Below are 57671 nucleotides of genomic sequence, written 5' to 3'. Positions count from 1 at the left end.
AATGCCGTCTTCCGTACCATCAAAACCAACGATAACGACATCTTTGCCAGAAGCTTGAACTGCGCGAAGTGCACCTAGCGCCATTTCATCATTCTGTGCAAATACCGCTTGTACATCCGGGTTAGCCGCTAGCAGGTTTTCCATTACGTTTAGACCTTTCGTGCGGTCAAAGTCAGCTGGTTGGCTAGCAAGAAGATCCATATCGCTGCCCTTCACGGCATTCATAAAGCCTTCACCGCGCTCACGCGCTGCCGATGTGCCCGCAATACCTTCAAGTTGAATGACTTTTGCTTTTTCGCCGACTTTTTCCATGATGTAGTGGCCTGCCATTTCACCACCAATTACGTTGTCCGAAGCGATGTGACTCACAACTTCACCACGGCTTGCACCACGGTCTAATGTCAACACAGGGATCTTAGAACGGTTCGCCATACGAATTGCATTAGACACTGCATCAGAATCCGTTGGGTTGATAAGAATTGCTTTTACGCCGCGAATACTTAAATCCTCGATGTTCGACAGTTCTTTACTCGGGTCATTTTGCGAGTCCAGTACAATTAAGTCGTACCCCAATTCTTTCGCTTTTGCTTCCGCACCGTCTTTCATCGTTACGAAGAACGGGTTGTTTAGCGTCGAAACCACAATCGCCATGGTATCTTGAGCTTGCGCCGCTACCGATACGGTTGAAGAAAGAAGTGCAGCAGAGATAAGAGTTGCAAGTTTTTTCATCGTTCTAGTCCTTTGTGTAGGGTGAGCCAGTACACGTCCCCTGACTCGGTTTGTATTCACTGTTTTATATATACAGATTGTTATGAATTACTTGTTTTTGTTGTCTACCAATACCGCCAGCAAGATAACCACTGCTTTTGCAATCATTTGGTAGTAGGAAGAAACATCAAGTAGGTTAAGTGCATTGTTCAAGAAACCGATGATCAGCGCACCAATCAAGGTACCCATGATACGGCCTTTACCGCCCATCAAGCTGGTACCGCCAAGAACAACCGCTGCGATAGCGTCTAGCTCGTAGCCCATACCTGCTGTTGGCTGCGCCGAAGAAAGACGAGACGTTACGATAATACCTGCAAGCGCTGCTAGCATACCGCAGATGGCGTAGACACCAATCTTCACTCGGTCTACATTGATACCTGATAGGCGAGTCGCAGACTCGTTGCCGCCTAGTGCGTAAACATAGCGACCAAAGCGCGTGTGGTTAAGTAAATACCAAGCCGCTGCGAACACAACCACCATTAACCAAACAGGAACCGGAATGCCTAGCGCGTAGCCAGTACCAAACCATGCAAACGCATCTGCGGTGTCAGTAAAGCCTGTCGAGATTGGACGACCTTCGGTGTACACCATGGTCACACCACGTAGTAACGTCATGGTAACCAGCGTAGCGATAAATGCCTGCACCTTACCCTTCGCAATAATGATACCGCTGATCGCACCTAACGCTGCACCTGCGACTAAAGCAGTGGGAACCGCCACCAGCACCGGAACCTCAAGCGCAATCATGCTTGCCGCAAAGGCACCACACAACGCCAATACCGAACCAACACTTAAGTCGATACCTGCGGTTAAAATAACTAATGTCATACCCACTGCGATAATGGCATTCACGGAGGTTTGACGAAGAATGTTGAGAATGTTGTCGACCGTAAAGAAGTTCGGGTTCAAAAATGACACAACAACGATCAGAAAGATCAGAGCTATCAGTGATTTTTGTTCAATCAGCCACTCTTTTGTGAACAACTTCTTGTTGCTCGTTTCGGTTGGTTTGCTCATGGTATTCGTACTCATGCTGCTTCCTCATTGATCTCTTTGCCTACGGCACAGGCGAGTAATTTTTCTTGATCGGCGTCTTTCGCATCAAATTCGCCAGTGATACGACCTTCATGCATCACTAAAATACGGTCGCTCATGCCGAGCACTTCAGGCATCTCGGAAGAAACCAAGATGATGCTCATGCCTTCGGCCTTAAACTTGTTGATGAGCTGATAAATCTCTTTTTTTGCTCCGACATCAACACCACGTGTCGGCTCATCCAGAATCAGAACTTTAGGTTTCGTCATTAACCCTTTCGCTATCGCAACTTTTTGCTGGTTACCACCAGATAAGTTGCCGATGATTTGATCTCGCGTTGGGGTTTTAATGTTGAATAACTTAATAAAATCTTCCACAGCAATCACTTCGTCGCTGTGTTGAATCTGGAAGCCTTTGGTCAGCTGGTTTAGCGAACAAAGTGACATGTTCTCCTTAACCGAAAGACCTAAAACCAAACCATCGCCTTTGCGATCTTCAGAGATGTAAGCGATACCATTTGCCAAGCCATCTTGCGGGCTAACCGGGTTAATAGTTTTGTTATCAAGATTGATAACACCATGCTCACTAGGTAATGCGCCGTAAATGACTTTCATGAGTTCAGTGCGGCCTGCGCCCATCAAGCCAGAAATTCCAAGAATCTCACCACGCTTGAGAGTAAAGCTCACATCCTGAACGCCAGACCCAGTCAAACCAATGACTTCAAGACAAGTTTCGCCATGTTGGACATCAATACGTGGATATTGCTCTTCTAATTTTCGGCCAACCATCATTTCAATTAGGCCATCTTCATCAGTGTCGGACACCTTGCACTCACCGATAAACTTACCATCACGAAGCACTGTAATATCATCACAGATTTCAAAGATTTCTTTAAGACGATGCGAAATGTATACGATGCCGCATCCTTGCTCGCGGAGCTCATTAATCACTTTAAACAGTGATTCCGTTTCGGTATCGGTCAGTGCGTCCGTTGGCTCATCCATAATGATGACTTTCGACTCAAACGAAAGTGCCTTTGCAATTTCCACCATTTGTTGTTCACCAAGGCTTAAATCGCCAAGCAATGTTTTTGATGAATGCTTTACATTGAGACGTTTTAAAAGCTTGTCAGCTTCGTCATACATTTTGCCCCACTGGATACGCCCTAAGGAGCCGGTGAACTCTCGTCCCAAGTAAATATTTTCGGCAATCGTCAGTTCAGGAATCAGGTTCAGCTCTTGGTGAATAATGCTAATACCAGCTTCCTGTGAATCGCGTGGACCTTTAAAGGCCGCCGGCTGACCTTGATATTGAATGCTCCCCGCATCCATGTGGTAAATGCCTGTCAACACCTTCATTAACGTTGACTTGCCTGCTCCATTTTCACCCATAAGCGCCATAACACGGCCTGGATAAACATTCAGGCTTGCTTTGTCGAGTGCTTTTACGCCCGGAAACGCCTTCTCAATTTCGCTTAGTTGTAGAATGGCTTGAGTCATAATCTGTCCTCAATATCTCTGGCTTAAAAAACCACGCCCGCTTGGAAAATAACGTTCGCATATGGCGAGCATTCGCCGGTTCTTACGATAGCGCGACTTTGGGCCGTGCGTGCTTTAAACGCTTCATGTGACACGTAGCTCACCTCAATAGATTTGCCCGTCTCTTCACTCTCTTTGCTCAGTTCGTTGAGCAACGCTTCATGCAAAACTGGGCTTGCATCAGAGAACTCTTCCGCAATGGTGACCCCTTCGATTTGGGACTCAGATAGAATTACGCGAACAGTATCAAGAAAACTTGGTACCCCATGCGTTAGCGCCAAATCGATTCGCTGAACATGCTCTGGGATTGGTAGACCAGCATCACATATCGTGATCTCGTCGGTGTGGCCTAGCGTCGCCACCAAGTAAGAAATATCTGAGTTAATTAGGGTACTTTTTTTCATCTCATCGACCTTTCGGTTACACGTTCATACAACCATGAGCGCCTGTCTTAAAGTGTTTTCGTTATTAACAGAAAACTCATCGAAACGTTTCGATGAAATAATAATTCGTCATCGCAATTTGACCAGTGTGAGATCGATAAGGTGTGAGAATGATCTGTAATTCAATTGTCATTGAATAGGAAAAGTGCACTTGAGTCACACTTTACCATCGAAACGTTTCGATGATGGTATTTCCCTGTCATTACGGTTAGGTTTTATACAGGGAGGAAGGAAAAGAGACGTCCAACTACTGAGAAAACCTCTAGTTAATAAGCTCGAAACCTTTCACGTCATCACAATTCTTAGATAGCTGCCTGATTTTGGAGAACGCTCACCTTACAATCTGGTTACAATTTGCCAAAACACATCATCCGTTCAGTACCTTACCTGGTACGCGACGTTTGTAGGGACACAAACGGAAACTAAGAACCATAATGAAGTTAAGCAATAGAGTCATTTTGCTTGTCGCGCCAGTGATCTTATTAAGCGCGTTAGTATCTAGCTATATTATTTATAGCATTCAAAAAGTGACGCTCATCAAGCGGGAAGACAGCTATATTCAGTTGCAGATGGAAAAGCTGGCCGGGCAGTTTCGACAAGCGAATATTTTTCTTAATAGCTATGCCTATACGCTCAGTAGAAGTGATGTATTACAAGACTATTTGGTTAATCATAACAACCCCTATCGTGAGCGAGTCTTGTTTAATCGATTAGACGAGACCGCTGAAGTATTAAGCCATGGTTACAAAGGCGATGCGAGCATGGCGATCCTCGACGGCAAACAAAACCTTCTCTACTACACAGAAAATAAATATTACGAATCATCGGGCGTGGTCGACCCAAAGGTATTAGAGTACATATCACGAAGTTTCAATGAGAGAGAGGCTTTCAGTCACACTGGCTTTATTTATAACTCCAGTGGACAAAGCATTCTTCTTCAATATGAGGTCGTCGACAAAAGAACGGGGACTCACCCTTTGAGCTTTGACTCGAAAAATGTGTTTTTTGTGGTAGTTTCCGTATCACTTGAAGCCTTTAACGAGATTAAGCATGACATCGAGTTTGACACGCACAGCGTGATTACTTTCGCCGACAAACCCATTTATCTTGATATTCCTCTCGCTCAAACCATTGAGCTGCTGCCGCACTTTTATGCCGTGCTTTCTCCTGCCGAATATTTAATGTGGAATAAAGTCGATAAAGTGTGGCTAGAACTTGCTTTCTCCTTTGGCGTAGCGGCGTTTTTCACTATCACATTAATCATTTTGGTGTTGTACCGCTATGTGTTGCGCCCTGTTTCTCGCCTTGATAAGCAGCTGAACGAACTTGAATCTAATCAACGTGACAATATTGAAAAGCTAGAAACAAACGATGAAATAGGACGCCTCTCTGCACGCTTTTTTGATATGTATGAGGAACTTAATGTCATCTATAAAAAGACAAAACGCCTAGCTGAAACGGATCACCTGACGCAACTCGCCAATCGCCATCGTTTTCATGAGCTTGCAACTCGTGAACTTATCTCCCCTTCGCAGTTTCTGTGGGTTGTTTACGTCGATCTTGATAACTTTAAATACGTGAATGATAAATACGGGCATGAATTGGGAGATAACTTATTAAAAGTGTTCTCATCACACATCAAGGATGCTTGTCAAAAGTTCTCGCACGATTACAACAGCCCCTGCTTTGCCGCCAGGTTATCTGGTGACGAATTTGCAATTTTGCTGAGCTCAAATCAAGAGGTAAAACGCTTGCCTGATTTGCTTGCATCAGAGTTACTAAAACCGATTAGTAATCTCAGTTCATCTTGGAGTAATTCATTTCCCGTTACGGCAAGCGTAGGTATTGCACAATATCCTCAAGACGGTACTGACATCGCGAAGTTACTCTCCAGTGCCGATGCGGCTATGTATCAAGCAAAACGGGCAGGGAAAAATCAATACGCCTATTATTCAGCCGCTCTCAATATTGAGTCTCAAAGACGAAGTCAACTTGAACGTGCGCTCCGAAAAAGCAATGTAGAGGAAGAATTTCACCTTGTTTTTCAACCCTATATGAACAATCGAAACAACGAAATTGAGGGGTTAGAAGTCTTGTTGCGTTGGGAAGCCGAAGGTATCGGCCCTATCCCTCCAAAGGAGTTTATTCCAATTGCAGAGCAAGCCGGATTATTTGATAAAATTGACCGCTGGGTTTTCGCCAATGCAACGGCGGAATACCATCAATTAAGGAATATTTTCGGTAAGGATATTGTTCTTTCGGTCAATCTTTCATCAGCAGAGCTAAACTCGATAGAAATGGCAAACTACATCCATGAACAAGCGACACTGCACAGTGTTAAACCAGAATGTATTGAAATAGAAATAACCGAAACCTTTGCCGCAGAACAACAAGGCACGGCTCTACTTGATGAGCTATCAAAACGTGGCTACCGTCTTGCAATTGATGACTTTGGTTCTGGTTACACATCGTTAACTCAGCTCGTTCAGTATCCGGTTCAAAAAATCAAATTTGATCGAGAGTTCCTCGTTACATTGATGAAGACCAACAACGGCCATGTGATCAAACCTATTATTGAGCTATGCCATGCCCAGAATAAAACGGTTACAGCAGAAGGTATTGAACACAATATGATGCATGAATGGCTATCGGCATACCGCTGCGACTATATGCAAGGCTATTTATTTGGCAAACCAATGACTAAAGAACAATTGAGCTTGTGGTGGCAATCGGCAAATGACGACAGTCGATTTGATGCGTCCATGGTCAGCTCAATTAGGGTTTCAAGAACATAAGTTAAGGGGAGACGTACAGCAGTCACAACTGTGGCGGCTGTATTTAGCTGTATATGAGCTTCATTGATAGATGCTCAGCTTTTGTTCCCCCATACCTATATTTATGACTTTAGTTGAGTAAATCACTATTTATTCGTTTTTAAACCAGCACTTCCTTGAAATCCAAACCGGTCAAATTCAGCGCTTTGACGCTATCGTACAAGCCACCTTTTTTGTCCGTGCAAAACGTTCTGAGCCCAGCACCTTTTACTCTGAACAAGTCAGATTCATTAACGGCTTCTCTATTCAAAACGAGTTTCTTAAACGGTCTAGCACGACTTAGCTTACCATGACGAAGATTATACTCGGTAGCAGAGGTATCAATGGCATCAATTTGAGTGACAATGTTTAATGCTCGCCAAGGCTTTCCTTGTAGATTTAATGGTAAAAATTCGACATTCTCGCTCAACACATCGAGCTTATCCGCAATAGAAGCGGATACAGCAAGAGTAAAAGATCCCCATGCTGCAATATCAGGCCTGGGTAATGGCTTTTCACCCTTAACGTCTAACCATTCAATATCAATACTTTTCCAACTGGCTTTAACAGACTCTCCATAGAGTTGGATCGGTTTGCTTGCCGTTACTTGAAGAGACATTTCCAATGGCGACTCTTGCAACATTGCAAAATCATTAACATTGGGAGTGACAATAAACACTTTATTAAATGCTGTCATAACCGTCCTTAAATAATTTTGAGCGCTTTTCTTAATGAGACGAGCGCTTTCACACCAAACCAAACCAAACATAATAGATAGAGTTTACTTTCATGTTCAAAAATTTAATGAATTAATATCTGGTGTTCTTATCTTTTAATTTCGAAGTTTTATTATTTATATATTTTAATCCACACGATAGAATTATTTTTCAATTTTTACTATGTACCCTTCCTTATGTAATCGAATAAATTAGAGAATAAACAATAGCACGCATCACTTCACTTTTGTCGAGCTCATCACTCTCACTTAAACGACACATTCACAAGTTCAATTTTTGAACGACTTAGACTTAGCTTTGTCAATCGTGAATTAAAAACAACCGATTCACCGCTGTTTTACTGCCTTTTCTTACCACCCTGTTGTTTATTCATACATTATAAATGCACTTATACACATAACGATTCGGCGTTACGATTTGTTACGAGTTAAATCACAAACTTTTGAGGTATTGGATAAAGCGTAGAAAAAGAAAACACATTGAAATAAAAAGAGTTTCTAAAGTACGAAAAATAAAACGCCGTTTTTATAAATTGGCAACTTCACAAATATCCTTAAACACAGTTTTATTAATTACATATATCAGATATTATTTACGCCGAAGTTTATAGAAACCATCGTTAAACTTCATATTTTATATAAGTTTCAAACAGTTAGTTTTTAACTCGAGAAATTATCGTCAACCCAATATCAAGCACCTAAGCGTGCAATAAGAAACATTGGGAATAGAATTATATTGATGTGCATGTTGTTTTAACGAGTGCATGAAGCAATCGGTAAATTTGTAACACCATAGAGTTTTATTTAGCCAAGATGAAAAAGTTAATTATATTATTTACATGTGCGCTGTTGTCTGTCTCACCTTTTGCTTTTGCAAAACAATCAGATAACGAACCCAGGGATCATTTACGACCAAAGCAAGTTGAACATGTGTTTAAACAAGCCAAGCTAGATGGCATAGTAGACTTTAAGTTGTTCAGTGACGCTTACATCGCTTATCAGAAGACACCCGATAGAAAGAAGTCGGTACTAACGATCATCGACTATAGTAAACCATCAACTGAAAAGCGTTTTTATGTGGTTGATTTAGATAAAAAGAAGCTAATTTACAATACGTATGTTTCTCACGGCGTGAACAGCGGAAAGAAAACAGCGACACAGTTTTCAAATGTCGTGAACTCGCGAAAAACATCATTGGGCACTTTTTTGACTGATACCACTTACTACGGCTCAAATGGCTATTCACTTCGATTAGATGGGCTAAGCTCTGGATTAAACGACAAAGCTCGCGAGCGTTACATTGTCGTGCACGGTGCCGATTACGCAAACCCTTCCTTCATCAAGAAGAATGGATACCTCGGACGCAGTTGGGGTTGCCCTGCTTTGCCAGAGAAGTTGTCTCGCGAGATCATTGACACCATAAAAGGCGGCAGCGTTATTTACGCAAGCGCATAATATCGATGCGACGAATATGGGGAAGAAAAAGAAGATTCTATTTCTTCCCCAGTAATAATCCTGTTAGCTTAATCGTCCTTGTGCAACGACTCTCTTTCCATTTTCGCTTACTCGAAAGCGAAAAATTATTGTGTTATTCGCTGATATACCTAAGTGCGATCAGAAAACTCTGTTCATCCCCCTTCCATCTCGTTAGTATACGCTGAGTTGATCAGACACTGGCTTTCATCGTTATCATAGTGCCACTAAGATTCCTTAATCATGGTGGGTAACTGTGGCTTTATATATGTTTAGGGTTACTTCTTGCGTTATCTACACCGTATATTATTGATGCTTTCTTTGTCCCTGCTCTCAGGGCTCATCACAGCTTCATATGCGCATGAGTGGCACCACACCAAACATTACACTTCCGAGCGCCTACTTAAACTCTCTCAACAAGACGATTTTGAGCTAGCACACACTGATTTTCATGCCTCAGCTTCTCTGAGCTCTTGGGGTTCAGAAAGTTACTACCTACATATAAAGCGCGAGTTGTTCGGGCTTGTCTCCTGTCGCCGAACATCAGCTACTGATGGCGTTTTATCATCAGATTTTACTCCTGATTATTTTTTACTTATTGCTTTCTCTTCTCCACCACTACTGGAGTTGGCAAAACAAGCATCTCGCTTACCTCTAGACAGTTATGGCGGACTCATGAGTCAACGCTCTCTTTATCGCCTCTCAGGAAGAAAGGAAGCGAACTTAATGTACGTCTTTACTCATGGTCGCAACGCCTTCTCTGTTGTTTAACTTTTTATGACATACAGAGAACACGAAAATGTAACGATAAGAGCCAATATGCTCATTGTTACTAGAACCAATTTGAGGTCCATATAATGACAAGAATCGCTACAACCATCGCACTAGCATTACTATTTTCAGCGGGCTCAACCTTTGCAAACACAGAAACTAAGCCAGAAGAAATGAGTAACGACACTCTGTTAGAGTGTGCCAACGTTTCTAACGCACGTATTGCAGTTCCGGAACACAGAGCGATGTTCAGACACTACTTAATGTCTGAGAGAGACTACAGCTTTGACCAGCTATCGTCTGCCGAACTCGAATTTAAAGCAGCAGATAAGAATGAGTCTGAAGTAGAGAACATCTACAAGTCTCAGTGCAAAGAAGTTGGCGAATACCTATATAGCATTGGCTATTAAATTCGAAACCCTAACGACACTCAAAAAGAAAGGCGCAATGTATGCGCCTTTCTTTTTACTGACAAAAGCCTGTCGATTAGATGTCTAATCTGCATACAAGCTTAAAAGTGCAAATCAAGTAAACTTACTGAGAAAACTCAGACACATCCTTGGGTTTACAGAACGCTCGACGTGCTTTAACAAACAAGAAACTAAGCACTCCAATCACAAGAGTAATTATTGGGGCCGCCATTAATAGCATTGTGATTGCTTTGCTCATATTTTCCGGTAGCAAAGGAAGTAATGAACCGAAACCGCATAATATCAGCGTCCATAAAATCGCACTCAGCCACGCAAAGTAATGGAATTTACTAATACGTTTCACTCGCAACCCCATCATTAATGGCAATAGGGAACGAACAACCGGAATAAACCGCGCGCACAAAAGCGCAATCAATCCATGTTTACTGAGTAATACGTCGACTTGTTCCAAACGCTTTTGAGGAACCGCACTCACCCAGCCTTGGACCTTAGGTAAGCGATTTAGCCACTTGCCTTGTAAATAAGCCGCCCAACTTCCCAACCCCGCACTAACAGCTATCACCAACATGATCATAATTGGGTCAAGGACGCCAACCGCCGCCAGCGTACCGGATAATACGACGACACTGTCGCATGGGAAAGGTGCAGCAGGAATAAAACCACTTTCCAAAAAGATAATCACAGCAACAACAAAATAAACCAAACCTGCACTGCCTGGCGCCATTAACGCCGTGAAATCTTGATGCCAAAAAGCACTCAAGACCTGAATGATCAAATCAAACATAAACCGCTCCTAAGCATAATTAACCAAAAGTTGCAAAAACATGGAATGTGTTAGCGAGCATGTATAAAGCGGTATATGAAATTCGATTCTTTTCTCACTCCGATTCTGTATTTAAAGTGAGTAAAAATACTTTCAATACAACAACCTAAAGCCTCATTGCCGATGCGTTTTAGCCGCTTCATCGAGTAAATTGCCGAACGATGCGCCCACCATGCTACATCAAGCATTTCAAACCATTCGGGTTCTACATCGTCGTTCGAGCTCATTTCCTTAGCATGGCTAACCCTCAATCTATTCCGGCTGTTTAAGCTCGGATAGTCTTGTTGTACTGGAGAGATAGGATGTTCTGAAAAGTGCTTCGACTTAGCGTCAACAGCAATATTCTGGTTATGAAAGGAAAGAAAATTTGGGTGTGAGTGCGCAAGGCTCATGCTCGGAGCCAACAAGCAGAAAAGTAGTCCGAGTAAAGCAATCAGAGTCGTACGCACAAAGGTAACCAGAACCAAAATGATAAGTTCTTTTAACCCTGTGCGTAACTATTGGCAATTAGTATTCTTAATCGTTAAGAATACTAATTATTTTTCACCGTAAGGGTAGCTTTCAAACATCTTCGCGATTTCTTCTTGGATGAGAGATTCTCTTTTCTCAGAGCTCATTGACTCAGACAGTTTACGACTTGAAACGCCTTTCCAAACGACTTGATTAGCCTTTGCATCAACCAGTTCAACCACCAACTTCCCATACTTACGTTCTTTATATCTTTCTGGGCTTGAAGTGATCACACCAAAGCTATTCCAGCCATAGCCAAAGCTCACCGACGATCCTGAAGAAACAAGCTCGGATTCTTCTACGATATCATGATGTACGTAAAGGTCACCGCCACTATTTACCTTAATTAAACCCTTACCCTCAAGCTGTTCAGCAAGCCCTTGCTCAATACGTCGACCATCAATACTGGTAGGAGCTTCCGCCTGAGCACCGAAGTCAAACGTTCTGTAAGCTGAAAAGTCGGCTTGTTTATCCACATCGGTTGTAACGGTAGTACAAGCAGATACCAGCATCACCACCAGCCCTAATATCAAACCTCTCATCATGTTAAATCTCCTTTGGTTAAGCTGACTGTTTCAGCAGAATTACCCTGTGTTATACATACGCATCAACAGTAAAAAGTAATCATTTCAATATTTAGTCTTGACCATGAAACGTGACTGTTCAATAAACGAGATTAACCTTTACACAGAAAATCTTGAATATCATCAACATCTAAACACCTAAGAATTCGGTGTTTACGACCTAATTGGAAGCCTCTAAGCTTAGTAGCGAAATCGCGAGTGCCACAAAAAACCAGAGACAATGAACACTTTAACATCAGTCCGCTACTTTTTTAGGCAACTGACAAACATTTGATGAGAAAAGACTTTTCTTTTTCGTCCAGTGTGGCATATTAACTGAGTCCTATCGATGCGCGGGCATCGTATAATGGCTATTACCTCAGCCTTCCAAGCTGATGATGCGGGTTCGATTCCCGCTGCCCGCTCCAATCTCTTTATCCCAATTTACTCATAAAAATCCGATGGCGGAGCGAACAAACGGCGGCAGCGTTGTTTCCATGATAAGTTTGGTCGAGTTACGTCATAAAACATGTCTTTCCATTCTGCAAACGTCACACGGATGGGATTAAAGCTGTTTACAGGTTTAGAAACCCCATACCGAACCGTTTCCACCTCTGGTTCAAACGTTCCGAACATTCGATCCCAAATAATTAATACACCCGCATAATTTTTGTCGATGTACTGACGGTTCACACCATGATGAACGCGATGATGAGACGGCGTGTTAAATACCCACTCTAGTGGCCCGAGCGAACGAATTGATTGGGTGTGAACAAAAAACTGTAAGCCCAGATTAAACAACACAACGAAGACAACCCATTTTGGCTCAAAACCAATAATCACCAAGGGCAACCAAAAAATCCACATCCCCGCTAGCGGATACATTAAACTTTGACGAAAGGCGGTACTGAAGTTCATTCTTTCCGAACTGTGATGAACAACGTGCGCGGCCCACATCCAACGAATACGATGGCTAGCCCGATGAAACCAGTAATAGAAAAAATCTTGCAGGACAACAAGTAAAAGAAAAGCTGAGACGCTCATTTCGATATCAAACAAACGCCAATCGAACCACCACAAATACAACTGAGCAATCAGTAAACCCGTGAGTATGTCTGTCGCTTGGTGTAAGCCCGCAAGAACAAAATTACACGCTACTTCAGGGAAGTAATACGTCGCGCTTTCAGGCAAGCGTCCCCTTCTTTGTCCGAACCAATATTCGGCAAGCATGCAGAAAAAGAAAACTGGAGCCAGAATCATCAGAAGTAATTCTGGGCGGTCCATCAACTGCGTCCAATCCATTGTGTTTCTACCATTTTGCATAGTGATCTTCAGTAAGACCCATAACTTCTTCTAACTGATGTTTGATGCCATTTCCATCGATAAGATAGCCAGAGAAATAACCGATATACTGACGAAAGTTACTTTTGAGAAGCCAAAAATTTTTCTTCTCTGAGCGTCGATTCAAAGGCGTGAACTGTAAGTTAACTCGTTTATCTTCAGACGTAATATGCCACTTTTGCCCTTCATCACTTCGTGAAAACTGAAACTGCACAGGTTGCAAAAAGTGACGCTGACCATTAATCCACAATACATTTTCGCAATAGCCAGTTTCATTAACGCCAGCTGCCAAGTTCAACCCCAGACGCCTGTCATCCTCAAAGCAATTGATACTCGCCCAGCGCCAACTTGTTTCTCGCCGCATGTACCCAGCGGAAAAATCGTAACCAGCAGCCACCTCTGAAAGATCTTGCTCTTTTCCTAATATGAACAAGTTACCGTCTACTGCTAACGCATTGTGCTTCTGAGTATATGTCCAACCCGCATAACCTGTTGGCGTACACAACATTAATGGCAAACTCATGTTTTCTGGACGTAAATAGAGATCCGCATTGACTGACTCTGTCACAAAGTGGACGTGCCAAATACCATCCTTAATAGAAAACTGAACTCTTTTGTTAGCAAGATGGGCAAGACTGCACCAACTGGAAGGCTGAGTTTGATAACCTATATTAAAAGGTTTCAACCATTGTTGCTCAATCAACTTATTCTTTTTAATATCAAACAGGTAGCAAAAGCCGGATGCTAAATACCGTATATCAGCAATCGCTACTCCAATGACGTAATCAGGTGTGACCAAATTGACGAACTGAAACTGCTTATAATCGCGGTAACGGCGCCACTTAGACACTGGCTTATCCATCTCATCGAGGTAAGTAAATTTATCTAGCTGTAACGATGTTGGAATTCCATCAAGGTGGCCAAACGCTGGTAGACCATTCTGCTGAATAAACGAGTTCAGAACCTTAAGCTCATCCATATAGTTGTCTTTTCACAAGTTATCACACACAAACTTTAACATGACGTTAACATAAACAATTTGCGTAACTGCACAACAACATCGACTAAAGTGATTTCTGCTTGTTATATGTGAAACTGATCACTCAACCACCCGCTTACTTAGCTCGCCCTACCTATCTCAACCAACACTGCCTGGGTTAGAAGCTGCACATTCTCATCCGCAGGAAAGACCACTACAACCATTGAATCTTGGTCAAAATCACTATTTAATGGAAATACATTCATATAAACTGATTGCTTATTCACATCAAGGAAGAAATCTATGTCATACATACACGATACTATTGTTGCGTTGCAACACAGTAGCCCTGCGCAAAAAGAATTTTACCAAGCGGTAGAAGAAGTATTAACTTCTCTCGCGCCGGTAATAGAAGGCAATAATAAATATAAGGAACAAGCGATTATCCAGAGGATCGTCGAGCCAGAACGTCAAATCATGTTTCGAGTTCCTTGGGTTGATGATGCTGGAAATGTACAAGTAAACAAAGGTTATCGAGTTGAATTCAACTCTGCTTTGGGGCCGTACAAAGGAGGATTGAGATTCCATCACTCAGTCAATGCGAGCATCATAAAATTTCTCGGCTTTGAGCAAATCTTTAAAAACGCACTGACTGGCCTTCCTATCGGTGGCGGCAAAGGCGGTTCAAACTTCGATCCTAAAGGAAAATCCGACGGCGAGATCATGCGATTTTGCCAATCATTTATGAACGAGTTGTACCGTCATATCGGTCCTGCCACCGATGTTCCCGCAGGCGATATCGGCGTCGGGGCGCGCGAAATTGGCTATATGTTTGGTCAATACAAACGATTGACGGGGCGCTACGAAGGTGTGCTTACAGGCAAGAGTCTGCTTTGGGGGGGCTCACTCGCCAGAAAAGAAGCGACAGGATATGGCGCCGTCTATTTTGCAGAATGCATGCTCAACGACCGCAACGATTCATTGAAAGGGAAAACTTGCCTCGTTTCTGGTGCTGGCAACGTGGCTATCTACGCCATTGAAAAACTGTACCATATGGGAGCAACGCCGGTTACATGCAGCGACTCTCGAGGTACGATCTATCATGAGCACGGTATTGATCTTAAGCTCCTCAAACAACTGAAAGAAGTGAAAAGAGCAAGCTTAGAAGAATATTTAGAAACTTACCCTGAAGCAGAATACACACCAGAGGGCGACTATCCTAATGAAGGGCATGCTGTTTGGCGATATCAGGCTGATGCTGCCTTCCCTTGTGCGACTCAAAATGAATTAACGTCAGACGACGCACTGGCTCTTATCGAAAACGGATGTATTTTGATTAGTGAAGGGGCGAACATGCCAACCACCCGTGATGCTGCCAATATTATCGTGGACTCAGACATAGCTTATGGGCCTGCCAAAGCAGCCAATGCAGGCGGTGTTGCAACCAGTCAACTTGAAATGGCGCAAAACGCCAGCATGCAAAACTGGACGTTTGAACAAGTGGATAGTCAGTTGCAAACCATCATGAAAAATATTTTCATCAATGCAAACGAAACCAGTAAAGAGTTTGGCCAACCTGGAAATTTAGTTTTAGGCGCCAACATTGCAGGCTTTAGAAAAGTCGCTGATGCAATGATTGAGCAAGGTGTCGTCTAGATGAACGAGCCAGCAGGATGACTGCTGGCTTAATATAACTCTGTAATAGGCCGCGCTTTCGATAAAGAGCTTCACTTAATTCACAATAAGCGTTGTCACTTCTGTTTTAACGGAGTTGGCGATAAAGCAATTCTCATGGGCCATGTGGTGCAGTTTTTCTAATTGAGATGGTGTCGGTTGTTTTTCACCTGAAAATGTTATCTCAGGGTTTAACGTCACCTTTGATACCCACTCTTTTCCGTTTTCGCCTTTTTCAAGCTCCCCCACCGCTTCATCTAAGTAACTGTCCACAACATAACGTCGCTTTGCTGCAATAGACAGGAAAACGAGCATATGACAACTAGAAAGTGCCGCGACAAACGCTTCTTCTGGATCAACATTTTCTTCTACGGATAGTGGTAATGGTACTACGTGGGGAGATGGAGATGCTGGGACTTGCAACCCTCCATCAAATTGCCAAATGTGTGCCCTACTATACTTATTATCACTAAACTCTTCGCCAGCTTTACGATGCCATTTGATTAAAGCGGAATGCTTACTCATTCTAACTCCCTGATTTTCCGACGACGAATCAACACTATCCGTCCTTGCCACAGTAAACCACAACAAAATGAGTTAAGGAAAGCATCGCACTCACAGGGACTATAAAATCTGTTGAGGATCGGCATTGTTCTTCTGGATATCATCCAAAAGTCTATGAGACTGATGGATGTTGACCTGTAACCGATTGATCAGCATCTGCAACTGCTCAATCTCGGGACTTTGGTTGGCTTTAAGTCGAGTTTCCAGGGCCTCCGTTTGGCTCGCCAAAATAGGTAAACTTAGGTTCAGTGCCATCCCTTTCGTTTTGTGCAACGTCAGCTCTAATGAAGCAAAATCTTCAGCCATAAAGTATTCAATAAGTTCATCAACAGAAGTCTCAAAATCGACAATAATGCTTTTTAGCAACTCGTCGAGCGCTTCTGGCTCATCTCGTAAAGAAGTAAACATGCCTGAACGGGAGAGTTCTTCCTCTGTTAACCTTAAGTTCTCGATTGGCTTACGTTGCAATTGAAGCACATTGCTGTCACTCGTTAGTGGCGGATTCCGTTTCGGTTCGAGTCTGGCTGCAAACTGTTTGAGAGCGTCTGAAAAGCTCTCATGCTGTAGCGGTTTTGTAAGCACATGGTCTGCTCCTGCTTCAATAAAGCTATCGTGAGCTTCACGAAATACGTCTGCCGTGTACGCAAAGAGTAATGTCTTGATACCTAACTCTTGTCGGATAACGCGTGTCGCCTCAACACCATTCATCTCGGGCATGTGGTTGTCCATCAAGATCAGGTCGTACTCGTTCTCTTTCACCTTTTTAACCGCGATTAATCCATTTTCTGCAACATCCACTTCATGCCCAAGCTTTTCGCAAAACCCTTTTGCCACAATGGCATTCACACGGTTATCATCAGCAAGTAGTATCTTTAAATGGTGTGATTTTGCGCGAGGTTTCGGTGCTTCTTGCTGCTTTTTCGGAGCAGATTCTACCCAAGGAATCGGCAACTCAACGATAAATTGACTTCCAACGCCTTCTATACTCTTCAGAGTAATATGGCCACCCATCAAATCGGTTAGTTTTTTGACGATGGCTAACCCAAGCCCTGTTCCGCCGAACCTTCGAGTCGTTGATGAGTCTGCTTGCTCAAACGAGTTAAAAATATGCTCGTGCTTGTCTGGCGCAATACCAATACCGGTGTCGCTCACGCGCATGACCAACAACTGATTCGATTCATCTAACTCGGTTCTAACCAGCACATGCCCTTCATTGGTAAACTTCACCGCGTTACCGGCGAGATTAAATAAGATCTGTCGTAAACGCGCACAATCCCCAGTAAATTCAGTATATTCAGAAACCTCGTTTTCCAAGATTAGCTCGATATTTTTTTCATCAACAAGTGGTTTTATTGCGCTACACACCGGAGAAAGCACTTGATCGAGCTTAAACTTAGCTTGCTCAAATTCCAGTTTGTTTTCTTCAACTTTAGAAAAATCCAAAATATCGTTGAGGATAGTCATCAGATGCTGGCCAGAGTCAAGAATAACCCTAATGTGCTCTTTCGTCGTCGGCTCTTTGGTCTCTTCTGCAATCATTTGAGAAAGCCCTAGTACGCCATTCATCGGCGTTCTTAGTTCGTGACTCATTGCAGCAAGAAAATTTGATTTCGCTTTTGCCGCTCGCTCGGCTTTGTTTCTCGCCTCTTCAATTTCAAGATTCAACTGTTTTAAGTTATGCATTCGGTGATGTGACTGATAAACAAACGCGCTAACTAGAAACATCACCGCGATAAATACAAACAACCACGTAAAACGCGCCTCACTTTGAGCAATATTGAGTAACCGATGCTCTGAGCTTTCGACAAACTCAATATAAGTGTGATCAAGCAGTTCATTCGTCAGCAATTCAATTCTTTTATCACTCGTTTGAAGCCGTTTAAGGAAGTTCGCTTCTTTTTCACTCTCAACTTCAGTTTGTGTTAGAAGCAACTGGTTGAGAAATTCAAAATAACGACTGCTACCCAATGATTGACCGCTCTCGATAGAAACCTCTTGCTGATATAAATTGAACAACATGAGTAATGCATACCGATTTTCTACCTGAACACCAATTAACATATCAAGCTTCAACGTTGTTTGAAGCACTCGCTCCTTAAACTGTTCAAGCGTATCCCTAACTTTTATACGATTGGGTGTCACGGGAAACCAAACTGATGCCTTTGATGACTCCAACAGTGCCTGTGCTGCGATTTCTATCTCTACTAAAGATGTTGTTAACTCATAGTTTTTTCTATCTTCAACGGCATATCGGTTCACGATAACATCACGCTTTTCAATCAATTCATGTCCGATATTCATTAGCTCTGCATGAAATTCTTGAGCGTTTTTTGAGTTCATATACGACATATACGCCAGTGTGCAGCACGCCAGTATCCCAATAAAAAAGCACAAATTGATCAGTTTGAATTTATTCATTTTCCAACACCTCTAAAATTATGGGTCTAGGTGCTGTCAACGACTGCAAGAATGCTTCAATGTCCGCGACATTCTCATCGTTCATCGTTATACCGAGCTGGGTTTTAGCCATGATTTGTATCGCGTCGGATAACTTATCGACTTGCCCATTATGAAAATAAGGACTCGTTAGCGCGACATTGCGTAAACTGGCTACTCTAAAATAGAATCGCTCTTCATCTTCTATCGTAACGAGTTGCCTGCCCGAGTCCTCTACTACTGGCTTATCCTTGAAATAGGCGAACCTTTGGATCATCGCTCCGCCGATATTTTTGCCCTGATGACACTGCACACAACCTGAAGTCTGAAATGTTTTCCAACCTCTGATTTGCTGTTCACTCAGTACATGCGTGTAACCCAATAAGTAAGCATCGAATGGTGCGCCAGGCGTCTGCAGCCCTTCAACAAACTCCACAATAGCGGACTTGATATTATGAACGTTAATCGGCAATTCATCGTCACGACTAAATAGCGCTTGATAATGTTCACTCTCTTTTACATATTGCTCTATTGTTTGCCAGTTTGAGTCCATTTCCATTGGATTATGGATTGGACCATCAATCTGAGCCATCAAGGTGTTTTCCGTTCCATCCCATAAAAAACGATAATTTAACGCCGCATTAAACACTGTTATAGAATTTCTAATTCCATCACCTTTCACCCCCGTAGAGACTGGTGTATTTTCAGCGCCATTGGTTTGCAGATTGTGGCATGTCGCACAGCTGACATTACCATTTGACGATAATTGAGGATCGCGGAAGAGATGCCAGCCAATTCTCGCTAGCTTAATATCCACATTAGGATCACCCTGTATGGGCTGAACTAGGGAGATATCACCTAACATCTTCGCGTTTCTTGCGGTTGTTGTTTGGCTCAAAATGAGTGTTACAACAGCTAGTGCGATTGCGCTGAATTGCCTCATCAACTACATACCTTAAACTTGTCATTGATATGAATTTAGTTGCATTTTGGCGTTTTTTCCACCGACAGGAAGTTGAAAAAACGAGTTAAGTATTGCTTTGTTTAAGGCTTTGGTTGAAGAGGGAGTAATAAGGCGAATATGAAGAAACCTATCGCCTTATGAGTAGCTAACGTATTGAAATCTGAATTTAGTGTAGAAAAGCCAAAAACCGTTGAAACCAAGTCACCTCTCCATAGGAGATCAGATCGAAAATAGTAAAGAAAACGGCACAGATAACGGCCAACTTAATCAAACGCTGAACAATAAACATAAACATCACAATTACCAATAATTTGCTTTAGTTTACTATCTCACACAGCGTTTATATATAAAAATGTAGTCTCCTAATTAGCCTCGGGAACTTATTCATTAGAACCTATACTCAAACATCTCTAAGTTATTTGGATATACTTGAATTAGGATTTCAAAAAGTCCCTGTGACTACACAAGGAGGACTGCATGAAACGACTATGGATATGGTTCTTACCTTTACTCTTGATGGCCAGTCAAGCACTGGCGAATACCGTTTGGATTGTTCCTGTCAAAGGCGCTATAGGGCCTGCTACTAGCGACTATTTATCTCGTGAAATAGAAGAAGCTCAACTAAACGGTGTCAGTTTAGTGATCTTACAGATGGACACACCAGGCGGCTTAGATAGCGCAATGCGAGATATTATTCACGCGATTACCACCTCCTCCACTCCAATTGCAACTTGGGTCGGCCCATCTGGTTCTAGAGCTGCCAGTGCAGGAACATACATCTTGCTCGCTAGTCACGTAGCCGCCATGGCTGAAGCGACAAACCTCGGAGCTGCAACGCCCGTCGCGTTAGGTGGTACGCCTCAACCTCCTTCATCGGATGATGGCAAAGATCAAAACGCGGAAGAAACGCCAGAAGGAACCAACGAAAGCTCAGAGAAAGTTCCCGCTAAAACCGCAATGGAGAAAAAGGTAATTAACGACGCCAAAGCCTACATTAAAGGCTTAGCAAAACTTCATGGACGAAATGCAGAATGGGCAGAGAAAGCAGTAAGCGAAGCGGCGAGCTTAGATGCAACAGAAGCATTAGAATTAAACGTGATCGATTACATAGCCAATTCGCCAGAGGACTTAGTCAAAGCCATAGATGGGCAAACAGTTAAAGTAAACAATCGCACTGTGACATTGTCACTTGAAAATCCAACATGGGTTGAAAGAACGCCAGATTGGCGAGCAGAAATGTTAGCCGTTATCACCAATCCAAACGTTGCCTACATTCTAATGCTCATCGGCATCTACGGTTTACTTCTTGAATTTTACAACCCAGGAATTGGCTTACCCGGTGTGCTAGGTGGGATTTGTCTGCTTCTTGCCATGTACGCACTACAAATGATGCCCGTCAACTACGCAGGTCTTGGTCTGCTGTTACTCGGTATTGCACTAATGATAGCGGAAGCATTCAGCCCGAGCTTTGGTATTTTGGGCTTAGGCGGCGTTGTCGCCTTTGTACTCGGTTCGATATTTCTCATGGACAGTGAGTTACCAGGATTCCAGATCGCCCTTCCTTTGATTTTTGGTATTGCCATATTTTCCGTGGCTCTAATCGTGCTGACCGTCGGCCTGCTGCTCAAAATTCGTCGCCGGCGTGTAACGACGGGTTTAGAGACTTACCCTGGGAAGGTCGCCGTGGTAAGCGATGACTTTATCGATGGCGAAGGACGCGTTCAACTCAACGGTGCGTTATGGCGAGCTAAAGCCAAAGACCATCAACAATTCAAACAAGGTGATCACGTCACCATTGTTAATGTTAAAGGGCTGACCTTAACTGTGATGCCTGATGACCGCCAAAATAAATAGGAGGCGCTTTATGATGCTCTATACCGTTGCGGTGATCGTGGTGCTGCTGTTCGCACTAGCGACCCAAATGTTCAAGGTTTTGAGAGAATACGAACGTGGGGTTGTGTTCTTTCTTGGTCGATTTCAAGAAGTCAAAGGACCTGGTTTGATCATCCTTATCCCATTTATTCAGCAAATGGTGAGGGTTGATTTACGTACTGTCGTTTTGGATGTGCCGACACAAGATTTAATTACCAAAGATAACGTTTCTGTGCGCGTCAACGCGGTCGTTTATTTTCGCGTAGTCGATCCTCAAATGGCGATTAACAATATTGAAAGCTACAGCGATGCCACCAGTCAGTTAGCACAAACCACGCTACGCTCGGTATTGGGTCAGCATGAACTCGATGAATTGCTATCAGAGCGAGAACGCCTCAATAAGGATTTACAATCCATTCTCGATCAACAGACTGATGACTGGGGAATCAAGATTGCTACGGTTGAAGTCAAACATGTTGATTTAAATGACAGCATGGTCAGAGCCCTAGCCCGTCAGGCAGAAGCAGAACGTAACCGTAGGGCGAAGATCATTCACGCTACTGGTGAGTTAGAGGCTTCAAATAAATTAAAAGAAGCAGCGCAAATGCTCAACGAAGCACCGAATGCACTGCAATTACGTTACATGCAGACACTCACTGAAATCACTACAGACAAAACATCCACTATTATTTTTCCAATGCCGATCAATCTTGTCGAAGCTGTCAGTGATATCGCCGAAGCGGTGAAAAAGAATAAAGAGACACAAGATAAGTAAGATTTTGCCCCTAGGAAGTAACGACCACTCACGTTACTTCCTTATTTGGTACTCGCTTTAAGGATGTGCCCATCTTCTTTATCACATTCTTGTTTCATTACTTCTAAGCCCGTTTTAAAGCATGTTCGCCAAGCGGTTTCAACATCGGCATCGTACCCAGAATCACACTGTCGAACCGTTTCTAACAAACTCTCAAGCCAAACATCAAAATCCTGCGGCTCTATACCAATTTCGGCACTTGCATGCTTTTTCCCATACTTTTCCACCATTTTGTGCGCTTCGGTCGAGGTATCTGCCATCATAAAAAACACGATAGACCCTCTAAGCATTCTCACTTGTTGGTGCATGTCTATACCGTCAAACTTCTGTCTAAAGTTGGCGCTTTTCGACCATAAATTTTTGTAGAACAAGTCGAAAAACTCCTGATCTGAAGTACAACGTTCATAGCTATCATTAAAAACTTCAATCACGTTCATGTTGCTTTCCCCTACGCCTCAATATGAGTTTAATTTAATATCAAATAAAAGCTTCCAAATAAGGACTTTTAAGTTTCAAATCGATCAACTCACATCGATTTTCAACAAAAAGTAAAAAGTGATTTAAATAAACACCCTCTTATCAATGAAAAAATATCCATTATCATGAACCCATATTCGAGGTACGCATGGTTGTCGATGCTAGTGCATCCTCATCTGTCATCACATAAAGAGGATATAAACGTGTCCCATCAAATCATTACCGATCTAAATAACCGTTACACTGCAAAAAAATATGATGAAACCAAGCGCGTTTCTCAAGAAGACATGGCGATAATCAAAGAAGCACTGCGTTTGTCGGCGTCTTCTATCAACTCACAACCATGGAAATTCATCGTTATTGAAAGTGATGAAGCGAAGCAACGTTTCCACAATACGTTTGCAAATATGCATCAGTTTAACCAACCACACGCGAAAGCCGCATCACATACGATTCTGTTTGCTTACGATCCTAAATTTACTAAAGAGAAATTTGCGAAGCGTGTGGATGCAGAAGTAACATCTGGCCACTTGCCAGCGGAGATGTACAACAACTTTATGGGTGCTTACGCTTTTGCCGATGCAAATACGGACGAAAATGGCTTCAACGGAAACTGGACAAAAGCACAAGTCTATTTGGCACTAGGCAACCTACTACACACATTGGCACGACTAGGCATTGATTCAACACCGATGGAAGGTGTCGATCCGGCTCTGATTGGAGAAGAGTTTAAAGAAGAGCTCGAGGGCCATATTTGTGAAGTTGCGCTGGCGATTGGCTACCATAAAGATGGGGAAGATTATAATCATGGTCTTCCAAAAGCACGCCTTGCAGTGGATGACGTAATTACGACTCTATAGTCGACCATTGTCTTAGCTTAGCGACTTAACTCATTGTTTAAACTAAAAAGAGCCGCATTAATGTGCGGCTCTTTTTTACTTGGTTCTGCGTCAACTTTACGCAACTTGCTCTGACTTAAAATTACCAAGCAATGCATCGTAAAGCTCATTGTCGCTTAACACACCAACCAGCTTATTATCTTCAACCATAAGCAGAGGCTGATTGCTACGCTGTTTAAGTTCAATCGCTTCTCGCATACTGATTTCTGGGCTAACCTGAACCAGAGAGTTTTCATTAACTTCGTCAAGGTTCGAAGAGTCGCTCTTCCATTGAATCAACGATTTATCTTTATCCGCTAAACTTAACCCCTTGCTCTCTTGTATCACCCAAATATTTTTATCAGGGCAAATCAGAACACGCGTATCTTCGCGAACCAAATCGTCACGCATTAAGGAACGTCCCTTCAGCACATTTAATGGATTAGTGTGAGCAACAAAGTCCGCCACATAGTCGTTTTCTGGAGCAAGAATGATCTGTTCTGGCTTGCCATGTTGAATCAGCTTTCCTGATTCCATAATGGCGATGTTGTTGCCGATTTTAAGCGCCTCATCCAAGTCGTGACTTACAAAAAGAATGGTTTTGTTTAGCTTTTCTTGAAGCAGAATCAATTCATCTTGAAGCTGAGCACGAATCAATGGGTCAAGCGCTGAAAACGGCTCATCCATTAACAAGATATCTGTGTCCATCGCGAACGCTCGCGCTAGGCCAACACGCTGCTGCATACCACCAGAGAGCTCGTGCGGGAATTTCGTTTCCCACTCAGACAAACCGACCATTTCGAGCTGTTCACGCGCTTTTTTACGGCGCTCTGCTTTGCCAAGGCCTTGCATTTCTAGACCAAACGCAACGTTATCTAATACCGTTAACCATGGCATCAATGCAAACTTCTGAAACACCATGGATACGCGGTGAGTACGAAGGTGGCGCAACTTCTGTTCGTCACAGTTAGAGAGCTCAACCATGTCGTCGCCGTCTTTAATTTTCAGAGAGCCACGAGAAATATCGTTCAACCCGTTAACCGTTCGCAGCAAACTTGATTTACCCGAGCCCGAAAGCCCCATCAAGACACAGATCTCACCCTGTTTCACGTTCAGCGAAACATTATCAACCCCAACCACTTGGCCAGTTTCATCAATGATTTCTTGTCGAGACTTCCCTTGATCTAGTAGTGCTAGCGCCTGTGCTTGTTGCTGACCAAAAACGACATCAAGATTTTTAATAGTAATAGCGTCCATGATTATGCCTCCTTCTGGTTTGGTGCTTTACACAAGCGATCAAGAATGATGGCAACGAGTACAATCGCTAAACCAGCTTCAAAACCTTGTGAAATGTTTACCGTATTCAGTGCACGTACGACTGGCTTACCAAGCCCATCAGCACCAACAAGCGCCGCAATGACCACCATAGAAAGAGACAACATAATGCACTGAGTAACGCCAGCCATAATACTTGGCAATGCCGCAGGTAACTCCACCTTAAACAGTAGCTTCATGCGGCTGGCACCAAATGCTTTACCCGCTTCAAGTAGCTCCTCCGGCACTTTAATAATGCCGAGGTACGTCAATCGAATTGGCGCAGCGATAGCGAAAATGATGGTCGAGATTAGACCTGGGACAATACCCAATCCAAACAGAACCAAGGTTGGAATTAGGTAAACGAATGTCGGGATGGTCTGCATTAAATCGAGTATTGGCCGCAACAAGGTGTATAACCAAGGACGGTGCGCCGCCATAATGCCCAACGGCACGCCAATTAATACGGAAATCGTTGTCGCTGCAAACACAAGGACAAAGGTTTCCAGCATTTCTTGCCAGTAACCAAGGTTGAGAATTGCGAGTAAGGCCAACACGATAAATACGACAAGAGGAATGCTGCGATGTAAGAACCAAGCAATTGCCGCCGTCATAATGATTGGCGCTGCAGGTGGCATCCATTTAAAAATGTCCACCACGAAAAGAATGATCGTTTCAAGTGTAATAGAGATTGCATCGAAAAAACCCGATGCATTGATGGTTAACCAATCGACGCCAGTTTCCATCCATTGGCCCAACGGTAGTTTGTTGTCCGTAATAAAATTCAAAATAAAACCTTTGTGTTAATGAAGCGGGCAAAACTGCCCACTTTCTTTTAAAAAAACGAGCTCAAATACTGCTTATTAAGCGTTTGTTTTTAAGTAGTTTGTAATAGCTGTTAGCGCATCTTGGCCATCTACCGTTTTCACGCCCTCTAGCCACGCTTCAATTTGCTCTTGGTTTGCATTCAACCATGCTTGCGCTGCTTTTGATGGCTTCTGTTTCTGGTTAAGAATCGCTTCCATCAGTTCATTTTCCATTTCTAGGTTAAACTCTAGATTTTTCACTAGCTGACCTACATTGGGACACTCAGCGAGGTAATTTTTACGTACGTTTGTGTAGACGTTCGCGCCGCCGTAGTTAGGACCGAAGAAGTCATCACCACCCGCTAGATATTCCATTTCAACGTTACTATTCATTGGGTGCGGCGCCCAACCTAGGTACACAATCCATTGATTGCGGCGTGCGGCACGAGATACTTGAGACACCATGCCAGCTTCACTGGACTCAACTAGGCTGAAATCTTTTAGGCCGAATGCGTTACTATCAATCATTGACTGAATTAAGCGGTTGCCATCGTTTCCTGGTTCAATGCCGTAAATGCGGTCTTTAAATTTGTCGGCATGTTTTACTAGGTCAGCGAAGTTGGTTACGCCTGCGTCATAAACGTATTTTGGAACCGCTAGCGTGTACTTTGCGCCAACGAGGTTCGCGCGTACGGTTTCAACAGTACCTGCATCACGGTATTTCGCGATATCACCTTCCATCGTTGGCATCCAGTTACCTAGGAAAATGTCGATATCGCCATTAGCCATAGAGGAGTAAGTTACAGGCACAGACAGAAGATCGGTCTTCGTTTTGTACCCCAACCCTTTAAGTAACTCTGATGTAACGGCAGTGGTCGCTGTGATGTCAGTCCAACCTACATCTGCGAAACGAACCGTTTCACATTGGTTGGCGTAAGCGCCTGTTGCTAAAGTACTTAGTGCAATTGTTGAGAAGATTTTTGTCATCTTAGACATGTTGAATTCCTTGTAATGATTACTGACTTTTTCATTTTATGAGATCGAATCGAGATCTCTTTTTGGCGGATGCATTCGTTGCATCTCTTGCCAGTCCGGTGCAATCCAAACTGGTACGTTGTTCGACGTTTCTAGGGCGTTATCCAAAATCATATCCGCGGCGCGTTCTGCCACCATAATCGTTGGCGCATTTAAATTACCGTTCGGAATGGTTGGGAAAATAGAAGAGTCCACCACACGCAAGCCTTGAATACCGCGTACTTGGCATCGCTCATTTAAGACGGCTAATGGGTCATTATCTGCGCCCATTTTGCAGGTACAAGATGGATGGTAAGCACTCTCGACGTTTTGCTTCACCCATTCATCAATCTGTTCATCCGTTGTGATGTTCAGACCGGGTTGGATCTCATCCCCACGAAACTCATCCATGGCTGGCTGATTGAGGATCTCGCGAGTAAGGCGAATACAATCACGCCAATCCTGCTTATCTTGTTCAGTGGAAATGTAGTTAAACTCAATCTTCGGCTTATCATTCGGATTCGCAGAGACAACTTCGACCGACCCGCGACTTTCTGGCTTGTTAGGTCCAACGTGCACTTGGAAACCATGACCATCAAAAGCAGCTTGCCCGTCATAGCGCATTGCCGCTGGCAAGAAGTGATATTGAATATTTGGCCACTTTAGTCCTTCACGAGAGCGGATAAACGCACACGATTCAAAGTGGTTAGTAGCCCCTAGGCCTTTGCGAGTTAATATCCACTCAGTGCCAATCAAGCCCTTGCTCACCAAGCCTAATTTGCTGTTGAGCGTGATAGGTTGTTTACAGTGATATTGGAAGTACACTTCTAAGTGATCTTGCAGGTTTTTACCTACTCCCTCCAACGAGTGTTTCACCTCAATGCCCGCTTTTTCTAATACTGCCTTAGGGCCAATGCCTGAAAGCTGCAACAGCTGAACGGAGCCAACCGAACCCGCACTCGAAATCACTTCATTATTCGCAAAACATTGCTGAATTGAACCTGACTTTTCAAATTCAACGCCTACCGCTTTCTTGCCTTCTGAATCAGTTTCTTCTAATAAAACTCGATGAACCGTCACCCTCTTCATTAGGGTGAAGTTTTTGCGTTTTTTAGCACGGCTTAAGTATGCATTAGAGGTTGAAGCGCGTACGCCTTTGTCGACGGTCATATGCATTGGGCCAAAGCCCTCTTGTTGATAACCGTTGTAATCTTTTGTTTCTGGGTAGCCCGCTTCTTTGCCTGCATCAATAAAAGCTTGGTACAGCGGGTTGAGCTTCATATCGTTGCCGTTACATGTGCCGACTGGACCGTGATCGCCCCGATATTCATCAGCACCACCAATCCAAGACTCTGCTTTACGGAAATAAGGCAAACACGACTGATAGTTCCAGCCTTTCGCGCCTTCCTCTTCCCACTGGTCAAAGTCACAAGCGTGTCCGCGAACGTAAACCATGCCGTTGATAGATGAGCTACCGCCCAGAACTTTTCCTCGAGGACAATGAAGTTGGCGACCATCCAACCCTTGCTCTTCAACCGTCTCAAACTGCCACGCGTATTTTTCAGTGTTCATCGGGTAAGAAAGCGCTGTTGGCATTTGGATAAAAATACTTTTATCCGACCCACCCGCTTCGAGTAATAGGACCGAATTTTGACCACTTTCACTTAAGCGATCCGCTAACACACAGCCGGCCGAACCCGCACCGACGATGATGTAATCGTAGTGTTGTTGCATTTTTATTCTCCTAGGAGTTAATACTAATCACCGTAGATAAGTGAACGAAATTAGCGTAGGAAAAATGCTTGAGAACAAGGCGGAAATTTTGATAAGTAGTTAACCTACAATCAAAATTGACAACGTAGTTATCGAGCATTTTAACAAGCTAAAGTGGTCAGTTATCTACTATGAGTAGTATCATTTGTAAGGGCTTTCGAAGTCGCTTAGCTGAACCAGAACACTCTTCGTTTGCGTGTAATGTTTAAGGGTTTCGACTCCGTTTTCACGGCCAACACCTGATTGCTTGTAGCCGCCAACTGGCATTTCCGCAGGTGAGTCACCCCATGTGTTCACCCAACAAATACCCGCTTGAATTTGGTGGATCACACGGTGCGCACGAGATAGGTTTTGGGTAAATACACCTGCCGCTAAGCCATAATCGGTGCCATTTGCACGCGCAATCACTTCCGACTCATCGCGGAATTTCAGAACTGACATTACCGGGCCAAAGATTTCTTGTTGAACGTGGCTCATGTCATCATCGCAATCGACAAATACGGTTGGAGCAACAAAGTTACCATTAGCTAGGCCATTGTCTGTTACTTTGTAGCCGCCAGTCAGTAACGTCGCGCCACTCGCTTTCGCGGCTTCAATCGCTCCTAGAACTTTCGATTCATGATCTTTAGAGATTAGCGCGCCAATTTGCGTGTTCTCATCAAGCGGATCGCCGACGACTAACAGCTCGGTTCGGGCTTTAAGTTGTGCGATAAAGTCGTCATAAATACCTTCATGGACAAATACGCGTGTACCGTGCGTACAAACTTCACCTTGGGTGTAGAAGTTCGCCACCATGGCCGCAGAAACGGCATCGTTTAACTTCGCATCATCAAAAATAATCAGTGGAGACTTACCACCCAGCTCCATCGTTACTTGTTTTAGTGTCTTAGCGCTGTCACTCATGACGACTTTACCGGTGCCTGACTCACCCGTGAATGACACTTTTGCGATATCAGGATGCGCCGTTAGCATCTGTCCTACTCGGTAATCCCCTTGCACGACATTAAATACGCCATCTGGCATGCCCGCTTCTGAATAAATTTCGGCGAGCTTAAGCGCCGTTAATGGTGTTTCTTCTGATGGCTTGAAGATCATTGCGTTGCCCGCAGCCAGTGCTGGCGCCGATTTCCACATCGCAATTTGAATTGGATAATTCCAAGCGCCAATACCCGCGCAAATGCCCAATGGCTCACGACGTGTATAGAAAAACTGATCGTCGCTGAGTGGCTGCTGTTCACCTTGTAGACTTGGAGCAAGGCCAGCGTAGTACTCAAGAACATCGGCACCTGTTGTTATATCAACTGCGATAGCTTCTTGAATGGGCTTACCAGTATCTGCCACTTCCAATGCAGCCAGCTCGTCATTACGCTCACGTAAAATGGCAACGGCTTTGTGTAAAATACGGCTGCGCTCAATCGCAGTCATCGCCGACCATGCAGCAAAACCTTTTTTTGCCGATTCAATCGCTGCTTGAAGATCGTCTTGGTTCGCTTGTTTAATATTGGCCAATGGCTCACCATTCGCCGGATTGTAAGTGGTGAAGTGTTCATCTGAACACCCGTCGTACATCGCACCATTGATATAGTGTGCTTTCATTTCCATTTTGAAGACCTGTAACTTTTATATTTTTTCAGAATAAAACGTAAGTTGTTTTTCGAGATAATCGTTGATGATGATTCTCGCTCTTTCTGCATCAATGCCTTGCGGGTTGAGCGTTCCGCGCAGCCAAATTCCATCAATAAGTGATGCAATACCATGAGCAACCAATTCAGCCTGCTCTGCATTTAATAATGCTTTGAGTTCTTTTCTTAGGTGGGACAATAGACGTCGTTCGTTGACACGCTGCAAACGCTTGAGCTGCTCGTCATGCATTGAGTACGACCAAAACGCCAGCCAAGTCTTAGCAACTTGGTTTTCTGCCTGATAGCCGACAAAGTTACCATCAATGATGGCGTTAATTCTTTGGTGATGAGCATCACTTGGCAGCTCACGTAACTTCTGTGTGATAGTGGACGAAAGCTGACGCAAGATTTCGCGCATCGTTTCCTCCAGCAATCCGTGCTTACCACCGAAATAGTGGTTGATAATCCCCGTTGATACACCGGCTTCTTTGCTGATTAACGAAATACTCGCCGCGTGTAAACCGACTCTATCAATCACTGACATTGTCGCTTTCACAAGCTGCGGTTTTCTGATTTCAGGCATCCCCACCTTTGGCATTTTGCGTCCCTGTTATTTTTAATTGAACGGTTAGTTAAATATAAAATGCCTGAAAATTAATTCGAACTCAAATTATTTTTAAAGAAAAATGTTAGTAAAAAAGGATGAAAAGTTGAGGGTGTACGAAAAATCGCTCGGCAAGAACTTGTCGGGATAACTAGATTTCAGTTTAAGAACAAACAAACAAGGCAAACAAAATCAAATAGTTAACCATTAATCTATTTTTAAAACGATGATGAACGAGTTGATTTTTGAACAACAAAAATCTGTGCCACAAAAAATTTATATCGACCACTAATCATTTCACCTGTACACGGTTTATTTGTACAAAGAATAGACACACTAGTTTGTTATAGTTTTGTAGACACAAGTGGCATTCGCACTTTGAAGGTGAAGGAGGCAAAAAGAGAGGTTATATTGAACGCCATGAATATGCGATTCGATATCCTTAAGCAATTTTTAAGTAATATCGCCAAGTGACTTTAAGATGTTAGATTCAGCGTTTTATATTCGAAGCAAGGATCTCAAAGTCACTTGGCTATCAAAGTAAATGGGAGGGATAAGTTCAGATTCATCGTGCGATGAGCCTGAACTTTTGATTTCTGTTACGCTAGCGAGCGACCTTTCACGCAGTTGCGTCCGTTCGCTTTCGCTTGATAAAGCAATTTATCGGCCTGATCGCAAAGTGATTTAAAACTCATCTCATTATCTTCAGTGGTAACGACTCCAAAACTACAGGTCACTCTCACTTCTTCTTTCTGTTCCGTAACAAAGCCATGTAGGGATAAAGCGCTACGTAAACGTTCTGCAGTAATAAGGGCGTTTTTATGGTCTGTATTGGGCATAACAACAACAAACTCTTCACCACCAAAGCGAGCAACAATGTCGTTTTCACGTACAGTTTCCTCCAACACTTTGGCAACGCCCGTTAGTACGGTATCTCCAAACACATGCCCATAGGTATCATTTACCTGCTTGAAATAATCCACATCGATTAACGCTAAAGTTACTGGTCCCGATTGTGGTTTATTTGGCACCATTTTCTGTTTATCGAGTTTGCTATCTACCCATTTATTTAAAGCTAGATAACCGTACTTAACTTGCTCGACTTGCTCAAAAACAAAGTGTTGTATTTTTTCTTGCTTAGATTGAGGTACCGGTTTCTCTTTTCGCTCACGCCTCACTTCTACTGGCTTAGTGAACCAGTCCTCTAAAAAACGGCGATTGAACAACCCTGTCAATGTGTCTGTCTTTGCGAGGCGACGCATTCTCAAACGCGAGCGATTGACGACGAGAAATACTACCGCCATCAAAAATAGAACACCGATGAGCGCAAGTAGCGCTTCACCCAATAAGTAAAAAGTACGACGGTTATTTTCTAGCTCCATACGCTGCAAAACATTGTTCCAGTTGAGATCTTCGTTCTCATATTCAAGTCGTTCCAACTCAAATAACGTCTGCTGGCGCTCAAGATTTTCAACTTCTCTTTGATTGCTAAATTGGATAAATTTATCGTGATAGTTACCGTAAGTTTCGAATGCTAGTTTAAAGTCATTGCTTCCCGCATAGGCCATAGCGGCGACTTTTAGTAGCTCCATTTGCTGTTGCTTGACGTATCGACTCTCTATAATCTCCGGCAGCATTGGCGCGATCATCGCTAAAAGTATTTCAAATTGCTGCTGCTCTAACATATATTCGGCTTGTAACAACTTAAATGTTGCCAAATACGCGCTAGACGTTTCTCTGTACTGTAAATTCTCCGCCAGCTTCAAGTGATTAACCATCTTCTTTTCTTGTTTCGTCTCGCGATATAAAGCTGCAAGTTCAAGGTTAACTCGAAATCTAAAGCGTCCATCACCGATAATTTGAGCCAGCTTTAACGCTCGCTGATATGACGCTATCGCCTCTTCGTATTGGAACTGTGCTTTATGAAGTTTCGCTATCGTCAAAACGCTCAACAACTCATTGAACGACATACGCCTATCCCTAAAATAGCGATATGCTTGTTCCAAAAGCGCCTCAGATCGGTCGTAACCCTGAATTTTGACAAGTACGTCACCTAGCTCTAGTGCTGCACGTTCGACCAGCCCGTGAACACCTGAAGATTCAGCCGCATCCATGGACGACATAAGTGCAGCATAGGATTTTTTAAACTCACCTTGCTCATCGTAATAGCGTCCTTTTAGCAACAGGATTTCTGATTCAAGTTGCTTATCACCATTCTCACGCGATGTTTCCAACAAGCTATCCAACGCAGAAAGCGCGGTATCGATATCGCTCTTTCCAACCATAGTTCGCATCTGAATCAACTTAAACAGGAGATACTCATGGCTCTGTGGACGTACAAGCTCCAATCCTTTTTGAACGACACTCTGACTCTCTTCTACGCGCCCTAGCAGCTCTAAAACCGTGGCCTTGGCAAGCCAGTAACGCACCAACAGCGCTGTTGGTTGGTTTTGTAGTAAAGACTCTTCTTCTAACGCTTCAATCAAAGCTAAAGAACTCTGAGGTAATGCGTAAATTTGATTTTCGATGCCTTCTAACGACTGTAAAAACTTACCTTCCTGTTCCACCTTTTCTGTGGAGGCCTGAACAGAAAAACACAGACACCCCAATAATAGCGGCATCGTCCTAAGCGAATGAAATAGTGACATTATTGCTCTTCCCTAATGGGTAGTTACTTCAGTGTAATTGAGAATTCTGATTATTTATTATTAAGACAACTGAAGGTTATTCAGTCAGCCTCATATTCCCATGTATTTTGCGCTGAATAATAAATCACCATCTTTAGATGCCGAAATAGTTTTCGGTTACAATATGACCAATAAGAATGTTTTTTACACACCAAGAATAACGATCTCGTTAGTGAGACAAAAGATCGTCTTAGTTGTGAGTTAATACATTTACATGACAAGCAATATAGAACTAACCATTCACATTAGAAATAGAATCAATTTTTATACCGTTCGATGAGATAGCAGTCGACCATGCATCCAATACATTTTTCAGATAGAAGCAATAAAAGAAAGGAGAAAGTGGAAGGAAGCGGACAATCAAACTCGCTCCCCTTTTTTATGTTGCAGAGGGGGTTACATTCGCATTCCGCCATCGACTTCGAACACTCGTCCGGTCACGAATTCGTTGGTTAACACGTATTTTATGGTCGATGAAATTTCATCCGCCAAACCTAAACGTCCAACCGGAATCATTCCGATTAAACGTTCCATCGCTTCAGGTTTTATTTGGTCTGTCATGGCAGTTTTGATGACACCCGGAGCAATCGCCACTGAGCGAATTCCGAAACGCCCTAACTCTTTCGCCCACACCGTTGCCATGGTGGCTACCGCCGCTTTAGATGCTGAATAGTTGGTTTGACCAATATTCCCGGCACGCGCAACGCTGGATATGTTGATCAGAACCCCTTTGCTATCGGTGTTCAGCATTACCTTGCTCGCTTCACGGCCACACAGGAAAGTGCCTGTTACATTCACATCTAGAACAGACTGAAATTGTTCCAGCGACATCGTGTTAACCTGACCATCTTTGACTTTAATGAACATACCATCACGCATAATACCTGCGTTATTGATAACGCCATTGAGCTGCTTGAAATCTGCCTCAATTTGCTCAAAAGCAGTGCACACCTGCTGTTCGTCAGTCACGTTCGTCACATAAAAACGAGCGGTAACGCCGAGAGATTCACATTCCGCTTTCGTTTCAGCCAGTTGCTCTGAATTGAGGTCGATAAGCGCAAGATGAACGCCATTTTCCGCCAGTGACAGTGCCATTTGTTTACCCAGCCCCTGCCCTGCCCCCGTGATCGCAATGACCTTATTTGCTAACTCCATAAGCGCTCCTTAGGCCTGATTTTGCTTTTGGTAGAACTCAAACAAGCTTGAAAAATCTTTTTGCCCGTTGCCCTGACCGTTGTGAAAATTAAACAGATTACGAGCCAAGCTGCCCATTGGCGTTGATGTTTGACTGGCAACCGCCGCTTCCATCGCAAGACCCAGATCTTTAGCCATTAACTGGCTCATAAAGCCGCCTTGATAACCATTGCTTGCAGGCGTATTTTCCATCACACCTGGACAAGGGTTATAAAGCTCTAGCGCCCAGTTACGCCCTGAACTTTGCAACATGATGTCGGAAAGCACTTTGGGATCGAGTCCGTTTTCCATCCCTAAATTTAGTGCTTCACAGGTGCCGCTCATCAAAATGCCCAACATCATGTTATTGCAGATCTTCGCGACCTGACCAGCTCCAACATCGCCCGCATGGAAGATGTTTTTACCCATGTGGCTAAGCACCGCTTTGGCTTGAACAAAGTTCTCTTGCGAGCCGCCAACAATGAAAGTTAACGTACCTGCTGCTGCGCCCGCAACGCCACCAGATACTGGTGCATCAACAAAACTGATACCAAGTTGCGATGCTTTTTCGCCAACCAAACGAGCAGTCACCGGATCGATGGTGGAAGAATCAATCAGCAAGGTACCTGATTCGACGCTATCTAAGATGCCATCTTGACCAAGATAAACGCTTTGAACGTGTTGGCTCGCTGGCAGCATAGTGACAACCACGTCAACACCTTGTACTGCCTGCTGAACGGAATCGGCACTTGAAGCGCCCAATGCGGTCAACTCCTTAACTGCGCTTGGGTTCAAATCAAATACTTCGACATTCAAGCCCGCTTTGAGTAGATTCTTAGCCATAGGCGCACCCATGTTACCAAGGCCAATAAATGCAATTTTGTCCATATCGTATTTCTTCCTTGTACTAAAGTGCCGCTATAGCTACCGACGATGCGGTCAGTGGGTATTCTGCTGAGTCAATTGGCGAGAAGAAGCGCTCCAAAACTTGTGGCGTTACGTCAGAAACCGTGCGATGTTGCCAAGTCGGTTGATTGGTTTTATCAATAATCAGCGCACGAACCCCTTCTCTAAAATCACCTTCTAAGCCACAACGTAGTGTTAGGTTAAACTCCATATCAAAACACGCTTTCAAAGAGAGATTTTGATACTGCGTTAACTGCTGATAAGTGATACTGAGCGACAACGGACTGCCATAGTTCAGTGACTTCTGCGCATTGACGAACCACTTGTTATCAACGTTAGCACGGCTGATTGCATCAACAATTGACGCTAAGTCACCCGAACATAACTGCTCAATCAATTCCGCATAGGGCATCAACATCCCTTCGGTTGGCTCGTCCACGTGTACCGAACGCAGCGTAGTGGCGATTTTTTCGTTGATGTTCGCTTCACCTTTCCAACTTACCGATGCAAGCAGATCCAGCAGCACTTGCTTGTTTTCTGGCTGTGCAATCCATTGGCTTAACCCCAACGCTTTCATATCTGTTGCGTTAATTTGGCAAGCAGTCAAACTTAAGAACAGTGCCAAATGTTTTGGCAACTGGTTCAGGAAGTACGTCGCGCCTACATCTGGGTAAAGGCCAATTTTAATCTCTGGCATTGCAAAGCGTGTGGTGGTTTCTGCTACGCGATGGCTGGCACCCATAAACAGGCCAACTCCCCCGCCCATCAAATAACCATGTCCCCACGCGATGATCGGTTTTGGATAAGTATGAATAAGATGGTCACAGCGATATTCGAGGTCAAAGAAGGTTTCCATCGCTGAAAACGCAGAATCAAAGTCTTGTTCTTTGTTTTCAAGTGCACGGTAGATCGCTTGAATATCACCACCAGCACAAAACGCTTTTTCACCTTGAGCATGCAAGAATACCGCGATGACGCTGTCGTCCGTTTGCCATTCATTAAGCTGTTTGTACAACTTCTCAATCATCACGTAACTCAACGCGTTGAGAGCTGCTGGGTTATCAAGCTCTAGCACACCAATAACAGAGCCATCAGCGCACTCAAGTTTTGAAACATTTACTGTACCTGTCATTTGGCCTCCGCTAGCTGTTTGTCCATTGTGGCTTGCGCTTTTGCAAGAACGCATTCACACCCTCAGTCTGATCGTGTGTATTGAACAGCTGTAAAAACAGTTCACGCTCTAAAACCAATCCAGCTGCGTGAGTTTGGCTGCGTCGACCTTGAATGAGCGTTTTGCACGCAGACACAGATTTCGGTGATTGACCTGCAACACGCTGTGCTAGCTCCATAGCCGCTTCGAGTGCTTGACCTTTCGCCACCACCTCTTCGACTAACCCAATTTTTTCCGCTCGCTCGGCCGTCACACGCTCGCCACACAGGATCATACGCTTCGCCCAACCTTCACCTACCAACGCGGTCAGGTTTTGCGTCCCGCCCGCACACGGCAACAAGCCTACCGATGCTTCAGGAAGTGCCATTTGTACTTGTTCTTCTGCGATGCGAATGTCACACGCCATCGCCACTTCCAAACCGCCGCCCATCGCGTAACCATTAATTGCTGCGATGGAAACACCATCGAACGCAGACAGCGCTTCAAAGGCTTCACCAAATGCGAACGCCATATCTGCTGCTTGCGATTTATCGCCGGATGCAAAGTTGTTGAGATCCGCTCCAGCAGAAAAGAATTTCTCGCCTTCGCCTGTTAATACCAACGCATAAATGGAGCGATCATTACTGAGTTCAATCGCCAACTCTTTTAGCTGATTCAAAGATTCAAGCGTCCAGGTGTTTGCTGGCGGGTTACTAATCGTGAGCTTGGCAATGTGCGCTTCACGCTCTAGTTTGATTTGTGCCGTCATAATCTTTCAGTCCTTTTTAATTTCTTTAGGTAAGGCTGTGTCTCGCTGACTAAAGCAGCTCAACGCCTTCCGTTAGTAATCGTCTTGCGACGATCAGACGCATGATTTCGTTGGTACCTTCAAGGATTTGGTGAACACGAACGTCTCGGAAATGTCGCTCGACTGGATATTCTTTGATGTAGCCATAGCCACCGTGAATTTGCAGCGCCTGATCGCAGACTTTAAAGCCCACATCAGTAGCAAAGCGTTTTGCCATGGCACAGTACGCACTTTTTTCTGCGTGCTGGGCATCGAGTTTAGCGGCAGCGAGTCGCACCATTTGACGCGCAGCGACCAGCTCAGTCGCCATATCAGCAAGCTTGAACTGCAACGCTTGAAATTGCGCCAGTGAACGGCCGAACTGTTTGCGTTCGTTCATGTATTGCTTGGCTTCGTTCAGTGCTTGTTGCGCAGTACCGACGGAACAAGTAGCGATATTGATTCGACCACCATCAAGGCCAAGCATGGCGAACTTAAAGCCTTCTCCCTCTTCACCCAACAGGTAGTCAGCCGGAATGCGGACATTTTCGAAGGTAATCATGCGAGTTGGCTGGCAGTTCCAACCCATTTTGGCTTCTTTTTTACCGTAGCTAATGCCTTCGCAATCAGCAGGAACAACGAATGCAGAAACGCCACCCGCTCCTTCACCACACGAACGCGCCATCACGACGAGAACATCTGTATCACCCGCACCCGAGATAAACACTTTTGCGCCATTGAGGACAAACTCATCGCCATCACGCACTGCGCTAGTCGTTAGAGAAGCGGCGTCAGAGCCGGCATTAGGTTCGGTTAAACAGTAGGAAGCGAGCTTTTCACCCGAAATTAGATCCGCGCTAAATTGCTGCGCCACTTCGGCTTTGGCAAAGCTGGTGATCATCCACGTCGCCATGTTGTGAATGGTCATAAACGCAGTAGTCGCGGTACAACCCATAGCCAACTGCTCGAAAATGATCGCCGCATCCAAACGAGATAACCCCAAGCCACCATGCTCTGGCGGCGTATAGATGCTCAGAAAACCAAGTTCACCTGCTTGACGCAGTACGTCTTTAGGGAAATGATGGTTTTCATCCCACTCGGCCGCATGAGGCGCTAACATTTGGTCTGCAAACTGCTTTGCTACTTCGGCAAACGCGAGTTGATCTTCGTTTAATTCAAAATCCATCTTGAAGTCCTAAGGTCTAATTCGTTGCATTTGTATCCGAGCCAAGCCCACTTAAACGGTGGCGCTTGGCTAGAGGTGTCGCTAATCCAGTAATTAGCTAAGTTGAATGGTCATGTTTGGACCGCTTGGAATGTCATCTTCAAACCAACGCGCGGTGACAGTTTTCGTCTCGGTGTAGAAGCGAACCGCTTGTTTACCGTAAGCATGCAGGTCGCCGTAGAAGCTGCCTTTCCACCCAGTAAATGAGAAAAATGGCAATGGCACTGGAATCGGCACGTTGATGCCTACGTTACCTACTTCGATATTGTGTTGATACTTTCTCGCGGCAGCGCCGTTCGCCGTGAAAATAGACGTACCATTACCAAAGCGGTTTGCATTGATCAGTTCAATCGCTTCATCTAGGTCATCCACTTCCATAGTTAACAGTACAGGCCCGAAAATTTCTTCCTGATAAATCGACATGTCTGTGGTCACGTTGGTAAACAGTGTTGGCCCCACCCAGTTACCGTTCGGGAAGCCAGGTACTTGGCAGTCTGTCCCGTCCAGAACACAATTCGCGCCTGACGCTTTGCCTTCATTAATCAGATTCACCACTCGCTGCTTCGCTTGAGGGCTAATCAGTGGACCATAACCGGCGGTTTCATCATCCCACGCGCCAGGCTGAACCTGAGCTAACGCCTCTTTAAGCTCTGGAATCCATTCTTTGGTTTCGCCGACAAATACGGCAACCGAAATCGCCATACAGCGTTGGCCTGCAGCACCAACTGACGCGCCAACTAGGTTATTGATGACTTGCTGTTTGTTTGCATCCGGCATGATGACCATGTGGTTCTTAGCACCTGCAAATGACTGCACGCGTTTCAGGTTGTCTGTACCTGTTTTGTAGATGTACTCACCAACGGGCACAGAGCCAACAAAAGAGATCGCACGAACAACTGGATCAGTCAGAATGCGGTCGACTTGCTCTTTGGTCCCGTGAACAACTTGCAATACGCCTTTTGGTGCGCCAGCTTGTTCAAACAGCTCCGCCAGTTTCATTGCCGTTAGTGGCACTTGCTCTGACGGCTTCAAAATAAAGGTGTTGCCACAAGCGATCGCCATCGGGAACATCCACAATGGGATCATCGCAGGGAAGTTAAACGGTGTGATGCCAGCACAAACACCGAGCGGTTGAATGTAAGAGTAACCATCAATATTGGTTGCGACATTCTCAACCGTTTCGCCCATCATTGAGCTACAAATGTTCGCCGCTTGTTCTACGACTTCAATCCCACGCCAAATGTCACCCTTTGCATCCGCGAGGGTTTTGCCTGTCTCACTTGAAAGCAGTATCGCCAACTCATCGTGTTGCTCTTTTAGCAAATGTTGGTAACGCAACATCAATCTAGCACGCTCCGGCGCTGCAACTTCTTTCCAGCGTTTGAACGTTTCTGTTGCGCTGGCAATCGCCGCATTCATTTCCGATTCCGTGGCACAAGGTACTTGTGCAATCACTTCGTTGGTTGCCGGGTTGGTTACATCTAGCCATTGTTTTGAATCGGAGATGGCAAATTCACCACCGATATACTGCTTTACTTGTTCTGTCATGATGACATCCTTGTATTTTTCAGCTTGTTACTGACTACTGTTATGTAAGTGAAACTTTGTTGAGAGTGATTTAGCAGATTTCAATCGCGATAGCGGTAGCTTCGCCGCCGCCAATACAAAGCGATGCAACGCCACGCTTACCACCAGTTTGTTTTAGCGCATGAATCAAAGTGACAAGGATTCGATTGCCACTTGCGCCTATTGGGTGCCCCAGCGCACAAGCCCCTCCGCGAGGGTTCACTTTGCTCTCGTCCAGTTCGAGAGCTTTCACCGCGTATTGAGTCACGACAGCAAAAGCTTCATTGATTTCCCAAAGGTCCACGTCTGATTTGTCCCAGCCCGTTTTTTCCAGCAGCGATTCAATCGCGAAGACTGGTGCGATGGTGAACTCATCAGGCTGTCTTGCATGCGTGCTGTACGCGACAATTTTGGCTAGAGGCTGAAGGTTTTCCTGACGACCAAACTCACTATCGACTAAGATCATTGCCGACGCACCATCCGAAATGGAACTAGAGTTTGCTGCGGTTACGCCGCCATCTTTGGCAAACGCAGGGCGTAAGGTAGGAATTTTAGTGACGTCGAGTTTGCTCGGTTGCTCATCATCTACAACCAAGGTTTCGCCGCGTCGACTTTTTACGTTAACAGGCACGATCTCTTCTTTGAACAAACCTTGTTCGATTGCTTGCTGCGCACGAGTCAACGACTGTTGCGCCCAGGCATCCATACTTTCACGGCTGAACTGATACTTTTGCGCCGTCTGTTCTGCAAAGACACCCATCAGCTCGCCTTGGTAGGCATCCTGCAACCCGTCATAAAACATGTGATCAAGCACTTGCTCGTGACCTAAACGGAAACCATCACGCGCTTTCTTTAATAGATAAGGAGAAGACGACATGTTTTCCATGCCACCAGCGATGACAGCATGCGCATTACCAGATTGAATAAGGTCATATGCCAGCATCACGGTTTTCATACCCGATCCACAAACTTTGTTCAGTGTCGTACAACCAATCGATTGTGGCATTTCAGCTTTAAGGCTTGCTTGTCTTGCAGGGGCTTGCCCCACACCGGCGGGTAAAACGCACCCCATCAACACTTCGTCTATTTTGTGCACATCGAGTTGGCTTTCGGCTAGCGCCCCTTGAATGGCTTTCGCACCGAGTTCCGTGACATCTGTTGAAGCTAATGCACCTTGAAAAGAGCCGATAGGCGTTCGCTTAGCGGCAACAATCCATGTTTCATTTTTCATTCCATTAACCTTTTATTGACGTTTACGTCATAACTATACTAACATTTACGTTAACGTCAAGTTTGAGGTTATTGTTTGTTCGAGTGATTCTTTGATTTCGAGTAAATGCGAGTGATATCAAGGCTCAAGAGTGGATGTTGTTTGTTTACTTTAACGTTAACGAATTGTATATTCATGTAAATGTTATACGAAAGTCGTAAGGTTAAGGAATGAACACATTTAAGATCAGCGAGCTCGCGAAAGAGTTCGACATTACAACTCGAAGCATTCGCTTCTACGAAGATTTAGGTCTCCTAACTCCGGAACGTAAAGGCAACACACGAATCTACAATGGTCGCGATCGAATTCGACTAAAACTGATTTTGCGAGGTAAGCGATTGGGCTTTTCTCTTGCAGATATCAAAGAGTTATTTGAACTCTACGATACCGATCAAAGTACTGAGCAGTTGAACTATATGATTCGGTTGATCGAAGAGAAGAAGGCAGCATTGCAACAGCAAGCAAACGACATTCAAGCGGTAATGATGGAGTTAAATGCTGCGCAGTTGCGATGCCAAAACACACTGAGATCCATGAAAGGCGAAAAAGTCACCTAACACCTCAACTCTGGGATGTAGGTGACGTAAAGGCAAGGACACGCAATGAAATCTACCTACTCTTCCCTGAACTTTGTTTATGACGAAAATACCGATTTGCTTCGCGAGCAAATCAATAGTTTTGCTGCAAGAGAAATTGCGCCGCTAGCGCAATCTATCGACCAAACTAACGACTTTCCAAACCATCTTTGGTCCAAATTAGGTGACATGGGTCTTTTAGGTGTGACCACCAGCGAAGAGTTTGGTGGTGCAGGCATGGGCTATCTCGCCCACGTTATCGCTATGGAAGAAATCAGCCGAGCATCCGCTTCGGTTGCGTTAAGTTACGGCGCTCACTCCAACCTTTGCGTCAACCAAATCCACCGTAACGGCACACAAGCGCAAAAAGAGAAATACCTACCTAAGCTCATCTCCGGTGAACATATCGGCGCCCTTGCTATGAGTGAACCCGGCGCCGGCTCTGATGTGGTCTCTATGCAGCTTAAAGCCGAACGTAAAGGCGATATTTTCCTGCTAAACGGCAACAAAATGTGGATCACAAACGGCCCTGATGCACACACCTATGTTGTCTACGCAAAAACCGACCCAAGCCAGCACTCCAAAGGCATCACGGCGTTTATTGTGGAACGCGGATTCCCTGGATTTACTCAAGCACAAAAACTCGACAAGTTGGGTATGCGCGGCTCGAATACGTGTGAGCTGGTCTTCCAAAACTGCGAAGTCCCTACGGAGAATATTCTCGGCGAAGAAAACCAAGGCGTGAAAGTATTGATGAGCGGCCTCGACTACGAACGTGTGGTGCTTGCAGGCGGCCCACTTGGCATCATGCAGGCGTGTATGGATATCGTTGTGCCTTACATTCACGACCGTAAACAGTTCGGTAAATCCATCGGTGAATTCCAGCTAGTTCAAGCAAAAATCGCGGATATGTACACACAAATGAATGCCGCTAAAGCGTATGTTTACGCCGTCGCTGCCGCTTGTGATCGTGGTGAAACCACACGTAAAGATTCTGCTGGCGCGATCCTCTACAGCGCAGAGCTGGCAACCAAGATGGCACTGGATGCGATTCAACTACTTGGCGGTAACGGCTACATCAACGAGTTTGATACGGGCCGTTTGTTGCGAGATGCCAAGCTGTATGAAATCGGTGCGGGCACTTCAGAAATTCGCCGCATGCTTATTGGTCGCGAATTGTTTAACGAAAGCGCCTAATCAACATACCTAGGCGTTCTGAATCTAAATAAATTCCTTATTCAACCTAAATCTTATTCAACATAGATAAAGGCGGGTGGTGTCACCCGTCTACCGAATGGAGATCGGCTATTTATGGCTTGTTTGACGACCAATATTAATACCCACTCAGAGCAGTATCAGGAAAACTACCGCTCTATGGCGTCACTTGTAGATCAACTTTATACCGTGACTGCCCAAATAGAAGATGGTGGCGGTGAGAAAGCCCGCGAGCATCAGCAGAAGAAAGGCAAACTTCCGGTACGTGAGCGCATTCTTGCCCTACTCGACCCTGGTTCGTCCTTTCTAGAAATTGGTCAATTTGCTGGCTGGGATGTGTATCCAGATTACGTTCCATGTGCTGGAGTGGTTGCCGGTGTGGGTGTAATTGACGGCAATGAGTGCATGATCGTCGCGAACGACGTGACTGTAAAAGGCGGCAGTTACTACCCACTCACCGTGAAAAAGCACTTAAGAGCACAAGAAATTGCAGAAAAATGCCAACTGCCGTGTGTTTACTTAGTCGACTCTGGCGGCGCTAACCTACCCCGCCAAGATGAGGTATTCCCAGATAAAGACCATTTTGGCCGTATTTTCTACAACCAAGCCCGTATGTCGGCCAAAGGCATTCCACAAATTGCGGTGGTCATGGGGCTATGTACCGCTGGCGGCGCTTATGTTCCTGCGATGTGTGATGTTTCCATCATAGTCAAAGAACAAGGTACGATTTTCTTGGCAGGTCCACCTCTTGTAAAAGCAGCGACAGGTGAAGAAGTCAGCGCGGAAGATCTTGGTGGCGCAGACGTTCACTGTCGCACCTCTGGTGTGGCGGACTATTACGCAGAAAATGATCACCACGCGTTAGAGTTGGCAAGACAAGCGGTTTCACAAATCAACCACTTGAAACCCGTTCAACTCAAGCAAAAAGCACCTCAGGAACCACGTTTTCCTGCCCAAGAGCTGTACGGCATCGTCGGAACCGATCTTAAAAAGCCGTTTGATGTTAAAGAGGTCATTGCCCGAATTGTTGATGATTCCCAGCTCGATGAATTTAAAGCCTTGTTCGGCGAAACCTTGGTCTGTGGCTTTGCCCATATTCACGGTATGCCGATTGGCATTGTCGCTAACAACGGCATTCTATTTTCGGAATCAGCACAAAAAGGCGCGCATTTTATTGAGCTGTGCGCACAACGCAAAATTCCTCTGCTCTTCTTGCAGAACATCACGGGCTTTATGGTCGGTCAGAAGTACGAAGCCGAAGGCATCGCCAAACATGGTGCGAAAATGGTAACTGCTGTTGCGTGTGCAGACGTGCCGAAGTTTACCGTGGTTATTGGTGGATCGTATGGCGCAGGAAACTACGGCATGTGTGGCCGCGCTTATGATCCAACCATGATGTGGATGTGGCCAAACGCGCGCATCTCCGTCATGGGTGGAGAGCAAGCGGCTGGCGTGATGGCGCAAGTGACCCGCGATATCAAAACTCGCAAAGGTGAAAGCTGGAGCGTAGAGGAAGAAGAAGCGTTCAAACGTCCAATTGCGGAGCAATATCAGACTCAAAGCCATGCATACTACGCCAGTGCACGCCTGTGGGACGACGGCATTATTGATCCCGCCAAAACCCGTGATGTTGTCGGCATTGCTCTGTCTGCTGCGCTTAATGCGCCAATATCAGACAGTAAATTTGGCATCTTCCGCATGTAGTCGGATGCAAGGCAAGCCTTAACTCCTCGCGAATACCGATGTTTATACAAGTAACGGTTAGCGAGTATTGGAATACAGACTGAAATGTCAGACAAAGGAAGTCACATGACCGGACTACTGCTCGAAAAAGACAACAATGGCGTTGCTTGGTTGAGCCTCAATCGACCAGAGAAACATAACGCGTTTAATGATGAATTAATTGCTTCACTTATCGACACCTTGGAAAAACTTGAGAGAGACAACTCTCTACGTGCATTGGTACTAACGGCGCAAGGTAAACACTTTTCTGCGGGTGCGGATCTTGGCTGGATGCAGTCAATGGCCACCAAAACCGAGGGGGAAAATCTGCAAGATGCACAGCAGTTAGCGTTGCTCTTGCACAAACTGGATACCTTTAGCAAACCAACCATTGCTATGGTGCATGGCGCTGCATTTGGCGGCGCACTTGGGCTTATCTGCTGCTGCGATATCGCTATCGGTACACCTGAAAGCCGCTTCTGTTTGAGTGAAGTGAAACTCGGTTTGTTACCCGCGACAATCGGACCCTACGTCATTCGAGCGATTGGACAACGACAAAGCCGACGCTACTTTTTAACCGCGGAACTGATTGATGCCGAAACCGCACTATCGATGAGTATTCTTCATCAGATAGACTCTCAACCACGTGAAGCCGTCAATCGCACCATTGATCACCTGCTTAACAACGGTCCACAAGCCATGCAGGCAGCAAAAACGCTCTGCTTACGTTGTGACAATCAACCTATCGAGCATTCATTAATTGAATACACCAGCCAAGCTATTGCAACCGCCCGCGTGTCCGAAGAAGGACAAGAAGGACTGAGTGCATTTTTTGAAAAGCGCGCCGCCAATTGGAGGAATCATGTTTAAAAGAATACTGATCGCAAACCGCGGTGAAATTGCCTGCCGAATCATTAAAACCGCAAAAAGCATGGCTATAGAGACGGTTGCCGTCTATTCCGAAGCGGATCGCAGCAGCTTACATGTTAAACAAGCGGATTTCGCTGAATTCATTGGCCCCGCTCCTGCGAGTGAATCGTATCTCGATATCGATGCAATTATCGGCGCTGCGAAAAAATGGCAAGCCGATGCTATCCACCCTGGGTATGGTTTTCTTTCCGAGAACCCTAAACTGGCGAAAGCGTGCAGCGAAAATGGCATTGTTTTTATTGGCCCTCCCACCAGCGCAATTGAAGCAATGGGTTCGAAGTCGCAAGCCAAAGCCATCATGTCTGAGGCGAACGTGCCCTTGGTTCCCGGCTATCACGGCACAGACAACAGCGTAGAGCACTTATTAGCGGAAGCTGAAAAAATCGGTTACCCAGTGATGCTTAAAGCAACACAAGGTGGCGGCGGCAAAGGCATGCGAGTGGTCAACAGCGCAGCCGAAATGCCGCTGGCTATCGACGGAGCGCAGCGTGAAGCACTTTCAAGCTTTGGCGATAAGCAGCTTCTAATCGAAAAATGCATATTGCAGCCTCGCCACGTGGAAGTTCAGGTATTCGCAGACCAGCGTGGCAACTGTGTCTATCTTTCTGATCGCGATTGCTCCATTCAACGCCGTCACCAAAAAGTAGTCGAAGAAGCACCAGCTCCCGGTCTTAGTGATGCACTACGTAAACAAATGGGTGAAGCTGCGGTTCAGGCCGCTCAAGCGATCGACTATGTTGGCGCTGGCACGGTGGAGTTCTTACTCGATAGCCGAGGTCAATTCTACTTCATGGAGATGAATACCCGTCTGCAAGTTGAACACCCTGTCACTGAATTGATCACCGGCGTTGATTTGGTGGAGTGGCAATTCAAAGTCGCAGCTGGCGAGCATTTACCTATTTCGCAATCTGAAATCACCCACAACGGTCATTCAATTGAGCTGCGAATTTACGCAGAAGATACAGACAATGACTTTATGCCGTCGACTGGCCGCATTGACTACTTAAAAGAACCCGTATCAGACAGTAATGTGCGCCTAGCGTGCGTACGCGTTGATAGTGGTGTTACCCAAGGCGATAGCATCAGCGAATATTACGATCCAATGATCAGCAAACTGATCGTCTGGGGGCAAACTCGTGATATCGCGCTAAAGCAGCTTAAGCAGGCGTTAACTCAATATCACGTACGTGGAGTAACGACAAACATTGGTTATCTGCACAGCATTATTTCGCAGCCAACCTTTGCCGAGATTGAGCTCGATACAGGTTTCCTCGTAACACATCAACAAGGCATAAATGAGCAGCAAGACGTGTCGGATTCAATCTGGCTTACATTGGCGGCGGTTGCTCGTTGGAATGATCTCATTTCAAAATCAGACAGCTCAACGTTACCCGCGCCAACCAAACGAGGTTTTAGACTGTCAGTTGACAACGTTTACCGATTTAACTTCACGGATGCCAAAGCCAACCATCAGGCACGTTTGCAACAATCATCGCAAGATACAGGATCTCACTTCACTGTCCGATGTGGTGAGGAGCTGCATCAAGTCATCCTGCTTGAAAGTGGCAACCAGTTTATCGTCGATATTGATAATGTGCGTTACACCTTTAATGCACTTAGCGATGAGCAACAGACAACACTGTTTTATCTTGGCCAGCAACGCACGTTTGCTCATCAACCTAACTTTGACTCTGCAAAAGATATTGACGATGAACTAAGTCCAACCGCACCACTCAACGGCATAATTTCAGCAGTTATGGTGGCTAAAGGTGACGAAGTGGCGGCGGGCGATCCGCTTTTGGTACTCGAAGCAATGAAAATGGAATACACCATCACGGCTCCGGTAGCAGCAAAAGTCGACGAATTGTTTTATCAGCACGGGGACCAAGTACAGCACGGTTCCATCCTGCTGAATTTGGCTTTGATATCGGATAACGTCAGTGAAGATAAGGAGCGCGAATATGCTACCAGCGAAGGTTAATATCGTCGAAGTCGGCGCTCGTGATGGTCTGCAAAATGAAACGTCAGTGACGCTGGTTGATAAAATCCGTTTGATTAACCAACTAAGCAGCAGTGGCTTAAAGCATATTGAGGCGGGATCTTTCGTCTCTCCAAGGTGGGTGCCTCAAATGGCCGATTCCGATCAGGTGTTTGCTGGTATCTCAAAAAAGCCTGACGTGGTTTATAGCGCTCTCACACCAAATCTCGTAGGGTTAGAACGTGCGCTGGAAAGCGGTGTAAAGCAAATTGCGGTATTTGGCTCCGCTTCAGAAACGTTCAGCCAGAAGAACATCAACTGCAGCATTACCGAAAGTCTCGCTCGATTTGAGCCCGTTATCGAATTGGCGAACCAGCACAACATTCCTGTACGCGGGTACTTGTCTTGTACCATGGTGTGTCCATATGAGGGAGTAATCAAGCCAGAGCAAACTACCAAGGTCGCCAATACGTTGTTTGATATGGGATGTTATGAGATTTCGCTCGGTGATACTGTCGGTAAGGCAACACCTAATCGCGTTATCGCCATGCTGGATTCGTTGTTAACGCTACTGCCAAAAGACGCGCTCGCAGTACATTTTCATGACACTTATGGACAAGCATTAGCCAATATCTATCAAGCCTTGTTAATGGGCATCAACACCATTGATAGCGCAGTAGCGGGGCTCGGCGGCTGCCCTTACGCGAAAGGAGCCAGTGGCAATGTTGCAACGGAAGATGTACTTTATCTGTGTGAGCAACTTGGGATTGAAACAGGCGTTGACCTTGGCGTCATCAATGAAGCGGGTTGGCAAATTTGCCGTGCGTTAGGAAAGTCTCCTGCTTCTAGGGTCGCATTGGCTCTAGGCGATCCGTATAGCTTGTAAATCATCAACTATCATAATCAAATAATGTATTTAAACGGGCATGCAGACGTACGTGCCCGTTTTTTATTGTTACTCATAAAAACCTTAACGCTCAACGGTCTTCATCACATTAATTAGTGCCTGATTTCAGCTACAATTTAGTTTCAAAGCGAACGTATAAAACAGGATCAGGTAAATGCTCATAACATTTCGTTGTCGAAGCCACTCAAACGTCACAATGTTTGGTGATATTGCATTAGATATGCTCAAAATGATGGGTCACAGCGGCACTGTGCCGGGATCAATTTCCGCTCAAGATGTTCCTAACGCGCTATCAAGGTTAACTTCTGCTCTATCTGCGAAAAATGCAGCTGAAGAAAACCTCCCTACTGATGTAGACGAAGAGGAAGAACAAGCAGAGCCCGCGGTAAGCCTAGGACGCAGAGCTTTTCCACTGATTGAGTTGCTAAAATCAGCAATCAAAGAAGAATGCGAAGTCATGTGGGACAACCAATAACGCCTTCAAACTGGTTTCTAGCGAGGTGAATCCGTGTTGTGGCCGCCTCGCTATGGTTACTCGACACCAAGATAAGAACACCAATACCGCTTATCGCCCTATCCGTTTCTCTCCCTAGACAACTTGATTTGCCCATCAATGTGCACATCTCGTTGTGGAAACGCGATTTCAATGCCGTGCTTTTCGAAAGCTTCGTAGATTTCAAAACGCATGGCACTTGCGACCGAGCGAATACCGCCCTCAACCGTTGAGTTAATCCAAAAATAAGATTCGAAGATCAAAGCATTGTCACCAAAGTCTTGAAAAAACACATCTGGCGCTGGCGAACTCAGAACTTGCGCTTGCTGCGAAGTCACTTCCGCCATTAAGGCAGCAACCTGTTTGACATCGCTCCCATACGCGACACCGACGACGACAGAGCCACGAACTAATCTGTCGCATAACGTCCAGTTGATCACCACGTTCTCAATCAACTGACTGTTGGGTATGAGCATATGAACACCATCGGTTCGTCTGATTCTCGTTGAGCGTGTATTTATTTGCTCGACAGTGCCTTTGGCGCCCTCAACCTCTAAAAAGTCCCCAATTCGGATTGGCTTTTCACCAATCAAAATCCAGCCACTTATGAAGTTGTTAATGATGTTTTGCGCACCAAAACCGAAGCCGATAGCGATGGCACCAGACAGAAAGGCAAACGCGGTAATTGGCACATTTATCATCGAAAGTGTGGTCATAAAAATAATGGCGAGAGCGATGACAAATAATATCCGTTTAACCAAATGAATCACGTTTGGGTCTTTCCCCGATGAAGACATTCTTGACGTAACGGTTTTGATCAAAATTTTGGATAACCATAAAGCGACAATGACCCATGTCGGCACCATCAATATCGCCCACAACGTGATAGGTTGTTCGTTAAAGGTAAACAGTGTTGTTTCTAAAAATGAAATGACCCGTTCGAACATAAAGTGCTCACTCTTGATTCATCGTTATCAGCAAGCCAGAGCGCATAAGTCTTATATTTTTAGCCCAATCGATAGCGCAGCGGCTCAATTAAGTTCTTCCTATTAACTATATTGTAATCTACGTAAAACGCTTCGAGTGGTTTCCCACTTTTTCAACCGATTAAGCCATTTAGGGAATACGTCTTTGTGAACTAAACGAGCCAATCAACCAACTGGATACGCAAGGTAAATCAGTGATAACTTTCTGATTTTTAAGCATCAAATTTTCACTTCGAATCACTCTCACCTATTATGCACCTTATTGCAAATAACATTGATGGAATGATTGTTATGTCAGAACTGACTCGGATGCGCTCTGGAGAAGCCTATAATTGTCTGGATGAAGAACTAAAGCTAATGCGCGCCAAAACTGCGCAGCTTGTCTTCCAATTTAACCACGAGCCAAACCCAGATATCCGTAGACAACTATTGGCGGAAATGGGCGTCCAATTAAAAAACAGCGCCTGTATAGAGCCACCGCTACAACTTACCTACGGTTGTCACTTGTCCATCGGAGAAAACACCTACATCAACTGGGATGCCATTATTCTGGACAATGGGCAGGTTGAGGTTGGCGCGAACGTCATGATTGGGCCTAGAGTGCAAATTTACACAGCCGCTCATTCACTCGATACACAAAGACGCTTAGCCGGAGATGAGATCGCCAAACCGGTAACAATTGGCAATAACGTTTGGATTGGTGGGGGCGCAATCATACTGCCGGGCGTGACCATTGGCGATGAGGCCGTCGTCGGCGCTGGCTCTGTCGTAACCAAAGACGTTGCGCCGGGCGATCGAGTTGTTGGAAATCCGGCGCGCTCCATTAAACCAAAAAACTGAAGAAAGTCGCTATTTCGCCAAATGCTCGCGAATAATATTGGCAAGCAGATTGAGAGCATGAACATATTTGTCATTGAGCTCAAAAGAAGCGTTAAGACGAATACAGTGATCGTATTGTTCTGTCAGGCTGAACATCTTTCCCGGTGCGATGCTGATATTACCTTTTAGCGCTTCTCGATATATCGGCAAGGCATCAATATGCTTGGGAAGCTCTAACCAAATAAAGTACCCACCGCTTTGGCTTAACACTTTGACTGCTTCAGGTAACAGCTCACTAAGCAGAACCGTCATCTTACTTTTACGTTCAAACAGCTTTTTCCGTAACTGCTTCAAATGAGATTCATAATTGCGGCTTGTTAAATAGTGTACCAATGTCATTTGCACTGGTGCACTCGTCGCTAATGTACTCATTAACTGTAACTTTTGTACCTCTAGCGCCCGCTTTCCCGCCGCAACCCAACCAATACGTAGCCCTGCGATTAATGATTTTGAAAACGAGGAGCACAACATGGTATTGCCCGTGTCATCAAACATTCTTAGTGGATAAACCGAGTCATTCCCTGCATGCAGTTCGCTGTACACGTCATCTTCAATCACTGGCACGTTATATCGCTGTGTCAGTTCAATCAGCTTTTGTTTTTTCTCGTTAGAAAGCGTAAAACCCAGAGGATTCTGGAAGTTCGACATCAGCCAGCACGCTTTCACATCGTGTGTTTGCAGCGCTCGTTCCAATGAGTCTAGGTCAATGCCCGTGACTGGGTCTGTTCTTACTGAGAGCGCTTTCAAACCTAACCGCTCTAAGGATTGCAATGCACCATAAAATGCAGGCGACTCCACAACCACCCAATCTCCCGGTCTTGTGCAGGCTTGCAAACTGAGCGTTAACGCCTCCAGCGCGCCTGCCGTAATGACAATTTCATCGGGTGAAATTTCAATGCCTTTCGCAGCATAACGCTTCGCGATGATGGTGCGTAATTGCTCGTTTCCCGGCGGTAAGTTATCAAAGGTGGTGGAAATCGGCATATTGCGAGCGGCTGCGCTCATCGCCCGATTCACGTGATATCGTGGGTACAAACTTGGGTCTGGATAGGCAAAGCCAAAATTGATCATGGATGGATTTTTACTCGCCTGCAGAACATCAAAGATAAACTCATTGATGTCTACCTGCTCAGTCCACGAAACCGCGGCTGGCGCTTGGGGTTCATTTGAGCTCTTAATATTGGGCGCTACTCGATAACCAGATCGCGGCTGTGACGTGACCCAGCCTTGAGATTCCAGAATTTGATACGCGTGCAACACCGTCATCAAGCTCAAACCCGAGTGTTCAGATTGGCGACGCAGAGAAGGCAGTTTGTCACCCGGGTGCCATATCCCCGATTTTATCTGCCTTTTAAGCTGTTCCACTAACTCTTGATACTTCGCCAAACGCAAATCCCCCTCCATAAAGCTGAATTCAAAATAATAACACTTCAATATTTAATCTGTTATAGGTTTATAGTCACTGTCTGTACCTACTTCCCTCATTCCGCTCCTTTTAAAATAGCTCTCTCATAAAACTTAAAAGATCAAAGGAAGTTTAATGTTTGGCCTCGACGCATTTATGCTTGCACGGATACAGTTCGCCTTTACGGTATCCTTTCATATTATTTTCCCCGCTATCACCATAGGTTTGGCCACCTATCTCGCCGTGCTGGAAGGCTTATGGCTAAAAACACGTAATCCCGATTACCAAAAGCTCTACCACTTCTGGTCGAAAATTTTTGCGGTTAACTTTGGAATGGGTGTTGTATCTGGTCTTGTCATGGCCTATCAATTCGGCACCAACTGGAGTGGTTTCTCCGACTTCGCTGGTTCTATCACAGGCCCATTACTGACTTATGAAGTGTTAACGGCTTTCTTTCTCGAAGCCGGATTTCTTGGCGTAATGCTGTTTGGGTGGCGTCGCGTCGGCGAAAAGCTGCACTTTTTTGCAACCTCGATGGTGGCGTTAGGAACGATCATTTCGACGTTCTGGATTCTCGCCTCCAACAGTTGGATGCAAACGCCACAAGGCTATGAAATTGTCGACGGACGTGTGGTGCCAACCGACTGGTTTGCTATCGTTTTCAATCCTTCATTTCCTTATCGTTTGGCGCACATGAGCGTCGCGGCTTTCGTCAGTTCAGCACTCTTTGTAGGCGCTTCAGCCGCTTGGCATTTATTGAGAGGCAATCAATCGACTGCGGTAAAAACCATGTTTTCGATGTCGCTCGGGATCTTAGTGTTCCTTGCGCCACTCCAAGCCGTGATTGGCGATGTGCACGGGCTAAACACTCTGGAACACCAGCCCGCCAAAATCGCTGCCATCGAAGGACATTGGGATAACAGCGATGGCAAACCAACCCCATTGATATTGTTCGGCATGCCAAACATGGAACAAGAACGCACAGACTATGCCTTAGAAATTCCTGTTTTAGGAAGTTTGATCCTACGCCACAGTTTAACTGAGCCAATCCCGGCGCTGAAAGACTTCCCGAAAGAGGAACGACCGAACTCACCTATCGTCTTTTGGTCATTTCGAATCATGGTCGGGCTAGGACTTCTGATGATTTTTCAGAGCTTCTACAGCATATGGTTACGAAAAAAGAACACGCTTTATACTTCGCGTTGGTTCCTCAAGTTTTCATTGTTTATGGGGCCATCTGGTCTTATCGCAATACTCGCTGGCTGGTTTACGACAGAGGTTGGTCGGCAACCTTGGGTCGTGTATGGCGTACAAAAAACGCGTGATGCGGTTTCTGCACACGGAGACCTACAAATGAGCATCAGCCTGCTGTGTTTCCTTGTTGTATACAGCTTGGTATTTGGTTTTGGTTATTACTACATGATCCACCAAATCAAGAAAGGCCCCGATGCAATCGAACACGATGAGCACGACATGACGACCGTTTCAGGTCGCATTTAGAATTTGTCACAAAGTGAAGGTAGAAAATATGCATTTTGATTTATCCGTGATTTGGTTCGCGATCATCGTTTTTGCCACTTTGATGTACATCATCATGGACGGCTTCGATTTGGGTATTGGAATACTGATGCCCTTCATCAAGGATGAAAAACAAAAAGACGTCATGGTCAACAGTGTCGCGCCAGTTTGGGACGGCAACGAAACTTGGATTGTGCTTGGAGGCGCATCTCTATTTGGCGCTTTTCCGATGGCTTACGCGGTGATTATTGAAGCGCTAACCATCCCTTTAACGTTGATGTTGATTGCTTTGATCTTTCGTGGCGTCGCGTTTGAGTTTCGCTTTAAAGCATTGGAAAACCACTTGAAGTTCTGGGACCGTTCTTTTATGGTCGGCTCGATTTTAACCACGTTTTTCCAAGGCGTTGTTGTTGGCGCGGTAATTCAGGGCTTTGCGGTGGAAAACCGCGTCTTCGTAGGTAGCCAACTAGACTGGCTCACCCCTTTTCCCATCTTTTGTGGTTTGGGTTTAGTCGCAACCTACGCGCTGCTTGGTAGTACATGGCTCATCATGAAGACGGAAGGTGCACTGCAAAGCACGATGTACCGCTTCACTAACAAAACACTACTGGCGATGATCTCCGCATTAATCATTGTGAGCGCTTGGACCCCACTTGCTTACCCTGCCATTGCGGAAAGATGGTTTTCTCTGCCGAATTTGTTCTACTTACTGCCCGTACCAGTCATTACTGGACTGGTATGTTTGAAGATTGCTGACTCCGTTAAAAAGCGTAAAGAGCGCAGCCCTTTCGTGATGGCGCTAGTGATCGTGATTCTCGGGTTCGCAGGGCTTGGCATCAGTATCTGGCCAAATATCATTCCTCCTAGCATATCAATATGGGAAGCAGCGGCTCCTGCAAGCAGTCAGCGCTTTATGCTCGTTGGAGCAGTGATCATCATCCCGATCATTCTGGCTTACACCTTTTGGAGTTACTACGTCTTCTCCGGAAAAGTAAAAGAAGGCGAAGCGTACCATTAACGAGTTGATAAGGAGTGAGTATGAAAATCAAAAATTGGTGCCGCCAATGGGCTTGGATGATTGGAATATGGGTCGTTAGCGTCGCTGCATTAGGGTTAGTGTCTATGTTATTTCGCGTCATGATGACCGCTGCAGGGTTAAAATCTTAGCTCGGCACTTTTAAGTCAATAAAAAATGGGGACCTCTAGCTCTTGCGTTAGGAGCTAGAGGCGTTTACATTCAAGTCCGACTTTTCACGTGTGCAGACAATACGATCGTAGATTCTGAACCACGAGCCACTTCAAAATAACCACCAGCACGAGATAGCTGACGAGCCGTCAATTTTTCTTTGCCCAGCTTTTCAAACCAATAAGGCGCTAATGAGCACTGAGCCGAGCCTGTGGCAAGATCTTCTGAAATACCGATTTTAGGTGCAAAGTAACGCAGCACATAGCCACTATCAGAGCTTTGAGCCGTCACGATGACCGCATGAAACTCATCAATTTTAATCAGCTCATCAAAGTTAGGTTGATAGCGAACAACATCATCTTCGGATTCGAGAACAACAACCAAATCACGCGTTGTAAAAGCATCTACGGGGTCATTGGAAAAGCCTGAAATACCCAAGGGGATGGCATGAGGCTTGGCTAGCCAACTTGGCATCACTATCCGATACATTCCATCCAGTCCAGTAACGGTAACATGACCATACTGACTTTGTAGAATGACCTCGTTCTTATGATAGTTGGAAATGATTGCAGCGCCTGCGCCCAAACTTCCGTGTCCGCATAGGTTGATCTCTCCTTCTAGGCTAAACCAGCGAATGTGGTAGTCACTGCCAGACTGAACCACAAATGATGTGACAGGTTGAGCGACCTGATGAGTGATTTGAAGTAATTCAGAATCACTCAGCCAGTGATTTAGTTCGACAACGCCACATGGGTTACCTTGAGCTAACTCATCACAAAATACATCATATATTTGTGCTTTAATCATCCATCATCCTTACTGTTTGGCGTCTTGTTGACGGGTGAGCGACTCAATACTGATACCACTGCATACCGCCTTAATCACTAAAACCAACGCACAGTAAAAATGCTATGCGTTGCGAACCCCTCTTGAACAATTTGTTCGCTTAAATTCTGTAGCACCAAGCCACACTCGCCCAAAACATAATGTTCAAAGCCCAGATCATCACACTTTGAACAGGAAGCATGTGGAAAACTAACTGTGGACATGCCCTAAGCTCTCTCAGAGAGAACAGCATTTGAGGCTGAAAGTCCCAACTGGTTGCTAAACGCAGACCTCTTTTAAACCAAGGGTGATTCGCCAAATATTCAGCGTAAGATGAATAAATTGTCCACAAACCCAAAAGACCAAACAGCTCAATTATTGAGATTACTTCCAAACTAAAGGGCAATAATGAAGGTCCTCCAATAAGCAAAATAGCCGCAAATATCCATTTTCTATTTCTCATTACACATCCTTGTTAATGATTTAATCTAACTGCGTATATAAAAGATTCGAGAAAAGCTTGTCAGTTCCTAAGCTTTGAGGCATCAGGCCTGACAAGCATATGTATTAGCTATTTCTGATCGTCAAATTCATTAACGGTTTTTAGCCAAATAGCAAATTGGTTCAAGGATGTCTCATGACGTCTCTTAATATTTAACTCATCGCAAATAACATCTATTGGCGCTTCTGAGTTCTTCTGAATCGCAAACTTAGCAAGCCCCAAAGCCTCCTCATACGACAGCTCATTCCACTTTCGTTCATAACCGAATGCCTCTACACCCCGCCACTCAATCAAATCGACCATATTACTCGGCGAAACCCAGAGTGTTGGAGAGTACCCATCGCTCTCTTTGATACCAGCGAAAGTATCAAGTATTTTTCTCATATACTCGAGTTGCTTTTTGCTTGTACGTGTTAAGCCATGTAGGTTGGCTATTTCGAGGGTAAGTGCATGCAGTGTAATACCAGGGCGTTCGATAAGGATATCTGTAGCAAGTTGAGTGAGCCTATCAACGTATTCAGGTTTAAAATAATTTGCGGCATCCAATGTAATCGATGAAGCGTTCTCGATTTCATCAAATTCTTTACCAGAGCTCCCCGTTTGTTCAAGACAAAAACCTGTGCCTGAGTTTAAAGTTGAAGGACCTTTCGCTAACACTACTTTTCCCTCTGCTTCTGCTTCTGCTTCTGCTTCTGCTTCTGCTTCTGCTTCTGCTTCTGCTTCTGCTTCTGCTTCTGCTTCTGCTTCTGC

The 57671-nt window shown here is 44.9% G+C and carries 52 protein-coding genes and 1 tRNA gene (1 of these 53 cut by a window edge); 20 read left to right on the top strand and 33 right to left on the bottom strand.

Annotation, left to right across the window (positions count from 1 at the left end):
- The 4 genes from rbsB to rbsD form a co-directional block, all read right to left on the bottom strand.
- Positions 1-729, bottom strand: partial view of a ribose ABC transporter substrate-binding protein RbsB gene (rbsB, locus tag R7041_RS05710; RefSeq protein WP_005373143.1) — the 5' portion only. It extends 150 nt beyond the left edge of the window; 729 of the gene's 879 nt are visible here — the first part of the coding sequence; it begins with the start codon at positions 727-729; its stop codon lies off the left edge, out of view.
- An 87-nt stretch (positions 730-816) separates the two neighbouring features.
- The gene (rbsC, locus tag R7041_RS05705) at positions 817-1800 is read right to left on the bottom strand and encodes a ribose ABC transporter permease (protein ID WP_005373145.1); all 984 of its coding nucleotides are present in this window, start codon (positions 1798-1800) and stop codon (positions 817-819) included.
- The gene (gene rbsA / locus R7041_RS05700) at positions 1797-3302 is read right to left on the bottom strand and encodes a ribose ABC transporter ATP-binding protein RbsA (protein ID WP_005373147.1); all 1506 of its coding nucleotides are present in this window, start codon (positions 3300-3302) and stop codon (positions 1797-1799) included. Before rbsA ends, rbsC begins: the two co-directional genes overlap by 4 nt.
- A gap of 23 nt (positions 3303-3325) precedes the next feature.
- A complete protein-coding gene (gene rbsD, locus R7041_RS05695; protein WP_064369297.1) occupies positions 3326-3745 on the bottom strand; it encodes a D-ribose pyranase in 420 nt (139 codons plus the stop codon).
- Between the two features lie 473 nt (positions 3746-4218).
- On the opposite strand from rbsD, the gene R7041_RS05690 reads away from it, so the two are divergent.
- Complete coding sequence (locus R7041_RS05690; RefSeq protein WP_206948984.1) at positions 4219-6579, top strand: EAL domain-containing protein; 2361 nt, start codon at positions 4219-4221, stop codon at positions 6577-6579.
- Between the two features lie 139 nt (positions 6580-6718).
- Here R7041_RS05690 and R7041_RS05685 read toward each other — a convergent pair whose 3' ends face one another.
- Positions 6719-7294: an imm11 family protein gene (locus tag R7041_RS05685; RefSeq protein ID WP_053349404.1), complete on the bottom strand. Its 576-nt coding sequence runs from the start codon at positions 7292-7294 to the stop codon at positions 6719-6721.
- Between the two features lie 852 nt (positions 7295-8146).
- On the opposite strand from R7041_RS05685, the gene R7041_RS05680 reads away from it, so the two are divergent.
- The 3 genes from R7041_RS05680 (at position 8147) to R7041_RS05670 (ending at position 9987) form a co-directional block, all read left to right on the top strand.
- A complete protein-coding gene (locus R7041_RS05680) occupies positions 8147-8788 on the top strand; it encodes a murein L,D-transpeptidase catalytic domain family protein (protein ID WP_017633652.1) in 642 nt (213 codons plus the stop codon).
- Between the two features lie 330 nt (positions 8789-9118).
- The gene (locus R7041_RS05675) at positions 9119-9577 is read left to right on the top strand and encodes a hypothetical protein (RefSeq protein ID WP_017633653.1); all 459 of its coding nucleotides are present in this window, start codon (positions 9119-9121) and stop codon (positions 9575-9577) included.
- 86 nt (positions 9578-9663) lie between these two features.
- On the top strand, positions 9664-9987 hold the full coding sequence (locus R7041_RS05670; protein ID WP_042522561.1) for a hypothetical protein: 324 nt from the start codon (positions 9664-9666) through the stop codon (positions 9985-9987).
- 124 nt (positions 9988-10111) lie between these two features.
- Here the strand turns inward: R7041_RS05670 and R7041_RS05665 are convergent, their stop codons facing one another.
- The 3 genes from R7041_RS05665 to R7041_RS05655 form a co-directional block, all read right to left on the bottom strand.
- Positions 10112-10792 (bottom strand): DedA family protein, encoded by a 681-nt coding sequence (locus tag R7041_RS05665; RefSeq protein WP_042522560.1) that lies wholly within the window; start codon positions 10790-10792, stop codon positions 10112-10114.
- Positions 10793-10842: 50 nt separating this feature from the next.
- Positions 10843-11223 carry a hypothetical protein gene (locus R7041_RS05660; RefSeq protein WP_231972281.1) on the bottom strand — a complete coding sequence of 127 codons (381 nt, stop codon included), beginning with the start codon at positions 11221-11223 and terminating at the stop codon, positions 10843-10845.
- 144 nt (positions 11224-11367) lie between these two features.
- Positions 11368-11886, bottom strand: coding sequence for a DUF4136 domain-containing protein (locus R7041_RS05655; protein WP_005382627.1), 519 nt, complete (start codon positions 11884-11886; stop codon positions 11368-11370).
- Positions 11887-12257: 371 nt separating this feature from the next.
- On the opposite strand from R7041_RS05655, the gene R7041_RS05650 reads away from it, so the two are divergent.
- A tRNA-Gly gene (locus R7041_RS05650) sits at positions 12258-12332 on the top strand.
- A gap of 16 nt (positions 12333-12348) precedes the next feature.
- Here the strand turns inward: R7041_RS05650 and R7041_RS05645 are convergent.
- Together R7041_RS05645 and R7041_RS05640 are read right to left on the bottom strand one after the other, a co-directional pair.
- Positions 12349-13206, bottom strand: coding sequence for a sterol desaturase family protein (locus R7041_RS05645; protein ID WP_005373167.1), 858 nt, complete (start codon positions 13204-13206; stop codon positions 12349-12351).
- 7 nt (positions 13207-13213) lie between these two features.
- A complete protein-coding gene (locus R7041_RS05640) occupies positions 13214-14224 on the bottom strand; it encodes a DUF2804 domain-containing protein (RefSeq protein WP_053307607.1) in 1011 nt (336 codons plus the stop codon).
- Between the two features lie 303 nt (positions 14225-14527).
- Between R7041_RS05640 and gdhA the strand changes: the two genes are divergently transcribed.
- A complete protein-coding gene (gdhA, locus tag R7041_RS05635) occupies positions 14528-15880 on the top strand; it encodes an NADP-specific glutamate dehydrogenase (RefSeq protein WP_017633658.1) in 1353 nt (450 codons plus the stop codon).
- 75 nt (positions 15881-15955) lie between these two features.
- On the opposite strand, the gene R7041_RS05630 is transcribed toward gdhA, so the two are convergent.
- The 3 genes from R7041_RS05630 to R7041_RS05620 all read right to left on the bottom strand — a co-directional run bounded on the left by R7041_RS05630 (position 15956) and on the right by R7041_RS05620 (position 19841).
- Entirely contained in the window at positions 15956-16423 is a 468-nt protein-coding gene (locus tag R7041_RS05630) for an OsmC family protein (RefSeq protein ID WP_053307606.1), read from the bottom strand.
- Positions 16424-16522: 99 nt separating this feature from the next.
- Entirely contained in the window at positions 16523-18880 is a 2358-nt protein-coding gene (locus R7041_RS05625; RefSeq protein WP_258512665.1) for an ATP-binding protein, read from the bottom strand.
- Positions 18873-19841 carry a cytochrome-c peroxidase gene (locus tag R7041_RS05620; RefSeq protein WP_005373180.1) on the bottom strand — a complete coding sequence of 323 codons (969 nt, stop codon included), beginning with the start codon at positions 19839-19841 and terminating at the stop codon, positions 18873-18875. The genes R7041_RS05625 and R7041_RS05620 overlap by 8 nt, the downstream gene beginning before the upstream one ends.
- A gap of 498 nt (positions 19842-20339) precedes the next feature.
- Here R7041_RS05620 and R7041_RS05615 point away from each other — a divergent pair, with 498 nt between their 5' ends.
- Together R7041_RS05615 and R7041_RS05610 are read left to right on the top strand one after the other, a co-directional pair.
- Positions 20340-21716, top strand: coding sequence for an NfeD family protein (locus R7041_RS05615; RefSeq protein ID WP_170890143.1), 1377 nt, complete (start codon positions 20340-20342; stop codon positions 21714-21716).
- Between the two features lie 10 nt (positions 21717-21726).
- Complete coding sequence (locus R7041_RS05610) at positions 21727-22509, top strand: slipin family protein (protein WP_005373196.1); 783 nt, start codon at positions 21727-21729, stop codon at positions 22507-22509.
- Between the two features lie 41 nt (positions 22510-22550).
- Here the strand turns inward: R7041_RS05610 and R7041_RS05605 are convergent, their stop codons facing one another.
- Positions 22551-22985: a globin gene (locus R7041_RS05605; protein WP_031780773.1), complete on the bottom strand. Its 435-nt coding sequence runs from the start codon at positions 22983-22985 to the stop codon at positions 22551-22553.
- A gap of 243 nt (positions 22986-23228) precedes the next feature.
- Here R7041_RS05605 and R7041_RS05600 point away from each other — a divergent pair, with 243 nt between their 5' ends.
- Positions 23229-23885 carry an NAD(P)H-dependent oxidoreductase gene (locus tag R7041_RS05600; RefSeq protein WP_047101370.1) on the top strand — a complete coding sequence of 219 codons (657 nt, stop codon included), beginning with the start codon at positions 23229-23231 and terminating at the stop codon, positions 23883-23885.
- Between the two features lie 96 nt (positions 23886-23981).
- Here R7041_RS05600 and choV read toward each other — a convergent pair whose 3' ends face one another.
- The 14 genes from choV to R7041_RS05530 all read right to left on the bottom strand — a co-directional run bounded on the left by choV (position 23982) and on the right by R7041_RS05530 (position 41761).
- The gene (gene choV, locus R7041_RS05595; protein WP_176311496.1) at positions 23982-25160 is read right to left on the bottom strand and encodes a choline ABC transporter ATP-binding protein; all 1179 of its coding nucleotides are present in this window, start codon (positions 25158-25160) and stop codon (positions 23982-23984) included.
- Positions 25161-25162: 2 nt separating this feature from the next.
- Complete coding sequence (gene choW / locus R7041_RS05590) at positions 25163-26005, bottom strand: choline ABC transporter permease subunit (protein ID WP_176311495.1); 843 nt, start codon at positions 26003-26005, stop codon at positions 25163-25165.
- Positions 26006-26080: 75 nt separating this feature from the next.
- Positions 26081-27019 carry a choline ABC transporter substrate-binding protein gene (locus tag R7041_RS05585; protein ID WP_005382646.1) on the bottom strand — a complete coding sequence of 313 codons (939 nt, stop codon included), beginning with the start codon at positions 27017-27019 and terminating at the stop codon, positions 26081-26083.
- A gap of 36 nt (positions 27020-27055) precedes the next feature.
- The gene (gene betA, locus R7041_RS05580; RefSeq protein ID WP_053349194.1) at positions 27056-28771 is read right to left on the bottom strand and encodes a choline dehydrogenase; all 1716 of its coding nucleotides are present in this window, start codon (positions 28769-28771) and stop codon (positions 27056-27058) included.
- Positions 28772-28951: 180 nt separating this feature from the next.
- Positions 28952-30412 (bottom strand): betaine-aldehyde dehydrogenase, encoded by a 1461-nt coding sequence (betB, locus tag R7041_RS05575; protein ID WP_047101361.1) that lies wholly within the window; start codon positions 30410-30412, stop codon positions 28952-28954.
- Positions 30413-30430: 18 nt separating this feature from the next.
- Positions 30431-31030, bottom strand: coding sequence for a transcriptional regulator BetI (betI, locus tag R7041_RS05570; protein WP_017820329.1), 600 nt, complete (start codon positions 31028-31030; stop codon positions 30431-30433).
- Between the two features lie 605 nt (positions 31031-31635).
- Positions 31636-33657, bottom strand: a complete 2022-nt coding sequence (locus tag R7041_RS05565; RefSeq protein ID WP_047101359.1) for a tetratricopeptide repeat-containing diguanylate cyclase — start codon at positions 33655-33657, stop codon at positions 31636-31638.
- 462 nt (positions 33658-34119) lie between these two features.
- Complete coding sequence (locus tag R7041_RS05560; protein WP_033906450.1) at positions 34120-34878, bottom strand: SDR family oxidoreductase; 759 nt, start codon at positions 34876-34878, stop codon at positions 34120-34122.
- Positions 34879-34887: 9 nt separating this feature from the next.
- On the bottom strand, positions 34888-35784 hold the full coding sequence (mmsB, locus tag R7041_RS05555) for a 3-hydroxyisobutyrate dehydrogenase (protein WP_206948982.1): 897 nt from the start codon (positions 35782-35784) through the stop codon (positions 34888-34890).
- Between the two features lie 19 nt (positions 35785-35803).
- Complete coding sequence (locus R7041_RS05550) at positions 35804-36934, bottom strand: enoyl-CoA hydratase/isomerase family protein (protein ID WP_025767889.1); 1131 nt, start codon at positions 36932-36934, stop codon at positions 35804-35806.
- A 10-nt stretch (positions 36935-36944) separates the two neighbouring features.
- Complete coding sequence (locus tag R7041_RS05545; protein WP_025767890.1) at positions 36945-37721, bottom strand: enoyl-CoA hydratase; 777 nt, start codon at positions 37719-37721, stop codon at positions 36945-36947.
- 49 nt (positions 37722-37770) lie between these two features.
- Positions 37771-38925, bottom strand: coding sequence for an acyl-CoA dehydrogenase family protein (locus tag R7041_RS05540; RefSeq protein WP_005373226.1), 1155 nt, complete (start codon positions 38923-38925; stop codon positions 37771-37773).
- Between the two features lie 93 nt (positions 38926-39018).
- The gene (locus tag R7041_RS05535; RefSeq protein ID WP_005382664.1) at positions 39019-40512 is read right to left on the bottom strand and encodes a CoA-acylating methylmalonate-semialdehyde dehydrogenase; all 1494 of its coding nucleotides are present in this window, start codon (positions 40510-40512) and stop codon (positions 39019-39021) included.
- Between the two features lie 70 nt (positions 40513-40582).
- Positions 40583-41761 (bottom strand): thiolase family protein, encoded by a 1179-nt coding sequence (locus tag R7041_RS05530; RefSeq protein ID WP_025767891.1) that lies wholly within the window; start codon positions 41759-41761, stop codon positions 40583-40585.
- Positions 41762-41970: 209 nt separating this feature from the next.
- Here R7041_RS05530 and R7041_RS05525 point away from each other — a divergent pair, with 209 nt between their 5' ends.
- The 7 genes from R7041_RS05525 (at position 41971) to R7041_RS05495 (ending at position 49602) form a co-directional block, all read left to right on the top strand.
- Positions 41971-42357, top strand: a complete 387-nt coding sequence (locus R7041_RS05525; RefSeq protein WP_005373242.1) for a MerR family transcriptional regulator — start codon at positions 41971-41973, stop codon at positions 42355-42357.
- Between the two features lie 45 nt (positions 42358-42402).
- Complete coding sequence (locus R7041_RS05520; protein WP_025767892.1) at positions 42403-43572, top strand: isovaleryl-CoA dehydrogenase; 1170 nt, start codon at positions 42403-42405, stop codon at positions 43570-43572.
- Positions 43573-43686: 114 nt separating this feature from the next.
- Positions 43687-45294: a carboxyl transferase domain-containing protein gene (locus R7041_RS05515; protein WP_025767893.1), complete on the top strand. Its 1608-nt coding sequence runs from the start codon at positions 43687-43689 to the stop codon at positions 45292-45294.
- A gap of 105 nt (positions 45295-45399) precedes the next feature.
- Entirely contained in the window at positions 45400-46182 is a 783-nt protein-coding gene (locus R7041_RS05510) for an enoyl-CoA hydratase-related protein (protein ID WP_025767894.1), read from the top strand.
- On the top strand, positions 46175-48223 hold the full coding sequence (locus tag R7041_RS05505; RefSeq protein WP_206948981.1) for an acetyl/propionyl/methylcrotonyl-CoA carboxylase subunit alpha: 2049 nt from the start codon (positions 46175-46177) through the stop codon (positions 48221-48223). Before R7041_RS05510 ends, R7041_RS05505 begins: the two co-directional genes overlap by 8 nt.
- Positions 48204-49106: a hydroxymethylglutaryl-CoA lyase gene (locus tag R7041_RS05500; RefSeq protein ID WP_206948980.1), complete on the top strand. Its 903-nt coding sequence runs from the start codon at positions 48204-48206 to the stop codon at positions 49104-49106. The genes R7041_RS05505 and R7041_RS05500 overlap by 20 nt, the downstream gene beginning before the upstream one ends.
- Positions 49107-49281: 175 nt before the next feature.
- Positions 49282-49602, top strand: a complete 321-nt coding sequence (locus R7041_RS05495) for a DUF1840 domain-containing protein (RefSeq protein WP_017820342.1) — start codon at positions 49282-49284, stop codon at positions 49600-49602.
- 98 nt (positions 49603-49700) lie between these two features.
- Here the strand turns inward: R7041_RS05495 and R7041_RS05490 are convergent, their stop codons facing one another.
- Complete coding sequence (locus R7041_RS05490) at positions 49701-50567, bottom strand: mechanosensitive ion channel family protein (RefSeq protein WP_005373258.1); 867 nt, start codon at positions 50565-50567, stop codon at positions 49701-49703.
- Positions 50568-50897: 330 nt separating this feature from the next.
- On the opposite strand from R7041_RS05490, the gene R7041_RS05485 reads away from it, so the two are divergent.
- Positions 50898-51446, top strand: coding sequence for a sugar O-acetyltransferase (locus R7041_RS05485; protein ID WP_017820343.1), 549 nt, complete (start codon positions 50898-50900; stop codon positions 51444-51446).
- A gap of 9 nt (positions 51447-51455) precedes the next feature.
- Here the strand turns inward: R7041_RS05485 and R7041_RS05480 are convergent, their stop codons facing one another.
- A complete protein-coding gene (locus tag R7041_RS05480; RefSeq protein WP_017820344.1) occupies positions 51456-52889 on the bottom strand; it encodes a PLP-dependent aminotransferase family protein in 1434 nt (477 codons plus the stop codon).
- A gap of 136 nt (positions 52890-53025) precedes the next feature.
- Here R7041_RS05480 and R7041_RS05475 point away from each other — a divergent pair, with 136 nt between their 5' ends.
- From R7041_RS05475 to R7041_RS05465, 3 genes are read left to right on the top strand one after another with little or no spacing between them, the layout of a single operon-like run.
- Positions 53026-54390, top strand: coding sequence for a cytochrome ubiquinol oxidase subunit I (locus tag R7041_RS05475; protein ID WP_005373264.1), 1365 nt, complete (start codon positions 53026-53028; stop codon positions 54388-54390).
- A 28-nt stretch (positions 54391-54418) separates the two neighbouring features.
- Positions 54419-55426, top strand: coding sequence for a cytochrome d ubiquinol oxidase subunit II (gene cydB, locus R7041_RS05470; RefSeq protein WP_064369311.1), 1008 nt, complete (start codon positions 54419-54421; stop codon positions 55424-55426).
- 20 nt (positions 55427-55446) lie between these two features.
- Positions 55447-55575 carry a DUF2474 domain-containing protein gene (locus tag R7041_RS05465; RefSeq protein WP_074190543.1) on the top strand — a complete coding sequence of 43 codons (129 nt, stop codon included), beginning with the start codon at positions 55447-55449 and terminating at the stop codon, positions 55573-55575.
- 70 nt (positions 55576-55645) lie between these two features.
- Here R7041_RS05465 and R7041_RS05460 read toward each other — a convergent pair whose 3' ends face one another.
- The 3 genes from R7041_RS05460 to R7041_RS05450 form a co-directional block, all read right to left on the bottom strand.
- Entirely contained in the window at positions 55646-56401 is a 756-nt protein-coding gene (locus tag R7041_RS05460; protein ID WP_064369312.1) for a PhzF family phenazine biosynthesis protein, read from the bottom strand.
- Positions 56402-56540: 139 nt separating this feature from the next.
- Positions 56541-56882 (bottom strand): hypothetical protein, encoded by a 342-nt coding sequence (locus R7041_RS05455; RefSeq protein WP_054577804.1) that lies wholly within the window; start codon positions 56880-56882, stop codon positions 56541-56543.
- A 108-nt stretch (positions 56883-56990) separates the two neighbouring features.
- A partial coding sequence (locus tag R7041_RS05450; protein WP_318114693.1) for a hypothetical protein occupies positions 56991-57671 on the bottom strand: 681 nt, incomplete at its 5' end.

Origin of the sequence: Vibrio sp. 1751 (assembly GCF_033339895.1) — a bacterium.
GTDB lineage: Bacteria > Pseudomonadota > Gammaproteobacteria > Enterobacterales > Vibrionaceae > Vibrio > Vibrio alginolyticus.
Note: the sequence above shows the minus strand (reverse complement) of the source record. Positions and strands in the feature narration are given on the sequence as shown.

What these genes read in the sequence shown, in the direction of transcription:
- rbsC (WP_005373145.1), bottom strand. Translation starts at nt 1,800, where the DNA reads ATGAGTACGAATACCATGAGCAAACCAACCGAAACGAGCAACAAGAAG.
- rbsA (WP_005373147.1), bottom strand. Translation starts at nt 3,302, where the DNA reads ATGACTCAAGCCATTCTACAACTAAGCGAAATTGAGAAGGCGTTTCCG.
- rbsD (WP_064369297.1), bottom strand. Translation starts at nt 3,745, where the DNA reads ATGAAAAAAAGTACCCTAATTAACTCAGATATTTCTTACTTGGTGGCG.
- R7041_RS05690 (WP_206948984.1), top strand. Translation starts at nt 4,219, where the DNA reads ATGAAGTTAAGCAATAGAGTCATTTTGCTTGTCGCGCCAGTGATCTTA.
- R7041_RS05685 (WP_053349404.1), bottom strand. Translation starts at nt 7,294, where the DNA reads ATGACAGCATTTAATAAAGTGTTTATTGTCACTCCCAATGTTAATGAT.
- R7041_RS05680 (WP_017633652.1), top strand. Translation starts at nt 8,147, where the DNA reads ATGAAAAAGTTAATTATATTATTTACATGTGCGCTGTTGTCTGTCTCA.
- R7041_RS05675 (WP_017633653.1), top strand. Translation starts at nt 9,119, where the DNA reads ATGCTTTCTTTGTCCCTGCTCTCAGGGCTCATCACAGCTTCATATGCG.
- R7041_RS05670 (WP_042522561.1), top strand. Translation starts at nt 9,664, where the DNA reads ATGACAAGAATCGCTACAACCATCGCACTAGCATTACTATTTTCAGCG.
- R7041_RS05665 (WP_042522560.1), bottom strand. Translation starts at nt 10,792, where the DNA reads ATGTTTGATTTGATCATTCAGGTCTTGAGTGCTTTTTGGCATCAAGAT.
- R7041_RS05660 (WP_231972281.1), bottom strand. Translation starts at nt 11,223, where the DNA reads ATGAGCCTTGCGCACTCACACCCAAATTTTCTTTCCTTTCATAACCAG.
- R7041_RS05655 (WP_005382627.1), bottom strand. Translation starts at nt 11,886, where the DNA reads ATGATGAGAGGTTTGATATTAGGGCTGGTGGTGATGCTGGTATCTGCT.
- R7041_RS05645 (WP_005373167.1), bottom strand. Translation starts at nt 13,206, where the DNA reads ATGGATTGGACGCAGTTGATGGACCGCCCAGAATTACTTCTGATGATT.
- R7041_RS05640 (WP_053307607.1), bottom strand. Translation starts at nt 14,224, where the DNA reads ATGGATGAGCTTAAGGTTCTGAACTCGTTTATTCAGCAGAATGGTCTA.
- gdhA (WP_017633658.1), top strand. Translation starts at nt 14,528, where the DNA reads ATGTCATACATACACGATACTATTGTTGCGTTGCAACACAGTAGCCCT.
- R7041_RS05630 (WP_053307606.1), bottom strand. Translation starts at nt 16,423, where the DNA reads ATGAGTAAGCATTCCGCTTTAATCAAATGGCATCGTAAAGCTGGCGAA.
- R7041_RS05625 (WP_258512665.1), bottom strand. Translation starts at nt 18,880, where the DNA reads ATGAATAAATTCAAACTGATCAATTTGTGCTTTTTTATTGGGATACTG.
- R7041_RS05620 (WP_005373180.1), bottom strand. Translation starts at nt 19,841, where the DNA reads ATGAGGCAATTCAGCGCAATCGCACTAGCTGTTGTAACACTCATTTTG.
- R7041_RS05615 (WP_170890143.1), top strand. Translation starts at nt 20,340, where the DNA reads ATGAAACGACTATGGATATGGTTCTTACCTTTACTCTTGATGGCCAGT.
- R7041_RS05610 (WP_005373196.1), top strand. Translation starts at nt 21,727, where the DNA reads ATGATGCTCTATACCGTTGCGGTGATCGTGGTGCTGCTGTTCGCACTA.
- R7041_RS05605 (WP_031780773.1), bottom strand. Translation starts at nt 22,985, where the DNA reads ATGAACGTGATTGAAGTTTTTAATGATAGCTATGAACGTTGTACTTCA.
- choV (WP_176311496.1), bottom strand. Translation starts at nt 25,160, where the DNA reads ATGGACGCTATTACTATTAAAAATCTTGATGTCGTTTTTGGTCAGCAA.
- R7041_RS05585 (WP_005382646.1), bottom strand. Translation starts at nt 27,019, where the DNA reads ATGTCTAAGATGACAAAAATCTTCTCAACAATTGCACTAAGTACTTTA.
- betA (WP_053349194.1), bottom strand. Translation starts at nt 28,771, where the DNA reads ATGCAACAACACTACGATTACATCATCGTCGGTGCGGGTTCGGCCGGC.
- betB (WP_047101361.1), bottom strand. Translation starts at nt 30,412, where the DNA reads ATGGAAATGAAAGCACACTATATCAATGGTGCGATGTACGACGGGTGT.
- betI (WP_017820329.1), bottom strand. Translation starts at nt 31,030, where the DNA reads ATGCCAAAGGTGGGGATGCCTGAAATCAGAAAACCGCAGCTTGTGAAA.
- R7041_RS05565 (WP_047101359.1), bottom strand. Translation starts at nt 33,657, where the DNA reads ATGCCGCTATTATTGGGGTGTCTGTGTTTTTCTGTTCAGGCCTCCACA.
- R7041_RS05560 (WP_033906450.1), bottom strand. Translation starts at nt 34,878, where the DNA reads ATGGAGTTAGCAAATAAGGTCATTGCGATCACGGGGGCAGGGCAGGGG.
- mmsB (WP_206948982.1), bottom strand. Translation starts at nt 35,784, where the DNA reads ATGGACAAAATTGCATTTATTGGCCTTGGTAACATGGGTGCGCCTATG.
- R7041_RS05550 (WP_025767889.1), bottom strand. Translation starts at nt 36,934, where the DNA reads ATGACAGGTACAGTAAATGTTTCAAAACTTGAGTGCGCTGATGGCTCT.
- R7041_RS05545 (WP_025767890.1), bottom strand. Translation starts at nt 37,721, where the DNA reads ATGACGGCACAAATCAAACTAGAGCGTGAAGCGCACATTGCCAAGCTC.
- R7041_RS05540 (WP_005373226.1), bottom strand. Translation starts at nt 38,925, where the DNA reads ATGGATTTTGAATTAAACGAAGATCAACTCGCGTTTGCCGAAGTAGCA.
- R7041_RS05535 (WP_005382664.1), bottom strand. Translation starts at nt 40,512, where the DNA reads ATGACAGAACAAGTAAAGCAGTATATCGGTGGTGAATTTGCCATCTCC.
- R7041_RS05530 (WP_025767891.1), bottom strand. Translation starts at nt 41,761, where the DNA reads ATGAAAAATGAAACATGGATTGTTGCCGCTAAGCGAACGCCTATCGGC.
- R7041_RS05525 (WP_005373242.1), top strand. Translation starts at nt 41,971, where the DNA reads ATGAACACATTTAAGATCAGCGAGCTCGCGAAAGAGTTCGACATTACA.
- R7041_RS05520 (WP_025767892.1), top strand. Translation starts at nt 42,403, where the DNA reads ATGAAATCTACCTACTCTTCCCTGAACTTTGTTTATGACGAAAATACC.
- R7041_RS05515 (WP_025767893.1), top strand. Translation starts at nt 43,687, where the DNA reads ATGGCTTGTTTGACGACCAATATTAATACCCACTCAGAGCAGTATCAG.
- R7041_RS05510 (WP_025767894.1), top strand. Translation starts at nt 45,400, where the DNA reads ATGACCGGACTACTGCTCGAAAAAGACAACAATGGCGTTGCTTGGTTG.
- R7041_RS05505 (WP_206948981.1), top strand. Translation starts at nt 46,175, where the DNA reads ATGTTTAAAAGAATACTGATCGCAAACCGCGGTGAAATTGCCTGCCGA.
- R7041_RS05500 (WP_206948980.1), top strand. Translation starts at nt 48,204, where the DNA reads ATGCTACCAGCGAAGGTTAATATCGTCGAAGTCGGCGCTCGTGATGGT.
- R7041_RS05495 (WP_017820342.1), top strand. Translation starts at nt 49,282, where the DNA reads ATGCTCATAACATTTCGTTGTCGAAGCCACTCAAACGTCACAATGTTT.
- R7041_RS05490 (WP_005373258.1), bottom strand. Translation starts at nt 50,567, where the DNA reads ATGTTCGAACGGGTCATTTCATTTTTAGAAACAACACTGTTTACCTTT.
- R7041_RS05485 (WP_017820343.1), top strand. Translation starts at nt 50,898, where the DNA reads ATGTCAGAACTGACTCGGATGCGCTCTGGAGAAGCCTATAATTGTCTG.
- R7041_RS05480 (WP_017820344.1), bottom strand. Translation starts at nt 52,889, where the DNA reads ATGGAGGGGGATTTGCGTTTGGCGAAGTATCAAGAGTTAGTGGAACAG.
- R7041_RS05475 (WP_005373264.1), top strand. Translation starts at nt 53,026, where the DNA reads ATGTTTGGCCTCGACGCATTTATGCTTGCACGGATACAGTTCGCCTTT.
- cydB (WP_064369311.1), top strand. Translation starts at nt 54,419, where the DNA reads ATGCATTTTGATTTATCCGTGATTTGGTTCGCGATCATCGTTTTTGCC.
- R7041_RS05465 (WP_074190543.1), top strand. Translation starts at nt 55,447, where the DNA reads ATGAAAATCAAAAATTGGTGCCGCCAATGGGCTTGGATGATTGGAATA.
- R7041_RS05460 (WP_064369312.1), bottom strand. Translation starts at nt 56,401, where the DNA reads ATGATTAAAGCACAAATATATGATGTATTTTGTGATGAGTTAGCTCAA.
- R7041_RS05455 (WP_054577804.1), bottom strand. Translation starts at nt 56,882, where the DNA reads ATGAGAAATAGAAAATGGATATTTGCGGCTATTTTGCTTATTGGAGGA.